The organism is Nonomuraea sp. NPDC049655 (genome assembly GCF_044465465.1).
Classification (GTDB): Bacteria; Actinomycetota; Actinomycetes; order Streptosporangiales; family Streptosporangiaceae; genus Nonomuraea.
This window is the reverse complement of sequence record NZ_JBITLS010000011.1, coordinates 1-56,590: the sequence shown is the minus strand read 5'-3', so window position 1 is coordinate 56,590 and position 56,590 is coordinate 1. Positions and strand designations below refer to the sequence as shown.

The 56,590-nt window shown below is 73.6% G+C and carries 46 protein-coding genes (1 of these 46 cut by a window edge); 25 read left to right on the top strand and 21 right to left on the bottom strand.

Annotation, left to right across the window (positions count from 1 at the left end):
- Window positions 1–195, top strand: partial view of a glutathione peroxidase gene (locus ACIBQ6_RS32000; protein WP_358284999.1) — the 3' portion only. The gene continues 291 nt to the left of window position 1, outside the view; 195 of the gene's 486 nt are visible here — the last part of the coding sequence; the start codon falls outside the window, past its left edge; its stop codon occupies window positions 193–195.
- Here ACIBQ6_RS32000 and ACIBQ6_RS31995 read toward each other — a convergent pair.
- Both ACIBQ6_RS31995 and ACIBQ6_RS31990 read right to left on the bottom strand, forming a co-directional pair.
- Complete coding sequence (locus ACIBQ6_RS31995; protein WP_397216413.1) at window positions 192–1,346, bottom strand: acyltransferase; 1,155 nt, start codon at window positions 1,344–1,346, stop codon at window positions 192–194. The genes ACIBQ6_RS32000 and ACIBQ6_RS31995 overlap by 4 nt on opposite strands.
- Window positions 1,347–1,383: 37 nt before the next feature.
- Window positions 1,384–2,334, bottom strand: coding sequence for an alpha/beta hydrolase (locus ACIBQ6_RS31990; RefSeq protein WP_397216411.1), 951 nt, complete (start codon window positions 2,332–2,334; stop codon window positions 1,384–1,386).
- A gap of 156 nt (window positions 2,335–2,490) precedes the next feature.
- Between ACIBQ6_RS31990 and ACIBQ6_RS31985 the strand changes: the two genes are divergently transcribed.
- Complete coding sequence (locus ACIBQ6_RS31985) at window positions 2,491–3,288, top strand: alpha/beta fold hydrolase (protein ID WP_397216409.1); 798 nt, start codon at window positions 2,491–2,493, stop codon at window positions 3,286–3,288.
- A gap of 18 nt (window positions 3,289–3,306) precedes the next feature.
- Here ACIBQ6_RS31985 and ACIBQ6_RS31980 read toward each other — a convergent pair whose 3' ends face one another.
- A complete protein-coding gene (locus tag ACIBQ6_RS31980) occupies window positions 3,307–4,389 on the bottom strand; it encodes a LacI family DNA-binding transcriptional regulator (protein ID WP_397216407.1) in 1,083 nt (360 codons plus the stop codon).
- 174 nt (window positions 4,390–4,563) lie between these two features.
- Here ACIBQ6_RS31980 and ACIBQ6_RS31975 point away from each other — a divergent pair, with 174 nt between their 5' ends.
- On the top strand, window positions 4,564–5,775 hold the full coding sequence (locus tag ACIBQ6_RS31975; protein WP_352357172.1) for a sn-glycerol-3-phosphate ABC transporter ATP-binding protein UgpC: 1,212 nt from the start codon (window positions 4,564–4,566) through the stop codon (window positions 5,773–5,775).
- A gap of 114 nt (window positions 5,776–5,889) precedes the next feature.
- Here the strand turns inward: ACIBQ6_RS31975 and ACIBQ6_RS31970 are convergent, their stop codons facing one another.
- A complete protein-coding gene (locus ACIBQ6_RS31970; RefSeq protein WP_358285009.1) occupies window positions 5,890–6,642 on the bottom strand; it encodes an SDR family oxidoreductase in 753 nt (250 codons plus the stop codon).
- 46 nt (window positions 6,643–6,688) lie between these two features.
- Here ACIBQ6_RS31970 and ACIBQ6_RS31965 point away from each other — a divergent pair, with 46 nt between their 5' ends.
- The gene (locus ACIBQ6_RS31965; protein ID WP_397216405.1) at window positions 6,689–7,846 is read left to right on the top strand and encodes a PQQ-dependent sugar dehydrogenase; all 1,158 of its coding nucleotides are present in this window, start codon (window positions 6,689–6,691) and stop codon (window positions 7,844–7,846) included.
- Here ACIBQ6_RS31965 and ACIBQ6_RS31960 read toward each other — a convergent pair.
- Entirely contained in the window at window positions 7,806–8,141 is a 336-nt protein-coding gene (locus tag ACIBQ6_RS31960; RefSeq protein WP_352324894.1) for a carboxymuconolactone decarboxylase family protein, read from the bottom strand. The genes ACIBQ6_RS31965 and ACIBQ6_RS31960 overlap by 41 nt on opposite strands.
- A 292-nt stretch (window positions 8,142–8,433) precedes the next feature.
- Between ACIBQ6_RS31960 and ACIBQ6_RS31955 the strand changes: the two genes are divergently transcribed.
- Genes ACIBQ6_RS31955 through ACIBQ6_RS31945 form a run of 3 tightly spaced genes read left to right on the top strand, consistent with a single transcriptional unit; the run spans window position 8,434 to window position 13,705 of the window.
- On the top strand, window positions 8,434–9,081 hold the full coding sequence (locus ACIBQ6_RS31955) for a hypothetical protein (RefSeq protein WP_397216403.1): 648 nt from the start codon (window positions 8,434–8,436) through the stop codon (window positions 9,079–9,081).
- 10 nt (window positions 9,082–9,091) lie between these two features.
- Complete coding sequence (locus ACIBQ6_RS31950) at window positions 9,092–12,217, top strand: AAA family ATPase (RefSeq protein ID WP_397216401.1); 3,126 nt, start codon at window positions 9,092–9,094, stop codon at window positions 12,215–12,217.
- Window positions 12,218–12,244: 27 nt separating this feature from the next.
- Window positions 12,245–13,705: an MFS transporter gene (locus ACIBQ6_RS31945; RefSeq protein ID WP_397216399.1), complete on the top strand. Its 1,461-nt coding sequence runs from the start codon at window positions 12,245–12,247 to the stop codon at window positions 13,703–13,705.
- Here the strand turns inward: ACIBQ6_RS31945 and ACIBQ6_RS31940 are convergent.
- Both ACIBQ6_RS31940 and ACIBQ6_RS31935 read right to left on the bottom strand, forming a co-directional pair.
- On the bottom strand, window positions 13,698–14,906 hold the full coding sequence (locus tag ACIBQ6_RS31940; RefSeq protein ID WP_397216397.1) for a TerC family protein: 1,209 nt from the start codon (window positions 14,904–14,906) through the stop codon (window positions 13,698–13,700). The genes ACIBQ6_RS31945 and ACIBQ6_RS31940 overlap by 8 nt on opposite strands.
- Complete coding sequence (locus ACIBQ6_RS31935) at window positions 14,876–16,375, bottom strand: LLM class flavin-dependent oxidoreductase (protein WP_397216395.1); 1,500 nt, start codon at window positions 16,373–16,375, stop codon at window positions 14,876–14,878. The genes ACIBQ6_RS31940 and ACIBQ6_RS31935 overlap by 31 nt, the downstream gene beginning before the upstream one ends.
- Window positions 16,376–16,581: 206 nt before the next feature.
- On the opposite strand from ACIBQ6_RS31935, the gene glnII reads away from it, so the two are divergent.
- Window positions 16,582–17,601 (top strand): glutamine synthetase, encoded by a 1,020-nt coding sequence (gene glnII / locus ACIBQ6_RS31930; protein ID WP_358285033.1) that lies wholly within the window; start codon window positions 16,582–16,584, stop codon window positions 17,599–17,601.
- 52 nt (window positions 17,602–17,653) lie between these two features.
- On the opposite strand, the gene ACIBQ6_RS31925 is transcribed toward glnII, so the two are convergent.
- The 7 genes from ACIBQ6_RS31925 to ACIBQ6_RS31895 form a co-directional block, all read right to left on the bottom strand.
- Window positions 17,654–19,165 carry an aldehyde dehydrogenase family protein gene (locus tag ACIBQ6_RS31925; protein ID WP_397216393.1) on the bottom strand — a complete coding sequence of 504 codons (1,512 nt, stop codon included), beginning with the start codon at window positions 19,163–19,165 and terminating at the stop codon, window positions 17,654–17,656.
- Window positions 19,166–19,278: 113 nt separating this feature from the next.
- Complete coding sequence (locus ACIBQ6_RS31920; protein ID WP_397216391.1) at window positions 19,279–20,169, bottom strand: aminoglycoside phosphotransferase family protein; 891 nt, start codon at window positions 20,167–20,169, stop codon at window positions 19,279–19,281.
- An 82-nt stretch (window positions 20,170–20,251) separates the two neighbouring features.
- Entirely contained in the window at window positions 20,252–20,515 is a 264-nt protein-coding gene (locus ACIBQ6_RS31915) for a DUF1876 domain-containing protein (protein ID WP_397216389.1), read from the bottom strand.
- Between the two features lie 59 nt (window positions 20,516–20,574).
- Entirely contained in the window at window positions 20,575–21,174 is a 600-nt protein-coding gene (locus ACIBQ6_RS31910; protein WP_397216387.1) for a hypothetical protein, read from the bottom strand.
- A 78-nt stretch (window positions 21,175–21,252) separates the two neighbouring features.
- Entirely contained in the window at window positions 21,253–22,179 is a 927-nt protein-coding gene (locus ACIBQ6_RS31905; RefSeq protein ID WP_358285041.1) for a hypothetical protein, read from the bottom strand.
- Between the two features lie 234 nt (window positions 22,180–22,413).
- A complete protein-coding gene (locus ACIBQ6_RS31900) occupies window positions 22,414–25,650 on the bottom strand; it encodes an NACHT domain-containing protein (RefSeq protein WP_397216385.1) in 3,237 nt (1,078 codons plus the stop codon).
- A gap of 27 nt (window positions 25,651–25,677) precedes the next feature.
- Window positions 25,678–26,229: a cupin domain-containing protein gene (locus ACIBQ6_RS31895; protein WP_358285045.1), complete on the bottom strand. Its 552-nt coding sequence runs from the start codon at window positions 26,227–26,229 to the stop codon at window positions 25,678–25,680.
- 100 nt (window positions 26,230–26,329) lie between these two features.
- Between ACIBQ6_RS31895 and ACIBQ6_RS31890 the strand changes: the two genes are divergently transcribed.
- From ACIBQ6_RS31890 to ACIBQ6_RS31870, 5 genes are read left to right on the top strand one after another with little or no spacing between them, the layout of a single operon-like run.
- A complete protein-coding gene (locus ACIBQ6_RS31890; RefSeq protein WP_397216383.1) occupies window positions 26,330–27,712 on the top strand; it encodes an SWIM zinc finger family protein in 1,383 nt (460 codons plus the stop codon).
- The gene (locus ACIBQ6_RS31885; protein ID WP_397216381.1) at window positions 27,709–29,046 is read left to right on the top strand and encodes a DUF5691 domain-containing protein; all 1,338 of its coding nucleotides are present in this window, start codon (window positions 27,709–27,711) and stop codon (window positions 29,044–29,046) included. The genes ACIBQ6_RS31890 and ACIBQ6_RS31885 overlap by 4 nt, the downstream gene beginning before the upstream one ends.
- Complete coding sequence (locus tag ACIBQ6_RS31880) at window positions 29,043–30,107, top strand: AAA family ATPase (protein ID WP_352323438.1); 1,065 nt, start codon at window positions 29,043–29,045, stop codon at window positions 30,105–30,107. Before ACIBQ6_RS31885 ends, ACIBQ6_RS31880 begins: the two co-directional genes overlap by 4 nt.
- Window positions 30,104–32,440: a DUF5682 family protein gene (locus tag ACIBQ6_RS31875; protein WP_397216379.1), complete on the top strand. Its 2,337-nt coding sequence runs from the start codon at window positions 30,104–30,106 to the stop codon at window positions 32,438–32,440. Before ACIBQ6_RS31880 ends, ACIBQ6_RS31875 begins: the two co-directional genes overlap by 4 nt.
- A gap of 4 nt (window positions 32,441–32,444) precedes the next feature.
- Window positions 32,445–33,584 carry a VWA domain-containing protein gene (locus tag ACIBQ6_RS31870; RefSeq protein WP_397216377.1) on the top strand — a complete coding sequence of 380 codons (1,140 nt, stop codon included), beginning with the start codon at window positions 32,445–32,447 and terminating at the stop codon, window positions 33,582–33,584.
- 156 nt (window positions 33,585–33,740) lie between these two features.
- Here ACIBQ6_RS31870 and ACIBQ6_RS31865 read toward each other — a convergent pair whose 3' ends face one another.
- Window positions 33,741–35,189: a DHA2 family efflux MFS transporter permease subunit gene (locus tag ACIBQ6_RS31865; protein ID WP_397163771.1), complete on the bottom strand. Its 1,449-nt coding sequence runs from the start codon at window positions 35,187–35,189 to the stop codon at window positions 33,741–33,743.
- 99 nt (window positions 35,190–35,288) lie between these two features.
- Between ACIBQ6_RS31865 and ACIBQ6_RS31860 the strand changes: the two genes are divergently transcribed.
- From ACIBQ6_RS31860 to ACIBQ6_RS31845, 4 genes are all read left to right on the top strand, one after another.
- Window positions 35,289–36,017 (top strand): TetR/AcrR family transcriptional regulator C-terminal domain-containing protein, encoded by a 729-nt coding sequence (locus ACIBQ6_RS31860; protein WP_358285057.1) that lies wholly within the window; start codon window positions 35,289–35,291, stop codon window positions 36,015–36,017.
- A 62-nt stretch (window positions 36,018–36,079) separates the two neighbouring features.
- Window positions 36,080–37,471 carry an MFS transporter gene (locus ACIBQ6_RS31855; RefSeq protein ID WP_397216375.1) on the top strand — a complete coding sequence of 464 codons (1,392 nt, stop codon included), beginning with the start codon at window positions 36,080–36,082 and terminating at the stop codon, window positions 37,469–37,471.
- Between the two features lie 100 nt (window positions 37,472–37,571).
- The gene (locus tag ACIBQ6_RS31850; protein ID WP_397216373.1) at window positions 37,572–38,576 is read left to right on the top strand and encodes an enolase C-terminal domain-like protein; all 1,005 of its coding nucleotides are present in this window, start codon (window positions 37,572–37,574) and stop codon (window positions 38,574–38,576) included.
- A gap of 38 nt (window positions 38,577–38,614) precedes the next feature.
- Window positions 38,615–39,271 carry a class I SAM-dependent methyltransferase gene (locus ACIBQ6_RS31845; protein WP_358285060.1) on the top strand — a complete coding sequence of 219 codons (657 nt, stop codon included), beginning with the start codon at window positions 38,615–38,617 and terminating at the stop codon, window positions 39,269–39,271.
- A 41-nt stretch (window positions 39,272–39,312) separates the two neighbouring features.
- On the opposite strand, the gene ACIBQ6_RS31840 is transcribed toward ACIBQ6_RS31845, so the two are convergent.
- Window positions 39,313–40,287: a BtrH N-terminal domain-containing protein gene (locus tag ACIBQ6_RS31840; protein ID WP_397216371.1), complete on the bottom strand. Its 975-nt coding sequence runs from the start codon at window positions 40,285–40,287 to the stop codon at window positions 39,313–39,315.
- A 104-nt stretch (window positions 40,288–40,391) separates the two neighbouring features.
- On the opposite strand from ACIBQ6_RS31840, the gene ACIBQ6_RS31835 reads away from it, so the two are divergent.
- A complete protein-coding gene (locus ACIBQ6_RS31835; protein ID WP_397216369.1) occupies window positions 40,392–41,273 on the top strand; it encodes an alpha/beta fold hydrolase in 882 nt (293 codons plus the stop codon).
- On the opposite strand, the gene ACIBQ6_RS31830 is transcribed toward ACIBQ6_RS31835, so the two are convergent.
- Both ACIBQ6_RS31830 and ACIBQ6_RS31825 read right to left on the bottom strand, forming a co-directional pair.
- The gene (locus tag ACIBQ6_RS31830) at window positions 41,259–41,531 is read right to left on the bottom strand and encodes a hypothetical protein (protein ID WP_358285066.1); all 273 of its coding nucleotides are present in this window, start codon (window positions 41,529–41,531) and stop codon (window positions 41,259–41,261) included. The two genes, ACIBQ6_RS31835 and ACIBQ6_RS31830, sit on opposite strands and share 15 nt — an antisense overlap.
- A 71-nt stretch (window positions 41,532–41,602) precedes the next feature.
- The gene (locus tag ACIBQ6_RS31825) at window positions 41,603–43,033 is read right to left on the bottom strand and encodes an LCP family protein (RefSeq protein WP_397216367.1); all 1,431 of its coding nucleotides are present in this window, start codon (window positions 43,031–43,033) and stop codon (window positions 41,603–41,605) included.
- A 143-nt stretch (window positions 43,034–43,176) separates the two neighbouring features.
- On the opposite strand from ACIBQ6_RS31825, the gene ACIBQ6_RS31820 reads away from it, so the two are divergent.
- Window positions 43,177–44,046: an enoyl-CoA hydratase-related protein gene (locus ACIBQ6_RS31820; RefSeq protein ID WP_358285072.1), complete on the top strand. Its 870-nt coding sequence runs from the start codon at window positions 43,177–43,179 to the stop codon at window positions 44,044–44,046.
- 1 nt (window position 44,047) lies between these two features.
- Window positions 44,048–45,010 carry an alpha/beta hydrolase gene (locus ACIBQ6_RS31815; protein WP_358285092.1) on the top strand — a complete coding sequence of 321 codons (963 nt, stop codon included), beginning with the start codon at window positions 44,048–44,050 and terminating at the stop codon, window positions 45,008–45,010.
- Here ACIBQ6_RS31815 and ACIBQ6_RS31810 read toward each other — a convergent pair.
- On the bottom strand, window positions 44,983–46,476 hold the full coding sequence (locus tag ACIBQ6_RS31810) for a prolyl oligopeptidase family serine peptidase (protein ID WP_358285095.1): 1,494 nt from the start codon (window positions 46,474–46,476) through the stop codon (window positions 44,983–44,985). The genes ACIBQ6_RS31815 and ACIBQ6_RS31810 overlap by 28 nt on opposite strands.
- Window positions 46,477–46,583: 107 nt before the next feature.
- Between ACIBQ6_RS31810 and ACIBQ6_RS31805 the strand changes: the two genes are divergently transcribed.
- Both ACIBQ6_RS31805 and ACIBQ6_RS31800 read left to right on the top strand, forming a co-directional pair.
- Window positions 46,584–47,693, top strand: a complete 1,110-nt coding sequence (locus tag ACIBQ6_RS31805) for an exonuclease SbcCD subunit D (protein ID WP_397216364.1) — start codon at window positions 46,584–46,586, stop codon at window positions 47,691–47,693.
- The gene (locus ACIBQ6_RS31800; protein ID WP_397216362.1) at window positions 47,694–51,263 is read left to right on the top strand and encodes an AAA family ATPase; all 3,570 of its coding nucleotides are present in this window, start codon (window positions 47,694–47,696) and stop codon (window positions 51,261–51,263) included.
- Window positions 51,264–51,315: 52 nt separating this feature from the next.
- Here ACIBQ6_RS31800 and ACIBQ6_RS31795 read toward each other — a convergent pair whose 3' ends face one another.
- Window positions 51,316–52,365 (bottom strand): LacI family DNA-binding transcriptional regulator, encoded by a 1,050-nt coding sequence (locus ACIBQ6_RS31795; protein ID WP_397216360.1) that lies wholly within the window; start codon window positions 52,363–52,365, stop codon window positions 51,316–51,318.
- Between the two features lie 75 nt (window positions 52,366–52,440).
- On the opposite strand from ACIBQ6_RS31795, the gene ACIBQ6_RS31790 reads away from it, so the two are divergent.
- Window positions 52,441–52,635, top strand: a complete 195-nt coding sequence (locus ACIBQ6_RS31790; RefSeq protein ID WP_352357102.1) for a hypothetical protein — start codon at window positions 52,441–52,443, stop codon at window positions 52,633–52,635.
- Between the two features lie 425 nt (window positions 52,636–53,060).
- Here the strand turns inward: ACIBQ6_RS31790 and ACIBQ6_RS31785 are convergent, their stop codons facing one another.
- On the bottom strand, window positions 53,061–53,687 hold the full coding sequence (locus ACIBQ6_RS31785; protein WP_358285978.1) for an HAD family hydrolase: 627 nt from the start codon (window positions 53,685–53,687) through the stop codon (window positions 53,061–53,063).
- 129 nt (window positions 53,688–53,816) lie between these two features.
- Here ACIBQ6_RS31785 and ACIBQ6_RS31780 point away from each other — a divergent pair, with 129 nt between their 5' ends.
- Both ACIBQ6_RS31780 and ACIBQ6_RS31775 read left to right on the top strand, forming a co-directional pair.
- Entirely contained in the window at window positions 53,817–55,106 is a 1,290-nt protein-coding gene (locus ACIBQ6_RS31780) for an MFS transporter (protein WP_397216358.1), read from the top strand.
- A 74-nt stretch (window positions 55,107–55,180) separates the two neighbouring features.
- Window positions 55,181–56,503 (top strand): NAD(P)/FAD-dependent oxidoreductase, encoded by a 1,323-nt coding sequence (locus ACIBQ6_RS31775; RefSeq protein WP_397216356.1) that lies wholly within the window; start codon window positions 55,181–55,183, stop codon window positions 56,501–56,503.
- Window positions 56,504–56,590 lie beyond the last annotated feature (87 nt).

Here is a 56,590-nt window from a genome sequence, read left to right as displayed (position 1 = left end):
GTCAACGGCCCCGGCCGGCACCCGCTCTACGCCGAGCTCACCGAGACGGCCGACGAGGAGGGCGCGGCGGGCGACGTCCAGTGGAACTTCGAGAAGTTCCTGCTCGACCGCGAGGGCAACGTCGTGGCCCGCTTCCGTCCCCGCACCGCCCCCGACGACCCGGCCGTCGTCGCGGCCATCGAGAAGCTGCTCTAGCGGGGCCGCCGGCGTTCGTAGGCGTGGAAGGCGGCGCAGCACACCAGCAGCGCCGCCGCGAACGCCGGCAGCCAGGCCAGCCGGGCCGCCACCCACCCGAGCTCCTCGGGCGGGGTGTGCAGGCCGGTCAGCGCCCGGCTCTCCGGCAGCGCCCGGCTCGCCAGCAGGCCGAGCTCGGTCACCGCGATCAGCGCGGTCTGGTGCCACAGGAAGATCGTCATCGCGGCCAGGTTCGCCACGGCCACGGGCGCCCAGACGGCGGGGCGGCGCAGCAGCCGGCGCAGCGGGCCGAGCAGCAGCAGCGCCGCGCCGCACTGGGCGAGCCCGAAGCTGACGGCCGCGAGCGAGGGCGGGTCCAGGTTGGAGACCGGGGCGCCCGGCACCCCGACCATGGTCGCCGGGTAGCCGCCCCACACCACCAGCGCCAGGGCCGTGGCCGCGCCGCCGGTCAGCAGCGTCCAGCCGGTGGCCCGGCTCCGCAGCCGCCCGCGGGCCCAGGCCGCGCCCAGGCAGTACGGCACCAGCCAGCCGGCCGTCAGGTTCACCCACCACAACCACTCCGGGCCGCCGGGCCCGAACCGCACCGCGTCGGAGGCCGCCACCGCCGCGAGCGGCCAGGCCGGGTGCAGCCGGGCGGCCAGCGGCGTGGCCGCCGTCAGCGCGGCGAACACCAGCAGGAACCACATCGGCGCCGCCGCCATCCTGACCAGCAGCCGCACGTCCTCCAGCGGCACGCCGGAGGCGAGCATCGCGACCGCCGCCACGGCCCACACCGCCACGACGACCGCCACCGGGCGGAACAGCCGCCCCAACCGGCCGCGCAGCCACGGGACGTAGCCGATGCCGGCCGCCCGCGCCGACCGGTGGCCCTTCGCCCCGACCAGCCCGCCCACCAGGAAGAAGATCGCCAGCATCTGGAACGCCCACGACATCGGGGCGAGCTGCGGCAGGTACTTGAGCGGGCTGGTGACGCGCAGGCTGCCGCTGTCGCTGACCACGGCGGTCACCAGCCAGTGCCCGGCCACCACCCCGAGGATGGCCAGGGCCCGCAGCGCGTCCAGGGCCCGGTCGCGCTCCGGCGGCGTCCCGGCCTCGACGCGGGCGGCGAGCCCGCGCGGTCCGGAGCGCGTGCGGAGGGAGGAGCCAGACATCGCGGGCGCCTCTCCGGAGACGACGCGGGGGGAGGAGTCAGACATCGCGGTCGGCCTCTCCGGAGACGATGCGGGCGACGGCCCTCAGGGCGGGGGAGCCGGGCCGCAGGTAGTCGCTGTGGCCGCCGTCGCCCGCCGCGAAGACGCGGGCGCCGAACCCGGGCGAGACCGGGTCCGCCCCCAGCCCGACCGTGACGAACGGCAGCTCGACCAGCGCGTGCGGCACGCCGGCGATCCAGTCGGCGGCGCCGCGCCCGGCCCACACGACCGCGCGGGTGCGCATGGCGGCGACGTCGGGGACGCCCGCGCCGGGGCTGCCCATCAGGACGATGTCGGCCACGTCCAGGCCGGGCGCGGCCCGTCCGCACACCACCGAGCCGTAGGAGTGGCACACGAGCGACAGCCGGGCGCCGGGCCTGACCGCGCGCAGCTCACGGACGAACGCGCGCAACCCGGGCACGGCCTCGTCGGCCCGCGCGGGCGTCAGCACGTCCAGGCTGAGCGTGCCGGGCGTGCGGTAGCCGGCCCAGGCGATGACCGCCGAGCCGTCGCCGAGCGCCTCGCGCAGCCGCGTCGCGCTGGCGTGCAGGCGGCCGTACCGGTCGAGGTTCGTGTCGGAGCCGGGCACCAGGACGGCGATCCGCCGGGCCGTCGCCAGGTCGCCGAAGACCTCCACGGTCCGGCCGCCGTCGCGCCCGTCGAAGGACAGGAACGTGCGCGACGGGTCGGCCATGGCCCGCAGCGCCGCCGCCCGCAGGCGGTGCCCCCGCGCGGCGGCGGTGCGCTCGGCGGCCAGGACGGCGGCGCGCCCGGCGGCGTACCGCCCGGTCAGCTCGTCGGACAGCGCGGCCGGGGTGGCGGCGCGCAGCGGCGCCACGGCGGCGGGAACGGGCGCGGGCACCCCCGCGGACCCGCCGGCGCCGGACGCGGGCACCGCCACCGAAGCGGTGACGAGCGCGGCGAGCAGGCGGTTCCTCAGCGATGCCATGGCGAATGGTCCCCTTCCGTGCCGGTTCTTCCTTCCGGCACCGAAGGTAGGGATCACGCCTTGTAGTCGGCTTCCCGCTGGGGGATGCACCTTTCGCGTAGCTCTGAGGTACTACGGGGCTGAGGAGGCGTACAGTGGCCGCACTGAGGAGGCGCCATGCTCACGGTGACATCCGCCGACGGGACCGACGTCCGGGTGGTCGAGGAGGGGCGGGGCCCGGCCGTCCTCGTCCTGCACGCGGGGCTCGACGACGGCACCCAGTGGGGCAAGGTCGCGGGGCTGCTCGCGCCGCGGTTCCGCGTGGTGCGTGTCCGGCGCCGCCAGTACCGGCCGGACCTGGCCGGGCCCGCCACCATGGCGCAGGAGGCCGCCGACGCGGTGGCGGTGGCGGCCGCGCTCGGCGGGCCCGTCCTGCTCGTCGGGCATTCCTCCGGCGCGGTGGCCGCGCTGGAGTCCCTGCTCCTCGCGCCGGACGCCTTCGCGGGCGCGGTCCTGTACGAGCCGCCCGTCGCCCTCGGACCCTCGCTCGGCGGCGCGGCCAGCCAGGCGGCCGTGGCCGCGGTGGCGGCGGGCCGGCCGGGCCGGGCGATGCGGATCTTCTTCAGGGACGTGGTGGGCCTGTCGCCGGCGATCTCCTGGCTGACCTCCGTGGCGGTGGCCTGCCATCGGCCGACGCGGTTGCGCGCGCCCCGCCAGATCGACGACCTGCTGGCGATCGACGCCCTGGGCGACCGGCGGGCGGCGTACGCGGCGATCCGCACGCCGGTGGTGCTGCTCGGCGGCGACCGCAGCCCCGCCCATCTCGGCGCGCGGCTCGACGCCCTGCGGGAGACGATCCCCGGCGCCCGGCGCGTCACGCTGCACGGGCAGGGGCACGGCGCGCACCTGAGAGCGCCTGCGGAGGTGGCCCAGGTGATCGAGGCGCACGCGCGGGACGTCCTCGGCGAGAGCTGAGCGCGTGCCGCTCGCCGGTCACCTGCGGGGGCCGCAGCTCCCGCGGATGATCAGCTCGGTGGGCAGCACCACCGAGCGCGCCCGCCGGGTGCCCTCGCGCAGCACCAGCTCGCAGGCCCGGTATCCCATGTCGCGGCCCGGCTGGGCGATCACGGTCAGCGGCGGGGCGCACAGCTCGGCCCAGGGCACGTCGTCGTACATCACCAGCGACACGTCCTTCGGCACCCGCAGGTCGAGCTCGCGGGCGGCCAGCACGGCCGCCTCGCCCAGGACGTTCCCGCCCGCGACGACGGCCGACAGGTCGGGACGGCTCTGGAACAGGCCGGAGGCGGCGGCGTACGCCGAGTCGCGGCTGCCGGTGCCGAACACCACCAGCTCCTCGTCCACCGGCGCGCCCACGGCCTCGCGGAAGGCGGCGGCCCGCCGGTCGTGGCCGGGGCCGCCGAGGAAGGCGATGCGCCGGTGGCCGAGGCCCCGCAGGTAGCGCACGGCCGTACGGATGCCGGCGCGGTCGTCGGCCAGCACGGCGGGCACGTCGAGCGGACGCGCGGCGCTCTCGGGGACGCGCCCGCGGGGAGCCACGCCGTCGAGGAGCATGAGATCGTCGAGGGCGCTCTCGGCGGGGTCGCGGTCGCCGTCGCGCCCGGCCTCGGGCGGCAGGCGGTCGGCGAAGACCACCGTCATGCCCGCCCTGAGCGCGGGGGCCCACGTCTCGGCGTCGCCGGAGGGCACCGCGATCACCCGGTCGACGCTCTGTTCGAGCAGCATGCCGATCAGCTCGGCCTCCTGCTCGGGGTCGCCGCCCGTCGAGCCCAGCACGACGGGCTCGCCCGCCGACCGGGCGCAGGCGAGCACGCCCTCGCAGAGCTGCCCGTAGAAGGTGTCGGTGAGGTCGGGCACCAGCAGGCCCAGGCCGCCGGTGCGGCGCTGGCGCAGGTTGCGGCCGAGCGCGCTGGGCCGGTAGTCGAGCTGGGCGGCGACGGCCAGCACCCGCTCCCTGGTGCTGGGGCTGGCCGAGCCGCCCGACAGCACCCGGGACACGGTCGCGACGCCGACGCCCGCCGCCTCGGCCACATCCTTGATCGTCGCCCGCTTCTCCATGGAAACGATTCCATCATGGATTCCAGGTCACCGGAAGACCATCGGTCCTCCAAAGGCTGGTCACGCGGTACCCCTTGACACCGATGTCCGTTTCGGGTGAGATACGTGAAAACGTATCCACGGGAACCGAGAACCAACGTCCGGGCCGATCGCCCTGGAGCGCGAAGGAATGTCATGGCATCCATCGTTCTGACGAACGTCGACAAGATCTACGCCGGTGGCGTGAAGGCCGTGAACGGGCTGAACCTTGAGATCAAGGACGGCGAGTTCATGGTGCTGGTGGGCCCATCGGGTTGCGGCAAGTCGACCGCGCTCCGGATGATCGCCGGCCTTGAGGACATCAGCGGCGGCGAGATCGCCATCGGTGACAAGGTGGTCAACCACCTTCCGCCGAAGGACCGCGACATCGCGATGGTCTTCCAGAACTACGCGCTCTACCCGCACATGACGGTCGAGGAGAACCTCGCCTTCGGCCTCAAGCTCCGCAAGATGCCCAAGCCGGAGATCCAGAAGCGGGTCAACGAGGCCGCCAAGATGCTCGGCCTGGAGACCTACCTCAAGCGCAAGCCGGCCGCTCTGTCCGGTGGTCAGCGCCAGCGTGTCGCCATGGGCCGCGCCATCGTCCGCGAGCCGCAGGCCTTCCTCATGGACGAGCCGCTGTCGAACCTCGACGCCAAGCTCCGCGTCTCCATGCGCGCCTCGCTCAACACCCTGCACGAGCGCCTCGGCGTCACCACCGTGTACGTCACCCACGACCAGGTCGAGGCCATGACCCTCGGCGACCGCGTCTGCGTCCTGCGCGACGGTCTGCTCCAGCAGGTCGACACCCCGCAGAACCTGTTCGACAAGCCGGTCAACCTGTTCGTCGCCGGCTTCATGGGCTCGCCCTCGATGAACTTCGTCACCGCCGAGCTGGCCCGCGACAACGGCGCGGTCGTGCGCTTCGCCGACATCAGCCTGCCGATCCCCGACTCGGCCTTCGCCGACAAGCCGGGCCTCGACCAGTACATCGGCAAGAAGGTCATCCTCGGCATCCGCCCGTCGGACTTCGAGGACGCCAACTCGGCCGGCAACCACGCCAACGGCTGGGCCACCCTGCCCGTCAAGGCGGAGGTCACCGAGGAGCTGGGCTCCGAGATCAACGTGCTGTTCCTGATCGACGCCCCGCCGGTCGAGCACAAGGACACCGTCGCCGCCGCCGACACGGGCGACGACGAGGAGGCGGCGCTGCCGCTCGTGGGCGACAAGTCCCTGTGGACCGCCCGCGTCAACGCCCGTAGCCACGTGCGCCCCGGCCAGCGCATCGACCTGGTGCTGGACACGCACAACCTGCACTTCTTCGACCCGACGAGCGGCCTGGCCATCGGCCACGAGGCCAACCGCTAGCAGAGCCCGCCGGATCTTCCGGTTCCCGGCCGTGAGTCACTCACGGCCGTCCCGGGCCCCCACCGCGACCCCCTCCCGCGGCGGGGGCCCACCTTGTTGTGGTACGCCCCGAGGTCAGCGGCGGCCGAGCCTGGCCGAGACGCGCCCGGCCAGGTTGTGCGGCACCAGCTTGCCGATCGCCACGATGGCCTTGTAGCGCAGGTCGGGCACCGAGACCCGCTTGCCGAGCGCGAGGTCGCGCATGGCGTCCCTGACCACGTTGTCGGCCTTCAGCCACAGGAACCCTGGGATGCCCGAGGTGTCCATGGACGCCCGCTGGTGGAACTCGGTGCGCACGAAACCCGGGCACAGCGCCATGATCTTGATCCGCGGGTTGCGCACGTCGTTGGCCGCCGACTCGCTGAAGTTGACCACCCACGCCTTCGAGGCGCTGTAGGTGCCGCGGGAGAAGAACGCCGCGACCGACGCCACGTTGATCACCGCGCCCCGGTCGCGCTTGCGCATCGCGGGCAGCGCCGCCAGGGTGAGCCGCAGCACGGCCTCGCAGTGGACCTTCAACATGCGCAGCTCGTCCTCGACCGGCACCTTCAGGAAGTCGCCGGGGTGGCCGAAACCGGCGTTGTTCACCAGCAGGTCGACGCCGTCGCGGAGTCTCGACTCGACCCTGGCCAGGCCCTCCTCGGTGGCCAGGTCGGCGGGCAGCACCTCGACGTCCACGCCGTACCTGAGCCTGAGCTGGTCGGCGACCTGGACGAGCCGCTGCTCGTCGCGCGCGACCAGGACGAGCGAGCAGGCGTCGGCGGCCAGGCGGCGGGCGAACGCGGCGCCGATGCCGGCGGTGGCGCCCGTGATCAATGCGGTAGGCATGTCCTGAACCTTAACGTCCCCGGTCGGGCGTGCGAGTATGGACGGCGTGCGCCCCCTCGCGGCCGTGCTCCTCCTGGCCCTCACCGCCTGCTCGGCCGCCTCGTCCCCGCCCGGCCCGGCCACCGTGTCCTCCGCCCCGCCCGCCCCGCCGGCCTCCACCCGGGCTTCTCCGCCGGCGAGCCCCGAGCCGAAGAGCGCTCCCCGGCAGGTGCGCTTCCGCGAGCTCGGCCGGTTCGAACGGCCGGTCGCCCTCGCCGCGCGCAAGGGCGACGCCCGGCTCTACGTCGCCGAGCAGGACGGCCGGCTGCGCGCCACGGACGGCGACGTCATCGTCGACCTGTCGGGCGAGGTGAGCGGCGGCAACGAGCAGGGCCTGCTCGGCGTGGCCTTCCATCCCTCCGGCCGCTGGCTCTACCTCGACTGGACCGACACCCGCGGCGCCACCCACGTCACCGAATGGGCCTTCGACGGCCGGCGCGCGACCGGCCGGCGCGACGTGCTCACCCAGGAGCAGCCGTACGCCAACCACAACGGCGGCCAGCTCGCCTTCGGCCCCGACGGCCATCTCTACGTCGGGCTCGGCGACGGCGGCAGCGCGGGCGACCCGCAGGGCAACGGCCAGGATCTCGGCACGCTGCTGGGCAAGATCCTGCGCATCGACCCGCGCGGCAGGCCGTACAAGGTGCCGCGGGACAACCCGTTCGCCGGGAAGGACGGCGCGCGGCCCGAGATCTGGGCCTACGGCCTGCGCAACCCCTGGCGGTTCGGCTTCGACCGGCACAGCGGCGACCTGTGGATCGGCGACGTCGGCCAGGACGAGGTGGAGGAGGTCGACCGCCAGCCGGCCGCCTCCAAGGGCGGCGAGAACTACGGCTGGAACCTGCGCGAGGGCGGGCGGCCCTTCCGCGGCGGCACGGGCCGCGGCCTGACCGAGCCGGTCATCACCTACCCCCTGCACAAGGACGGCAGCTGCTCGGTGATCGCCGGGTACGTCTACCGCGGCGCCGCCCTGCCCTGGCTGCGCGGCAGCTTCCTGTACGGGGACTTCTGCGCCGGCTGGGTCAGGGCCGCGCCCGCGGCCGAGCCGTCGAAGGCGGCCGAGATCGGCCGGGTCGAGCAGCTCTCCTCCTTCGGGGAGGGGCTCGACGGCGAGCTCTACGCGCTCAGCCTGCGGGGTCCGCTCTACCGGATCGAGCCTGCCTGACCCGCTCGATCAGCTCCTCGACCTGGTCGTTGAGCCGCGATCCGCGGGTCCAGCCGGCGTAGTGGGTCAGGAAGACCACCACTTCGCGCAGCTCGCTCTCGCTCAGGTCGCCCGCCCGCAGCGCGACGTCGAGCTGCACGGCGGTCAGCTCGTCGAGCCCCTGTCCGACGAGCAGCCCGAGCAGCAGCAGCCGGCGCTCCTTGACCGACAGGGCGGTCCTCGACCACAGGTCGGCGAACTGCCGCTCAGCCGTCATGCCGAAGGAGTCGACGGTCTCCATCGCGGGTTCTTTCATGGTGCGCTCCGAGGCTCGGGATGGGCGTCCTCATATCCTTTGCTACTTCCTGTGGTCTACCAATGGGGGTTGCACGAACGTTGTATCCCGGGCGACCGTAGAGTGTGGCGACCTGGCCCATACCACCATTTGGTGGTCTGTAACAAGTAAAGCCAATCAATGGCCAAGATTTGGTCAAGATTTCTCATCGTGCATCCGGCCTCATTCCGCATGAAAGCGGGCACAACAACTGCGTTGGTCCGTAAAGCGGAGGTAAGCCCAGGTGAAAAGGACACGGGCTTGGATCGCGCTCATGGTCGCGGTTTTCGTGCTGCCGGCGTGCGGGCAGCCGGAGTTCACCTACGTACGGGACAGGGAAGGCACCACCTATTTCAAGGTGCCCGCCTCGTTCACGCAGCTCAACGCCAATCCGATCGAACTGTATCTGACGGGTGACCGGCCCGGTTCGCTGGCGGCGGCGACACGCGCGCAGCGGGTCTGGTCCACGGCCTTCGACCAGTCGGCCGAGCCGTCGGTCAACCATCTGCTGAGCTCGTCCGACCCGTTCGTGTACGCCACCGTGCACAAGCTCACCGAGCAGCAGCGGGACGCGATCTCGCTCAACCGGCTGCGCGACTTCGTGCTGCCCGTGACGGACCCGATGCGCGAGCTGTACGAGCAGCAGGCCATGACCACCGGCCGGCCGCCCATGTTCGCCAAGTTCGAGCTCCTCAGCGACGACGTCCTCGCCCTGGAGAACGGCGCCAGAGGCGTGCGGGTGCGCTTCAACTACCAGATCGGCGCCGACGTCCAGACGTTCGACCAGACCGCGATCCTCGACGAGAAGGGCGCGACGGTCTCGGTCATGCTCATCGGCTGCCGGGCGACCTGCTACCGCGACCGCGGCGCCGAGTTCGACAAGATCGCGGGTTCGTTCAAGCTGCTCCGGCTGCCCGGATGAGGGGACGTCAGTGACCACCACCGTTCAGCACGAAGGGCTGCGCGCCCCCGGCAGCGGGCCCTCCGACCCCGACTCCGTGACCAGGAAGAAGATGCAGTTCTGGGACCGGAGCAAGTTCCTCGTCGCGCTGGTCCTGGCCTACCTGATCCTCACCTGGAAGGTGATGGCCGACTGGACGGGCGTCGTGACCTTTCCCGAGGCGGCCTGGAAGATCGGCTACGAATACCAGTGGATCTTCTGGCTGCTCGGCGCCGAGGCCCTGCGGCAACTGCACTTCCTGGTCAGCGAGCACTGGTCGGGCTACCACCGGTTCTGGAGCCAGAAGGTCTTCGGCGGGTTCGAGCGGTGGACGCACCGGCGCTTCGACGACTGGACCAGGTACCGCATCTCCAGAGCCCTGAAGATCGCCTTCTTCGTCACGCTGACCGCGCTCGTGGCGGGGGCGGTGCTGGACGTCAGCCCGTTCGTCGCCCTGTTGCAGGCGCCGACGCTGATCTGGCAGGCGCTGCCGTTCCTGCTGCAGATCGTCTTCCTGTTCTTCTTCGTCATCATCCAGTTCGTCGGCCTGTTCTGGTTCCTGTCCAGGGGCGGCGTGGAGACGTACTTCCCCGACGACATCAAGACCCGCTTCGCCGACGTCTGGGGACAGGACCACGTGGTCGAGCGGGTCCAGGAGAACATCGTCTTCCTGGAGCGGCCCGACGAGATCGAGCGGCGCGGCGGGTACGTGCCCAGCGGCCTGCTGCTGTGGGGCCCGCCCGGCACCGGCAAGACCCTGATGGCCGAGGCCGTGGCCGGCGAGACCGGCAAGCCGTACGTGTTCGTGGATCCGGGAGCCTTCACGAACATGTTCATGGGCGTCGGCATCCTGAAGGTCAAGGGCCTGTTCAGGAAGCTGCGCAAGCTGGCGCTGCGGTACGGCGGCGTGATCGTCTTCTTCGACGAGGCCGACTCGCTCGGCAAGCGCGGCAAGCTGGCCCAGCAGGGTCCGCCCGGGCAGGGCGGCTTCTCGGCGCACACCGGCTTGTCCGCGCACTCCGGCTTCACAGGGCACCCCGGCTTCACAGGGCCCTCCGGCTTCGCTGCGCACTCCGGCTGCCACGGGATGACGTACCTGTCGGAGGAGAGCCGTTCGGTGCTGGCCTTCAAGGGCCGGCGCGCGGCCGCCGACGCCGCCGACCCGCCGGGCACCTGGCGCGAGCGCTTCTTCGCCGGCGGCGGCATGATGAACAGCGGCGACCCCGGCACCCTCCAGGCGCTGCTCACCGAGCTGTCCGGGCTCAAGAAGCCGCGCGGCTTCTTCAACCGGCTGGTCAGGCGGCTACTCGGGATGCGGCCCAAGCCGCCGCCCAAATACCGCATCCTCGTCATGATGGCCACCAACCGGCCCGACGCGCTGGACGAGGCGCTGCTGCGGCCGGGCCGCATCGACCGCATCTACAAGGTCGGCTACCCGTCCAAGGCCGGGCGGGTGCGGACGTACCAGGGCTATTTCGACAAGGTCGAGCACGAGCTCACCGGGGAGCAGATCGACAAGCTGGCCACGATCACGCCGTACGCGACCGGGGCCACGATCAAGGACCTGGTCAACGAGTCGCTGATCACCGCCATCCGTGCCGGCCGGGAGGTCATCACCTGGTCGGACGTGCTGCGCGCCAAGCGGCTCAAGCAGCTCGGCCCGCCCGAGGACGTCGAGTACATCGAGCGCGAGCGGCACGCCGTGGCCGTGCACGAGGCGTGCCACGCCGTGGTGGCGTACGTGACCCGGTTCCATCTGGAGATCGACATCGCCACCATCGAGAAGGGCGCCGACTACCTGGGCATGGTCGCCTCGATCAAGCCCGAGGACCAGTTCACCCGCTGGAAGTCCGAGTACGAGGCCGACATCATGGTCTCCCTGGCCTCGCTGGCCGGCGAGCGCATGTTCTTCGGCGAGGACAACTCCTCCGGCGTCTCCGGCGACCTGCACGCGGCCACGTTCCTCACCGCGCTCATGGAGTCGTACTGGGGGATGGGCTCCGGCGTCACGTCGCTGCCCGCGCTCCAGGAGCTGGAGATCCACGGCGGCAAGGCCATGCGCGGGCGGGGCGGCGGGGGCGGCGGCATCGGCATCACCGAGCGCGAGCCGGTGCGCGCCGCGCCCGACCTGACCCCCGACGTGCTGGGCGAGCGCATCGAGTTCAACCTGGTGCGGCTGCTGGAGAAGACCGAGCGGCTGCTGGAGGAGCACCGCAGGCAGGTGCTGTGCCTGGCGCACGCCCTGGAGACGCACAAGACGCTCAACGGCGACGACGTGGTGGCCGTCATCCGCGGCGAGCGCGGACCGCTCGTGGACGGCACGATCTACGCCTCCGACGAGCTCTACGAGCAGCTGGAGGACTACCACCACGACGCGGCCAGGGCGCACAAGGAGCACAGCCGCATCGAGCGCGAGCTGCCCGGCCCGGTGGAGGAGGAGGCCGCGCCGCGGGCGGTCGCCTTCGCCGCCCCGGCCGCGGGCGCCGGCCCGGCCGTGGCGCAGGTGATCACGGCCGAGGTCACCCGGATCGACCTGGGCGTCGGGCAGGGCGTCGAACAGGGTGGTGATCGGCCCGAGTTCGTGCCGTGGGCGCCAGCCCCGCGGGCCGCCGCGGTCCCATCAGCGGGCCCGTCAGCGGGCCCGTCAGCGGTCCCGTCGGTGGTCCAGGCGGTCCCGGAGGGGATTTCGGCCGCCGTCCCGCACGCGGGCTTCGGGCCGGTCCCCGGGGCGGTCGCCGAGGTCCGGCCGCGGCGGCGTGCCGGACGGGCCTGGCTGGTCGTGGCCAGCCTGCTCGGGCTGATCGCGCTGGCCCTGATCGCGGCGCTGGCGGTGACGGGCGCGGTGCCCGGCGCGGGCGCCGACGTCGCGGCGGCTCCCGCGCTCGCCTCGCCGGCCCTGCTGCTCCTGCTGTTCGTCGTGGTCGTCGGGGTGGTCGTGGGCGCCGGGCTCGCGTTCGTGGCGGTCAGGGGCGTACGGACGGCGCAGGCCAAGGCGGAACGCGAGCGCGACGAGGCCCACCGGCGGGCCCAGCTGCTGGCCGCGGCCATGGACCCGGACACCGCCATGCGGCTGCTCGGCTACGACGGCAACGGCAACGGGACCCGGGCCGATGGGTGATCATATGGTCACTTAGAGTAAGGATCTATGAGCAAGGACGGCGTCGTACGCAGCCTGGTCCCCGCCCGCATGGACCGCCTGCCGTGGGCGCCGTTCCACACCCGGCTGGTGATCGCGCTCGGCGTGGCCTGGGTGCTCGACGGGCTGGAGATCACCATCGCCAGCAACGTCGGGGCGTTCCTGCAGCGCCCCGACACGCTCGGCTTCACCTCCGCCGAGGTGGGCCTGTCGGCCACCGTCTACCTGATCGGCCAGGTGGCCGGCGCGCTCTACTTCGGCTGGCTGTCCGACCGGCTCGGCCGCCGGAAGCTGTTCATCCTCACGCTCGGCATCTACCTGGTCGCCAGCGGCCTGACCGCTCTGTCGTGGGACCTGTGGAGCTTCCTGGTGCTGCGGTTCGTGGCCGGGGCGGGCATCGGCGGCGAGTACGCGGCCGTCAACTCCGCCATCGACGAGATGATCCCCTCCCACTACCGGGGCCACGTGGACCTGGCCATCAACGGCACCTACTGGCTGGGGTCGCTGCTGGCCACCTCGGCCACGTTCCTGCTGCTGCACCCGGGCGGGCCGCTGGACCCCGACTGGGCCTGGCGGCTCGGGTTCGCGGTCGGGCCGGTGATCGGCCTGGCCATCTGGGGGCTGCGCCGGCACCTGCCGGAGAGCCCGCGCTGGCTGATGACGCACGGCCGTGAGGAGGAGGCCGAGCTGGTCGTCGCCCGCATCGAGCGGGAGGTCGAGCGGGAGGACCGGGTCAGGCTGGAGCCGGTGCCGCAGGAGCAGGCGCTGGAGATCGTCCCCGAGCATCACGCGCCGCTGTCGCAGGTCGCCAGGACGTTGTTCCGCACGTACCCGGAACGCTCGGTGCTGGGGGCGACGCTGATGATCTGCCAGTCGTTCCTCTACAACGCCGTGTTCTTCACCTACTCGCTGGTGCTGACGCACTTCTACGGCGTCCCGGCGGGCTCGGTGCCGCAGTACATGTTCGCCTTCGCGGCCGGGAACCTGCTCGGGCCGCTGCTGCTCGGCAGGCTGTTCGACACGGTCGGGCGCAGGCAGATGATCTCGGCCACGTACATCACCTCGGGGCTGCTGCTGGCGGTGACCGGGTGGCTGTTCAAGGAGGGGATGCTGACGGCGGTCACGCAGACCGTGCTCTGGTCGGTGATCTTCTTCATCGCCTCGGCGGCGGCCAGCTCGGCGTACCTGACCGTGAGCGAGATCTTCCCGATCGAGCTGCGGGCCCAGGCCATCGCCATCTTCTTCGCGCTCGGGCAGGTCGCGGGCGCGTTCGGGCCGACGGTCTTCGCCTCGCTCATCGGCGACCAGCGCGACCCCGACCCCACCCGGCTGTTCTACGGCTACTGCTTCGGCGCCGCGATGATGGTGGCGGCCGGGCTGGTGGAGATCGTCTTCGGGGTGAAGGCCGAGCGCACGCCGCTGGAGCACATCGCGGCCCCGCTGACCTCCCGCCAGGCCACCCCTACCTAGCCGGGCCCTGCCCGCCCTGGTGCCCGCCCTGATGCCCGCCCTGGTGCTCGGCGTGCGCTCGCGCCACCAGGGCGGCCAGCCGCTCGTCCCGGGCGACGCCGGCCCGCTGCCGCTCCGGCAGCTCGCCCAGCCGCGCCTCGGCCGCGAGCAGGTCGCGGTAGACCTCCTCGCGCCGCGCCGGGTCCTTCTCCACGTCCAGGTAGTCCTGGGCGTGCCGGCGGACGGCCGACACCACGTTCTGCGCCCGGCCGCGGGGGCTGGCCAGCGAGGCGGCCACGGTGACCAGCAGCACGCCGACGATCACCGACAGGGACAGCCCGGTGCTGATCTCGGTGACGTTCACCGGCTCGCCGTCGTTGATGAACGGCACGTTGTTCTCGTGCAGCGCGTGCAGCCCGAGTTTGACGCCGATGAAGGCCAGGATGACCGCCAGCCCGTAGGCGAGGTAGATGAGCCGGTCGAGCAGGCCGTCGATGAGGAAGTAGAGCTGCCGCAGCCCCAGCAGGGAGAAGGCGGTGGCGGTGAAGACGAGGTAGACGTTCTGGGTGAGGCCGAAGATGGCCGGGATGGAGTCGAGCGCGAACAGCACGTCGGTGCCGGCCAGGGCGATCATGACCAGCAACATCGGCGTCATCACCCGGCGGCCGTCCACCACCGTGAACAGCCGGTCGCCGTCGTAGCTGTCGGTGGCGCGGAACAGCCGGCGGGCCAGGCGGACCATGACGTTGTCGGTGTGGCCCTCGGCGCCCTCGGGCCGCAGCAGGTTGCCCGCCGTGAGCAGCAGAATCAGGCTGAAGACGTAGAACACCCAGGCGAACGTCTCGATCATCGCGGCGCCGAGGAGGATGAACCCGGTCCTGGCGATCAGCGAGAAGACGATGCCGAACAGCAGGGCCTTCTGCTGGTCGGCGCGCGGCACCCGGAAGCTCGCCATGATGACGAGGAAGACGAACAGGTTGTCGACCGACAGCGCCTTCTCCGTCACGTACCCGGCGAAGTACTCCGCGCCCGGCTCGGCGCCGCCGAACGCCCACACGCCCACGCCGAACAGCAGGGCGATCCCGACGTACAGGGCCGACCAGACGGCCGCCTCGCGCAGCGCGGGGACGTGCGCCTGCCGCACGTGGAAGAAGAAGTCGAACAGCAGCAGGCCGGCGATCCCCAGGATCGTCAGCCACCACACGGGCGCGGACACGTCCACGAACGCTCCTCGGGCTGGAGGCGGATCTCCAGGCGGCCGACCGGCTCGGCCAGTTCCGCCTCCTCGTAGGCGAAGTGCGAGGCCAGGGCCCGCGAGAGCCGTTCGACGCCGGCCCGGACCCGGTCGATCCTGGCCGGGTCGGCGATCATCTCCGCGCACGCCCGGTCCAGGCGGTCCAGCAGCTCGGCGATGACCTCGTGCTCCTGTTCCAGCTTCTTGACCACCGGCTCCAGGGCGGGGTCGCGCTCGGTGAGGGCGGGGAAGGTGCTGCCGTGCTCGACGTCGTGGTGCACGGTCAGCAGGCGGCGGAAGGTCGCGCAGAACACGCCGAGCGTCCAGTGGTTCTGGCGCAGCGCGAGCCGGTCGCCGTCCTGGCGCGGGGCCGCGGTCTCGGCGGCGACCTGCTCGACCGCGTCCCTGACCTGCCGGAGCTGGGCGCGGTAGCCGTCGTGCACGTCCACCAGGCGGCGGCCAAGCCGGGCCTGGTCGGGGGTCAGGGCGGCCGGGTCGCCGCCGGCCGTCCTGGGCCGGCCGGGCTCGTCCAGGTCGGGGATCGTCACCGGCCGGCGGACCGGCTCGGGCGCGGGCCGGCCGCGTTCCCTGGCCACGGCCGCCCGTACGGCGGGCGCGACCTCCTCGGCGAACACCCGCAGATCGCGCTCGGCCTCCACCCCCGGGGCCAGCACGAACCCGCTCATGCCCGCCTCGAACACCAGCTCCGTGAGCTGCTCGGCCCACAGGGCGGCGGGCCCGTCGAGGAAGCCCGCGCCGGGCAGCGGCGACAGGCTGCCGCCGAGGTTGTAGACCTTGCGGATCGCCGCCGGGTCGCGCCCGGCGGCCGCGGCGGCCGCGTCGAGGATCCTGGCCTGCGCGGTCACCGCCTCGGGCGGGCTGTGGAAGGACGAGGTCAGCCAGCCGTCGCCGGTCCGGCCGGTCAGCTCCAGCATCCGCCGCCCGGTCGCGCCGATCCAGATCCCGATCGGGTGCGGCGGGAAGGGGCCGGGCCGCGCGCCCGCCAGCCGGTGGTGGCCGCCGGAGAAGGTCACCGGGTCGCCCGGCGTCCACAGCGCCCGGATGACGGTGATCGCCTCGGCCAGCGCCTCGATCGACTCACCGGGGGAGAGCCGGGGGCCGCCCATGGCGGCGATGGCGTCCCACAGCGCGCCCGCGCCGAGCCCCAGCTCCACCCGGCCGCCGCTGAGGATGTCCAGCGAGGCGGCGGCCCTGGCCAGCACGGCGGGCGGGCGCAGCGGCACGTTGGCCACGTCGGGCACCAGCCGGACGCGCTCGGTGCGCTGCGCGATGGTGGCCAGCAGGGTCCAGGAGTCGAGGAATCCCGCCTGGTAGGGGTGGTCCTGGACGCCGACCAGGTCCAGGCCGAGCCGGTCGGCGAGCTCGGCGTGCCGCAGGACCCGGTCGCCGTCCGCCGCCTCGGGCGCGAGCAGCGCGCCGAACCAGACATCCTCCATGATCATCATCCCCCGGCCTCGATCGTCGTACGGCCGCCGTCCCCCGGACGGCCGACCTGCCCCAGCTAACCGTCTTTATTGGATTTACCCCCTAATAGCGGGACGGGTGGTGGCACGATTAACACGGCGTTCACATTCGGGCAAAAACCGGGAAATGGCCATCCATAAGACTCGGCGTGGCTGAGAGAAATCCCGAAAGGATCACCGTGAGCTACAAGGCTGAGTACATCTGGATCGACGGCACCGAGCCCACCGCTCTGCTGCGCTCGAAGACGAAGATCCTGGCCGACGGTGCCGAGCCTCCGGTCTGGGGCTTCGACGGCTCCAGCACCAACCAGGCCCAGGGCCACGCCTCCGACCGCGTGCTCCGCCCGGTGTTCACCTGCCCCGACCCGATCCGCGGCGGCGACAACGTGCTCGTGCTGTGCGAGGTCGAGGAGATCGACGGGACGCCCCACTCCAGCAACACCCGCGCCCTGCTGCGCCCGATCGCCGAGCGGTACGCCGACCAGGAGTCCTGGTTCGGCATCGAGCAGGAGTACACCTTCTTCAAGGGCAGCCGCCCGCTCGGCTTCCCCGAGGGCGGCTTCCCCGCCCCGCAGGGCCACTACTACTGCGGCGTGGGCGCCGAGGCCGTGTTCGGCCGCGACATCGTCGAGCTGCACCTCGACCGCTGCCTGACGGCCGGCCTGGCCGTCTCCGGCATCAACGCCGAGGTCATGCCCGGCCAGTGGGAGTTCCAGATCGGCCCGGCCGGCCCCCTTGAGGTCTCCGACCACATGTGGGTCGCCCGCTACCTGCTCTACCGGACGGCCGAGGAGTTCGGCGTCGAGGCCACCCTCGACGCCAAGCCCGCCCGCGGCGACTGGAACGGCGCCGGCGCGCACACCAACTTCTCCACCAAGGCGATGCGCGAGAGCTACGACGCCATCATCACCGCCTGCGAATCGCTCGGCGAGGGCGACAAGCCCATGGAGCACGTCTCCCAGTACGGCGCCGACATCGAGCTGCGCCTGACCGGCCACCACGAGACCGCCCCGTGGAACAAGTACACCTACGGCGTGTCCAACCGCGGCGCGTCCGTGCGCATCCCGTGGCAGGTCGAGGTGGACAAGAAGGGCTACATCGAGGACCGCCGCCCGAACGCCAACGTCGACCCGTACGTGGTCACCCGCCTGCTGGTGAACACCTGCTGCGAGGCCCTGGAGAAGGCCGGCCAGGTCTGATCCGCCCGCACGAATGAGAAGCCGCCCCCGGCCGGGGGCGGCTTCCTGCGTCTCAGATCCGGAACTCCAGGTCCGGGACGATCTCCGCCACGTCCATCTGGGCCTTCTGCAGCCGGCCCGAGAAGTCCCAGTTCATCGCCTGCCAGCGGGTGAACTGGTCGAGCACCCACATGCCCGACTGGCGGCTGCCGTTGCCCGACTTGCCGTTGCCGCCGAAGGGCAGGTGCGCCTCGGCGCCGGAGGTGGAGTTGTTGACGCTGACCATGCCGGCCGAGATGCCCTCGCGGAAGCGGAAGGCGTGCTTGGGGTTGGTCGTGTAGATCGAGCTCGACAGGCCGTAACCGGGGCGGTTGGCCAGCTCGACGGCCTCGTCCAGGGTGGAGAAGGTGGTCACGCCGACGATCGGGCCGAACGTCTCCTCCAGGAACAGCCGGTCGCCGGGCCGCACGCCGTCGACGATGACCGGGTGGTAGTAGAGGCCGCCGTCGCCGTCGAAGTCGCCGCGCGGGTTGTCCTCGGTGATCCTGCCCGTGCTGCCCGAGACGACCTCGTGGTGGGGCTGGATCCAGGTCAGGTACTCCTCGTACCGGTCGGCGAACTTCTGGTCGAGCAGCGGTCCGGCCAGCACGTCCTGCTCGGGGTCGCCGATCCTGGCCGCCGCGGCCGCCCGCGCGAACCGCTCGACGAACTCCTCGTGCACGCTCTCGTGCACGATGACCGTGCCCAGGCTGGTGCAGCGCTGACCGGCGGTGCCGAAGCCGGAGAACAGCGCGCCCTCGACGGCCAGGTCGAGGTCGGCGTCCGGCATGATCACCATCGGGTTCTTGCCGCCGAGCTCCAGGCACGCCGACTGCAGGTGGCGCCCGGCCAGCTCGCCGACCTTCCTGCCGACCTCGCTCGACCCGGTGAAGCCGACCTTGTGCACGCTGCCCTCCTCCAGGGCCAGCTCCAGCCCCGCGAAGGTCTGCGCGCCGTCGGCGAAGACCACGTTGAGCACCCCGTCGGGCAGCCCCGAGGCGGCGAACAGCCGGTACATGGCCTCGGCGGAGGCGGCGGCGTACTCGGCGGGCTTCCACACCACGGCGTTGCCGCACAGCAGCGCGGGCACGAGGTACCAGGACGGCACGGCCACGGGGAAGTTGCCCGCCGTGATCACCGCGGCGACCCCGACCGGGTTGCGGAACGTGAACAGGTTCTTGTCCGGCATCTCCGACGGAACGGTCTGCCCGTAGAGCCGGCGGCCCTCGCCCAGGAAGAAGTCACAGGTGTCGACGATCTCCCGCACCTCGCCCAGCGCCTCGGCGTACGGCTTGCCGATCTCCCGGGTGACCAGGCGGGCCAGGCTCTCGGCGTTGGCCTCGACCAGCCGCCCGATGGAGGCGATCACCCGGCCGCGCACCGGCGCCGGCACCTTGGCCCACTCGCGCTGGGCCTCCTTGGCGGTGCGGCAGGCGGCGGCGAACGCGGCGGCGTCGGCCAGGCCGACCCGGGCCACGACCTCGCCGGGGCGGGCGGGATTGGTCGACTCGTACACGCTCTCGCCGGTGGTGTCCTTCCCACCCACGATTGACACGATCTGACGGCTCACCGGTGGCCTCCTCGTAGTTCCTCCGGACAGACAATCATCTCGCCGGAAAAAACCCAAGAATCCCGTCAGCGTGCGCTTCAGTGTGCGGTTCAGCGCGGGCTGCCGAGCACCTCGCGGATCACGTGCCGGGCGTTGGCCGCCATGGCCGGGTTGGTGTCCTTGTAGTAGGGGAGCTGGATGAGCGCCATGGACAGGGCCCGGCCGCGGCCGCGCGCCCAGGTGGCGTCGTCGGCGCCGAGCGCGGCCCGGAAGACCTCGCGGGCGGCGGGCGGCAGCAGGTTCCAGGCCGGGATCAGGTCGCAGGCCGGGTCGCCCGCGCCGGCCGTGCCCCAGTCGATGACCCCGCTCAGCCGGCCGTCGCGGACCAGCAGGTTGCCCGGCATCAGGTCGGCGTGCACCCAGACGGGCCCGCCCTGCCATTCGGGCGCGCTCAGCGCGTCCTTCCAGGCGGCCGTGGCGGCGGCGGTGTCGATCATGCCGTCGAGCTCGCCGATCGCGGCCCGGGTGGCCTCGTCGAGGCGGGACAGCGGGCCGCCCCGGTAGGCGCCGGGCGCCCCGGCGGGCTCGACCTCGCGCAGCGCGGCGACGAACGCCGCCAGATCGGCGGCCAGCGCCTCCCCGTCCCCGGAGAGCGCCCCGGCCTCCGGGTTGTCGCCGTCCAGCCACCGGCACACCGACCACGGCCAGGGGAACCCCTCGCCCGGCAGGCCCTGGCCGAGCACCGCGGGGATCGGGACGGGCAGCGCGGGGGCCAGCAGCGGCAACCACCGCCCTTCCCTGGCGACGTCGCCGACGCCCTGCTTGACGCGCGGCAGGCGGACGGCCAGGTCGTCGCCGAGCCGGAAGACCGCGTTGACGGTGCCGGAGGAGGGGAAGCGGCGCAGCGGGAGACCGGCCCACCGCGGGAACTGCGCGGCCAGCAGCCGCCGGACGAGGGCCTCGTCGATGTCGGCCTCGTCCGCGTGCATCCTGCCGCCCATGCGCGTCCCCTCCGGTCCGTACGATCCGCGGGGGCCATGTCAGCGGACCGGGGGCGGGTGCGTCAAGTCGATATCGCGGCCCTCACCACGACCTGGTCGGCACCGGGCCGCCGTCGCCGAGCTCGTGCCGGGCGTCGCTGGACAGCCGGCCGGCCAGGTCGGCCAGCGCCCGCGCGACGGCCAGCTCGTCCCCGACCTCGGGCATGGACGGGTCGGCGGGGTTGCGGCGGGCGTGGCCCGACCCCTCGACCCGCGTGCCGTCCGGGACTGTCAGGATCGCCCGCGCCGAGGTGTCGTCGCCGTCCTCGGCGAGACTGATCCGGACCGTCCACTCCTTGGCTTCCATGGCTCGCCTCCTCCCGCGTACGGCTGCCCGGACACACGGCGGTAAACCGCATGACCCGGCTACGGGCGGCGCGGGCGGCGCCACCGGTCGTTGGCGCGGATCCAGGCCGCGTCCCAGTCGGCGTACCTGCGCCGGTCCAGCAGCCGGCGCAGCGCCACGACGGCCCCCAGCACCAGCAGGAAGGCCAGCACCTGGACGAACGCCGCCATGCCCACGCCACGCAGGACCACGTCGGTGCGGCTCGGCGGCGGCGTCGTGGGGTCGCCCTCGCCGTCGATCCACAGGGGGACGGTCTGGCCTGCCCGCGTGCCGGCCGGCACCTGCACCTGCCCGGTCCTGGCCACGCCCGCCGGGGTGGTCCAGCTCGCCGGGACCATGGTGGTCGCCGCCTCGCCGAACGACGGCCGCACGGGCCGCGGCTCCCGCAGCGCCGTCGCGGTCACCTGTTGCCGGAAGCCGGGGCCCACGCGGGCCTCGCGCAGGCCGCCCTCGTAGGTGATGCGGCCGGCCAGCACGGCCGGCCAGACGCTCAGCAGGACGAGGAGCACCGCCACCGCCAGCCCGGCGCTCTCCAGCCGGTCGGAGCGGCGGCGCAACGGGTTGCGGTCCGGCCGGTGCCTGCGGATCCGCAACATCGCGGCGTTCATGACGGCCCTCATCGCGCACCTCCCACGGTCACCTTTCCTCCTTCCCGCAGAAACGGCCGGTAGCCCGCCCGCGGGCCGCCGCCGCGCAGGTCAGCTCCAGGGCGCCGTCGGGTACCAGATGAGGTCGCGGCGGGCCAGGATCCGGACGTCCCAGTACAGAAGGGTGAAGACCCCGGCCACGACGAGCGCCGCGCCGGTGATGAGGGCCAGGCGGGTCGGGGTGGCGGTCAGCCAGCGGTGCGCGCGGCCCCCGGTGGCCAGGGCGAGCAGCACGAACAGGACCGACATGACGACGATGTTGCCGGCCGACTGCAGCATGAACGCCAGCGCGCCGTACAGGGGGTTGTGGCTCTCGGCGGCGTCCCTGAAGAGCTGGCGGAACAGCGGGAACGGGCGGCCGATCAGGAAGCCGCCGATGAGCGCGCCCATGACGGCCATGCGGGCCCTCGGGTGACGGGCCAGCGGGTCGGGCAGGTAGCCGAGCGCGGCCAGGCCCAGGTAGAGGAAGGCCAGCCCGATCAGCCCGAACGTGACCATCGCCTGGATCAGGCCGGGGGACAGGGTGCCCGGCGCGGGCCTGGCCGTGGCGAACTGCGGCATGGCGGTGCCCACGATCCCCACCACGACGCCGTACGCGCCGGACACGGCCAGCGCGCCGGCCGCCAGCCAGCCGAGCGGGCGCAGCGTCCCGCGGATCCGTTCGCCGACCGACGGCCTGGCCCCGACCAGGGGCGCGACCGCGCCGAGCGCGGCGATGTTGCAGGCGGTGAACGAGCCCGCCAGGCCGGAGGCGAAGGCGAACACGATGCCGGAGAGCGTCCCGGCGATGGGGGTGGCGTCGGCGTCGCGGCCGAGCATCGTGTCGGCGACCGTCGAGCCGATCGTCTGGTCCACGAACTCGGCCGACCACACCACGGTCAGCAGGAATCCCGCCAGGGCGCTGAGCAGCAGCACGAGTCCGCGGCGGCGGGCGGGGGCGGAGTCGACGGCGGGGGTCGCGGCGAGGGGCAGGGTCATGGTGGTTCCCCTTCTCGTCCAGCGGGAGGCGGCGCCCGCGCACGGGCGGACGCCGGGCGTCCCGGGGGGGTGAACGTGTACACGCCGTGCAAGTTCTGTGACGACGGCCTGGACGTGATCAGGGCAGGGCGCCAGGCCGGACAAGGCCGGTTGGTGGGAACTCTGAACGGGATATTGCCACGTTTAGCACGAAATTCCGGGTTGTAAAAGGCGCCGCCCACCCCTGCCGGGACGTCACATCTTCTTGATCCGCACCCCGCTCCCGCCGACGACCCGCTGCGAGTGCCCGAGCCGGACGGTGAGCCCCGGCATCCCGGTCAGCGGGCTCACGTCGAGGTCGTGCCCCATGTTGATCAGGCTCAGGGTGCGCAGCCGGGGGAGGGCGGCCAGGGGCGACAGGTCGGTCACGCCGGGGCAGCCGGCCAGCGTCAGCCGGCTGAGCTGATCCTGGCTGCGCAGCGGGGCGAGATCCGTCAGGGTGCCGAGGCCGCGCAGGTGGAGGCTGGTCAGGGAGAAGCGGTCGAGTGCCGCGAGGTCGATGTGATCGAGGTCGTTGAGGTACAGGTCGGCGATGGAGGGACAGGACCGGGCGGCGACATCGAGGCAGGCGGCCGCCCCGGCGACGCCGTCCAGCCACAGCGTCTTGAGCAGCCGCATCCCGGCGAACACCGTCCCGGGAACCGGCAGGCGGTCTCCCATGAGGAACAGGAACTCCAGCTCGCTCTGCCGGGACAGCGGCTCCTGCCAGGAGTCCTCACTGTCGTCCGGTAGGTCGATGCCGAGTTCGCGCAGGCGAGGCAGGCGGTCGAGGATGCCCGGATCGAACGGGACTCCCTGGAGCCACAGCTCGTCGAGCGCCGGCAGCCGCTCCATGGCGCCGAGGTCGGGCGCGGGCGCGGTGAGCCAGCGCAACTGCAGGGTTCGCAGGTGGGGCAGCAGCTCCACGCCGTCCAGGGAGCTGAGCGGGGCGTCCTGCACGCTCAACACCCGCACTTGCGGCATGTCGCGGAGGAATCGCAGGTCGGTGAGGGGGTCGGTCATGGTGACGGTCACGTTGGCCGCCTTCAGGCGGGCGGCGGCGCGGAGATGGCGGGAGCCGAAGAAGGTGACGTCCTCCATGTCGGCCAGGACGCGGCGGGCGTAGACGTCGGCGTCGAAGTACTGCCACCCCTGGCGAAGCTGGTCCTGCACGCCGTAGCGCTGGTCGGAGGCGTAACCGGCCAGGCGGTCCAGGGCCTCCGGGCCGTTGGTCAGGTATGTCGTGCGGACCGTCAGCGCCGCGCGCCGCACCGGCAGGGCCGTCAGGTCGCGGGGCAGGCGGCGCAGGATCTCCTCGCCCGCCGCCGCCAGCAGGGTCGCCTCCTCCTCCGTACGCGGCGGGATCACCTCCGCCAGGCACGCCTCCACCCGGTCGCGCAGCCCCGCCGGGATCTCCTGGACGGTCTCCAGGCACGCGGCCACCAGCAGCCGCAGCCGGCGGGCGTGCTTGCCGCCCTGGTCGGCCCGGTCCAGCAGGCCGCGCAGCAGCTCACCGCGCAGCCGGCCGTTCGCGTGCCCGGCGGCCATCACCACGACCTCGCGCCACTGGTCCAGGTGGGCCCGCTCGACCGCGGCCTCGACGTCCTCGTCCTCCACGAGCTGCCCGGCGGCCAGGTACTCCTGCACGGTCCGGTGCGCGAAGTCGATCCGGCCGGGCACCGGCTCACGCAGCACGCCGCTCCTGCGCAGCAGGTGTTCCAGCACGTCGGAGGCGGTGTGCGAGACGCGGGTCATCGAGGCGAGCTTCTGCTCGACCCGGCGCAGCGCGGTCGACTTCGACAGCTCGGAACGGCCCATCGACACCAGCCGCCAGGCCAGGTCGCGCAGGATCCACACCTTCTGGCCGGGGTCGAGGGACATGTCGTCGTCGATCCGCCGCTCGGCGTCGCGGCGTTCCAGCAGCAGGCTGAGCACGGCGTCGTAGAAGCCCATCCGGCTGCGCGGCAGCTGGGTGCGGCGGTCGAGGTTGAGCGCGCACAACATGGCGGCCAGCAGCGGGGTCGAGGCGACCACGCCCAGGTGCGGATTGGACTCCATGCGGGCCAGCAGGGCGACCTCGTAGCCCTCCAGCTCGCCGGGCTCGCACGGCAGGCTCGGGCAGTCGCGCATCGCGACGTGCCACTGGCGGATCAGCTCCCGCTGGTCGTCGGGCGTCATCGGCTCCAGCGTGGACGCCGCGAACCCCTCGTCGGCCAGCCAGCGGGCGTCGGCGGCGGTCGGACGCGAGGTCACCACGACCCGCAGCCCGGGATAGGCCGCCAGCAGCCGCGACAACCACTCCCGCACGGCCGGCCGGTGCCGGACGAGCAGCTCGTCCACCCCGTCGACCAGCAGCAGGCCGCGGCCGGAGTCGAGCACGCGCTCCACCCAGCCGCGCGGCATGCGCCCGGCGACCTCCCTCGCGACGTCGTCGAGGAAGGCGGCGGGCGCGGGCAGCCGTCCCGACGAATGGCTCCTCAGCTTGATCATCAGCGGCACGCAGCCGTTCCAGGCGGCCAGGTCGCCCGAGAAGCCGCCGCGCGCGGCGGTCACCGCGAGCCAGCGCAGCAACGTGCTCTTGCCCGACCCCGCGTCGCCGCGCAGCAGCGTGAGCCGGGCGCGGCCGAGCGCCGACTCGATGCGCTCGGCGCCGCGCTCGGCGGGATGCCCGCCGGTGAGCGCGGCGATCGACAGCCGCTCCGGCGCGCGCGGCCCGCGCTCGCCGGAGGAGACGTTGAGGCTGATGTAGGCCATGCTCAGCGACGTGCGCGGGCGGTAGGACTCCACCCGGACGCCGAACAGCTCGACCTCGTCGAGGGTGCGGCTGGCGAAGCCGAGGTAGAGGCGTTCGAACGCGGCGTCGTCCTGGGTGCCCTCGGGGGCCTCCAGCGTGCGCTGCGGCAGCCTGGCGAGCAGCCGTTCCACGCCCTCGGCCAGGCCGCTCAGCCTGCCCAGCGTCTCGGTGGCGGCGCGCGGCACGTACTGGGGGAGCTGCCGCATCAGGCCGACCAGGCAGTCGACGGACTCGGCGAGCAGGACGGCGTACAGGCGGTCCTCGGCCTCCCCGAGGCGCGGTTCCGGGAGGGCGGCCAGGATGCGCTCGGCGAGCTTGGCCGGGTCGGCGTCGGACTCGAACAGCGCCTCGTCCGACAGGTCGGCGGCGCGCAGCGCGGCCACGGTCTCCAGCAGGACGGCGGCCCGCGCGGACTCGTCCAGCCCGCGGAACTCCTGCTCGATGAGGCGCGACAGCCGCCCCTCGACGGCCAGCGCGATGCCCTGGAGCTGGTTGTCGATCTTGCGAGGCGCCAGCCGGTCGCGAAAGCCGCTCTGGACCAGGTCCTTCAGCTCACTCGTCCGGTCTTTGCGCGCGGCCCGGACGGCCAGCCATTCGCGCATGGCGCGCTCCGCGACGCTCTTCCCAGCGGCGGTCAGGGCCGCCTCGATGCCCGGCATGCCTTCTATATAAGACGATCTTTACGATCACGCGGTGAAATCGGCGAAGTCGAACCCCGGCGACACGACGCAGCTCACCAGCACCGCCTCGTCACCCGCCGGGCGCGCGGACTGCCACACGCCGCCGGGCACGACCGCCTGCGGCACCTGCCCCCGCTCGACCAGCGGGCCCAGGACGACGTCGCGGTCTCCCACGGTCAGGCTCAGCGGGCCGCCCCGGTGCCACAACCACACCTCGTCGGACCTGACGACGTGCGGGACGGACTCCTCGCCCGGCTGGAGCAGGAAGTAGATGCCGGTGGCGCTCGCGCGCGGCCCCGGATAGCCGTCGGGCCGGACCGTGACGGGCGAGCGCCAGGTCTCGCGGTACCAGCCGCCCTCCGGATGGGGGAGCAGGTCGAGCGCGGCGGCCACGGGCGGCCGCTCGGCGAAGGCGACGGGCGCGCCGGTGACGTCGCGCCGCAGGAAACGGGTGCCGTCGAGGACGGCCTGGCCGTCGAGCGCGGCGGCCAGCGCCAGGGCGGCGGCCTCGTCGGCGACCTCGGTGGGCGCGCCGTCGGGATAGATCCTCAGCTCCACATGGCCGATCTTACGAGGGCCCGGGGCGCGCGGGGACCGCGTCCGGCGGACGGGCCGCCCGCCGCGCGAACTGTCGGTCGGCCTGGCTAGTCTGCGGCAGGTGATCGAACGGTGGAGCCTTGATCAGGTGCTCGCCCTCGCCCCCGACGCGTCGTCCAGGAAGGCGGCTCAGGGGGTGGCCGCGGCGGGCAAGTGGTCCTCGCGCGGCACGACGGGCAGCGTCCTGTACGGCGAGTGCGCGGGCAGCGGGTCCAAGCCCTACCTGGCGTGCGTCGACCTGACCGAGCCCGCCTACCGGTGCAGCTGCCCCAGCCGCAAGTTCCCCTGCAAACACGCGCTGGGCCTGCTGCTGCTGTGGTCGGCCGACGGCGTGCCCGCCGAGGAGGCCGCGCCGCAGTGGGTCACCGAGTGGCTCGACGGCCGCGCCGAGCGCGCCGCCAGGTCCGCGGCCCGCGCCGAGACCACGCGCGACGATGCCGCCGCGACCGGAGCTGGAGCTGGGGCCGCGACCGGCGCCGGCGCCGGGGCGGGGAAGGCGGAGTCGGTGCGGCAGGCGCGGGTGGGGGCCGGGCTGGCGGAGCTGGAGCGCTGGCTGGCCGACCAGATCCGCCAGGGCCTCGCGTCCTCCGCCGAGCACGACTGGGACGGCCTGGCCAAGCGCCTCATCGACGCCCAGGCCCCCGGCGTCGCCGGCCTGGTGTCCCGGCTGCCCCAGGTGCGCGCGGAGGACGACTGGCCCGGCCGGCTCCTGGAGGAGTACGCGCTGATCAACCTGCTCGCCGTCGCCCACCGCCGCCGCGCCGAGCTGCCCGCGCCCCTGGCCGAGACCGTCCGCATCCGCACCGGTTTCCCGGTCACCCGGGAAGAGGTGCTGGCCGGGCCGGCGGTGCGCGACCACTGGCACGTGCTCGGCCGCCGCGACGACGAGCACGACCGGCTGACCGCCCGCCGCGTCTGGCTCAAGGGCCGCGCCACCGGCCGGGCGGCGCTGGTCCTCTCCTTCGCCCCGCCCGGCCAGGCCCTCGACGCCTCGCTGGTCACGGGCACCACGATCGACGCCGACCTCGCCTTCTACCCCGGCGCCGCGCCCCTCCGCGCCCTCGTCGCCGCCCGCCACGACGCCGGCCCCCTTCCCGGCGAGGGCGCCCTGCCGGCCGGGGTGCCGGCCGGGGTGCCGGCCGGGGTGCCGGCCGGGGTGCCGGCCGGGGTGCCGGCCGGGGTGCCGGCCGGGGAGGCGCTGGAGGAGGTGGCGCGGGTGCTGGCCGACGATCCCTGGACCGAGTCGTGGCCGCTCGTGCTGGCCGGCGTCGTCCCCGGCCGCACGGCGGTCGGCGGGTTGCCGCTGCATCCCCGGGCCCGCGACCCCTGGCGGCTGATCGCCGTCTCGGGCGGCCGCCCCGTCACGCTGGCCGCCGAATGGACGCCGCAGGGCCTGCGCCCGCTCACCACCTACGACGACGACGGAACGGCGGTGCTCCTGTGACCTGGGACGACCTGGCCTCGACGGCCCTGGTGGGCACCGACCGCAGGCCGTACCGGGGAGACCTGCTGGCGGCCGCCGCCGTCGAGACGGCCCGGCGGCGCGCGGGCCGCGGCCCGGTCGAGGCCGCGCCGCCGTCCCCCGCCCCGGCGGAGGAGCTGCCCGCCGTGGGCAGGCGCGCGGCCGAGCGGCTGGTCCGGATCATGGGGGGCGACTACGACCGCCTGCTGCCCGAATGGCTGGCCGCGGCGGCCGCGACCGGCCGCAGGGTGCCCTGCGACGTGCTGCCCGACCTGCTCGAACGGGGCCGGCGCGACCGCTCGATCCGCGCCCACCTGGGCGTGCTGGCCGGGCAGCGCGGCCGCTGGCTGGCCGGCCTCAACCCGGCGTGGGGCTACCTGCTGGAGGAGCCCACCGGCGAGACCTGGGAGCTCGGCGGCCCCGCCGACCGCCGCGCCCACCTGCGCGCCCTGCGCGCCGCCGACCCCGCCGCGGCCAGGGAGCTGCTGGAGAGCACCTGGGAGCGGGAGACGCCCGACGACCGGGCCGAGTTCGTCGAGCTGCTGGCCGACGGGCTCGCCATGGGCGACGAGCCGTTCCTGGAGGCCGCGCTCGACGACCGCCGCCGGGAGGTCCGCCAGGCCGCCGCCAACCTGCTGACCCGGCTGCCCGGCTCCCGCCTGTCCAGGCGTATGGCCGAGCGGGCCCGCGCCTGCGTGTCGATCTCCGGCTCGGCCATCGCCGTCGAGGCGCCCCTGGAGTGCGACCGGGCGATGGAGCGCGACGGCGTGCGTCCCAAGCCGCCGCGCGGCATCGGCGAGCGGGCCTGGTGGCTGCAGCAGATCCTGGCCCGCGCCCCGCTGGGCTTCTGGGGCCGGCCGCCGTCCGCGCTGCTGAGGATGCGCATCCCCGACTGGGACGCCGAGGTGAAGGCCGCCTGGGTCCGGGCCGCGGTGCTGCAGAAGGACCCGGAGTGGGCGCGCGCGATGTTCGGCTGGGACCCGATCGCCGACCTGCTCGAAGCGCTCCCGCCCGCCGAGCAGCAGGAGCTCGCCGCGGGCTTCGTCCAGAAGCACGACCTCGACAGCCAGTTGATCATGGTGCTCGGCGGCGTCTCGTCCCATTGGCGGGAGGGCCTGGCCACGGCCGTCCTGCACAAGATCGTCAAGGTGGCGGCCGTCCAGCCGTGGAACCTCGGCGAGCTGGTCAAGCTGGCGGGCGAGCACATCGACCCCGCGCTGTTCCCGCTGGCCGAGAGCTACTCGCCGGTGGCGCCGATCCAGCAGGTCGCCGCCCTCCTGCGTTTCCGTGCCGACATGTACAAGGAGCTCGCATGACCGTCCTGCGTCCCCACGCCGAAGACCAGTACGCCGAGGAACTGGCCTACCTGGCCAAGGACGACGACCGCCCCCGGCCCCCCGGCTGGAAGTTGTCGCCGTGGGCGGTGACCCGCTACATCCTGGGCGACGACGACCGCGTCACCCCCAAATACGTCGGCGCCCGCCGCATCGTCGAGGTCGCCGTGGCCACGCTCGCGACCGACCGCGCGCTGCTGCTGCTCGGCGTGCCCGGCACGGCCAAGACGTGGTTGTCGGAGCATCTGGCCGCCGCCGTCAGCGGCGACTCGACGCTGCTCGTCCAGGGCACCGCGGGCACCGCCGAGGAGGCCGTCCGGTACGGCTGGAACTACGCCAGGCTGCTGGCCGAGGGCCCCTCGTTCGAGGCGCTGACCCCCTCGCCGGTCATGCGGGCCATGGCCGAGGGGCGGGTCGCCCGCGTCGAGGAGCTGACCCGCATGCCGTCCGACGTCCAGGACGCGCTGATCACCGTCCTGTCGGAGAAGACGCTGCCGATCCCCGAGCTCAACCGCGAGGTCCAGGCCGAGCGCGGCTTCAACGTCATCGCCACCGCCAACGACCGCGACCGGGGCGTCAACGAGCTGTCCAGCGCCCTGCGCCGCCGGTTCAACACCGTCGTGCTGCCCGTGCCCGCCAGCGCCGAGGAGGAGGTGCACATCGTCGCCCGCCGCGTCACCCAGCTCGGCCGCTCGCTGGAGCTGCCGGAGACCTCCACCGGCCTGGCCGAGATCAGGCGCGTGGTGACCGTCTTCCGCGAGCTGCGCGCCGGCGTCACCGAGGACGGCCGCACCAAGGTCAAGTCGCCGAGCGGCACCCTGTCCACGGCCGAGGCGATCTCGGTGCTCACCAGCGGCATCGCGCTGGCCGCCCACTTCGGCGACGGCGTGCTGCGGCCCTCCGACGTCGCGGCCGGGATCGTCGGCGCGGTGGTGCAGGAGCCGGTCTCCGACCGGGTGGTGTGGCGCGAGTACCTGGAGACCGTGGTGCGCGAGCGTCCCGACTGGCGCGACTTCTACCGCGCCTGCCGCGAGGTGTCATGAGCGCCGTCTCCGTGCTGGGCGTGCGCCACCACGGCCCCGGCTCGGCCCGCGCGCTGCGGCGCGAGCTCGAACGCCTGCGCCCCGACGCGATCCTCGTCGAGGGGCCGCCGGAGGCCGACGCGATCGTGGCGCTCGCCCCCGACCTGGAGCCGCCGGTCGCGCTGCTCGCGCACGTGCCCGGCGCGCCGGCCAGGGCCGCGTTCTGGCCGTTCGCGCAGTTCTCGCCCGAATGGCAGGCGATCCTGTACGGCGTCGCGGCCGGCGTCCCGGTGCGCTTCTGCGACCTGCCCGCCGCCCACTCCCTGGCCGACGACGAGGAGCACGAGGAGCACGACGAGTCCGGCGACGGACTGCGGGCCGACCCGATCGGCGCGCTGGCCGCCGCGGCCGGGCACGACGACCCGGAACGCTGGTGGGAGGACGTCGTCGAGCACCGCGGCGACACCCCCTTCGAGGTGATCGCCGAGGCCATGGCCGCCGTGCGCGAGGGCCACGTGCCGGCCGGCCGGGAGGCCAGGCGCGAGGCGTACATGCGCAAGGCGCTGCGGGCCGCGATCAAGGAGGGGTTCGGCACGATCGCGGTGGTCTGCGGCGCCTGGCACGTGCCCGCGCTCGCCGGGCCGCTGCCCCCGGCCGCCGCCGACAACGCGCTGCTGCGCGGCATGCCGAAGGTGAAGGCCGAGCTGACGTGGGTGCCCTGGACGTACGGGCGGCTGGCCTCCTGGAGCGGCTACGGCGCGGGCATCACCTCGCCGGGCTGGTACCACCACCTGTTCACCGCCCCCGACCGGCCGGTCGAGCGCTGGCTCACCGAGGCCGCCGCCGTGCTGCGCGAGGAGGGGCTGCCGGTCTCCTCCGCGCACGTCATCGAGTCCGTCCGCCTGGCCGACACCCTGGCCGGGCTGCGCGGCAGGCCGCTGGCCGGGCTGGGCGAGGTGACCGAGGCGGCCAGGGCGGTGCTGTGCGAGGGCGACGACCTGGCCGTCGAGCTGATCCAGCGGCGGATGGTCGTCGGCGACCGGCTCGGCCACGTCACCGACGGCACCCCGATGGTCCCGCTCCAGCGCGACCTGCGCGAGCAGCGGCGGCGGCTGAAGCTGCGGCCCGAGGCCCTCGACCGGGAGCTCGACCTCGACCTGCGCAAGCCGCTCGACCTGGAGCGCAGCCACCTGCTGCACCGGCTGCGGCTGCTGGAGGTGGGCTGGGGCACGCCGGGGCAGGCGCGCGGCAAGGGCACGTTCCGCGAGTCCTGGACGTTGCAGTGGCGGCCCGAGCACGACCTCGCGCTCATCGAGCACGCAGCCCTCGGCACCACCGTCGCCGCCGCGGCCGCGCGGCGCGCCCGCGACCTGGCCGGGGCCGCGTCGGCGGCGCTCGCCGACCTGACCGCGCTGGTGGAGCAGTGCCTGCTGGCCGACCTGCCGCAGGCGCTGCCCGGCGTGCTGGCCGCGCTGTCGGCCAAGGCGGCGCTGGACACCGACGTCACCCAGCTGATGGCGGCGCTGCCCGCGATGGTCCGCGCCCACCGGTACGGCGACGTGCGCGGCACCTCGGCCGAGGGGCTGGCGGTGATCGTGCGCTCGATGCTCGACCGGATCTGCGTCGGGCTGCCGGTCGCGGTCACCGCGCTCGACGACGACGCGGCGGCCGAGCTGCTCAAACACGTCGACGCCGTGCACGCCGCCGTCGCCCTGCTCACCGAACCCCCCACCGCCCCGCCGCCGCCCATGGCGGCCGACGCGGCCGGGGCGGACGGCGGCGCTGAGGCGGCGGAGGCGGACGGCGAGGGTCCCGCGGTGGAGACGGACGGCGGCGGCGCGGGGGAGGCGGACGACGGGGCCGGCGGTTCGCCGCGGGCCCGGTGGCTGGGCACCTTGCGGGGCATCGCCGACCGGCAGGACCTGCACGGGCTCATCGAGGGCCGGCTCACCCGCGTCCTGCTCGACTGCGGCGAGCTCGCCGACGCGGGCGACCGCATGTCCAGGGCCATGTCCCGGGGGCAGACCCCGGTCAGGGCGGCGGCCTGGGTCGAGGGGTTCCTGTCCGGCGGCGGCCTGCTCCTGGTGCACGACCCGCGCCTGCTGGGCCTGGTCGACGCCTGGCTGACCGCGCTGCCCGCCGACCAGTTCACCGACGTGCTGCCGCTGCTGCGCCGCACGTTCGGCGGCTTCGCCGTGCCGGAGCGGCGGGCCGTCGGCGAGCGGGTGAGCGCGGCGGGCCGCGCAGGCGGCACCGGCGGCGCCGGCGACGGGAACGAGCCGGACATCGACGAGCGGCGCGCGGCGGGAGCCGTGGCGACCGTGCTGGCGATCATCGGGAGAGACCGTGGATGAGCGCATGCGCAGGTGGCGACTGGTGCTCGGGGGCGGCGACGCCGACGGCACCGGCTGCGCCCTGCAGGGTGCCGACGCGCAGATGGACGCGGCCCTGGCCGCCGTCTACGACCACGACGGCCGCGAGGGGCAGAGCCGGCGCGAGGGCGGCCTCGGGGCGTCCGCGCCGCGGGTGGCCCGCTGGCTGGGCGACATCCGCACGTACTTCCCGTCCACGGTCGTCCAGATCATGCAGAAGGACGCGATCGAGCGGCTGAACCTCACCCGGCTGCTGCTCGAACCGGAGATGCTGGAGGCCGTGGAGCCCGACGTGCACCTGGTCGGCACGCTGCTGGCGCTCAACCGGGTGATGCCCGCGCAGGCTCGCGAGTCGGCCAGAGCGGTGGTGCGCAAGGTCGTCGAAGAGCTCGAACGCCGGCTGGCCGACCGCACCCGGGCGGCGGTGACGGGCGCGCTCGACCGTTCGGCGCGCACCCACCGGCCCAGGCGGGTGGCCGACATCGACTGGGACCGGACGATCCGGGCGAACCTCAAGAACTACCTGCCCGACCGGAACACGGTGGTCCCGTCGCGGCTCGTCGGCTACGCCCGCCGGCAGCGGTCGGTGCAGCGCGAGGTGGTGCTCTGCATCGACCAGAGCGGTTCGATGGCGGCCTCGGTGGTGTATTCGAGCGTGTTCGGGGCGGTCCTGGCCTCGATGCGGTCGCTGAAGACGTCGCTGGTGGTGTTCGACACGGCGGTGGTCGACCTGACCGAGCAGTTGCACGATCCGGTCGAGCTGCTGTTCGGCACCCAGCTCGGCGGCGGCACCGACATCAACCGGGCGATCGCCTACTGCCAGGGCCTCGTCACCCGCCCGGCCGACTCCGTCTTCGTCCTGGTCAGCGACCTGTACGAGGGCGGCGTGCGCGAGGAGATGCTGCGCCGGGTGGCGGCGATGACCCAGGCCGGAGTGCAGGTGATCGTGCTGCTCGCGCTCTCCGACGAGGGCGCGCCCTTCTACGACCACGACAACGCCGCCGCGCTGGCCGCGATGGGCGTGCCCGCGTTCGCCTGCACCCCCGACGCCTTCCCCGACCTGATGGCCGCCGCCATCGAACGCCGCGACATCGCGCGCTGGGCCGAACGCCACGTCGGCACCTGAGCAGGGCACGCGGAAGACGGCGGCTCCGGACGCCGCGTCAGCCCCTGACCGGGGCGCGCGGAAGACGGCGGCTCCGGATGCCGCGTCAGCAGCTGACCCGGGGGCGCGGACGGCCGCGGCTCCACCCCCGCAGGGGAGCCGCGGCCGGGCCGGCGCTCAGTGGCCGGCCTGTTCGGGGCGGGCCTTGCGCGGCATGAGGAACGACAGGGCGAAGGTCACGGCCAGCAGCCCGACCTCGACCCAGACGGTCACCTGCATCGCCGAGCCGAAGCTCCACTCCTGCTTGAGCAGGTTGAAGAAGAGCGTGCCGAGCACGGCGGTGCCGAGCGCGCCGCCGAGCTGCTGGACGGCGGTCATCGTGCCCGAGGCCGACCCCGACTCGTGCGGCTCGACGCCGGCCAGCACGATGTCGAAGAACGGCGCCATGGTCAGGCCCATGCCGATGCCGACCAGCGCCAGCCCGGGGGCGAGCTGCCAGACGCCGACGTCGGTGCCGGCCAGCTGGATGGTCACCCCGAGCACGGCCGCGCCGGCGGCCATGACGACCACGCCGATCTGCAGCAGCCCGCGGCCCAGCTTCTCCTGGAGCCCGGACATGGCCAGGCCGAAGCCGAGCACGCCGCCGACCGCCTGGGGAAGGCTGGCCAGGCCCGCCTTGAGCGGGCTGAAGTGCAGGCCGGCCTGCATGTAGATGCTGAAGACCAGGCTGAGGCCGATCATGCCGGAGAAGAACGCCAGACCGGCCACCAGGCCGCCGGAGAAGGCCCGCTTGCGGAACAGGCTGGGCGTGACCAGCGGGTCCTTGCCGGACGCGGCGCGGCGCGACTCGTACCGGCCGAACAGGGCGAAGACGACCAGCGAGGCGGCCATCGAGACGAACGTCCAGGCGGGCCAGTCGAGCTCCCGGCCCTGGATCAGCGGGTAGATCAGCAGGAACCCGGCCACGGAGACCAGGCCGACGCCGACCAGGTCGAGCCTGGTGGCGTTCGAGAGGCGGTACTCGGGCAGGAAGCGGATGCCGGCGACGGCGGCGGCCAGGCCGATCGGCAGGTTGATCAGGAAGATCATGCGCCAGCCGGTGCCGAAGAAGTCGGCGTCGACCAGCCAGCCGGCCAGCACGGGGCCGCCGACCGACGAGATCGTCATGACGGGCCCGAACATGCCGAACGCCTTGCCCATCTCCTGCGGCGGGAACATCTCCTTGATCAGCCCCAGCCCCTGCGGCAACATCACGGCGCCGAACAGGCCCTGCAGCACGCGGCTGGCGATGAGCATCTCGGGGCTGCCCGCCACGCCGCACAGCAGCGAGGCGGCGGTGAAGCCGAAGGCGCCGATGAGGAACATGCGCTTGCGGCCGAACAGGTCGCCGAGCCGCCCGCCGGTGACCAGGCCGACGGCCATGGCCAGTGTGTAACCGGCGCCGAGCCACTGCACGAGGCTGTCGCTGCCGCCCAGGTCGGCGCGGATGGTGGGGGCGGCGATCGTGGTGATCAGCGCGTCGAGCAGGTCCATCACCTCGGCGGCCAGGATCACGAAAAGGGCGGCCCAGCGCCACCGGTAGGGCGCGACGGCCTCCGTGGCCTGCCCCGCATTGGTCACTGTCACAGGAACTCCTTCAGAACGCCGTTCTTAGGTACGAACACTGTTCGTTTACGAACACCGTTTTAGTGGCGAACACCGTTCGTGTCAAGTACAGTGTTCGCCATGGGGAGCAAGGAAGAAGCCGTGCCGGTGCCGCCGTGGCGCAAGTCCCGCAAGCAACCGCAGATCAGGCGGCAGCTCAGCCAGGACCTCATCGTCGAGACCGGGCTGCGCGTCCTCGACGCCGAAGGGCTCGACGCGCTCAGCATGAGACGCGTCGCCCAGGAGCTCGACACCGGCCCCGCCTCGCTGTACGCGCACGTGGCCAACAAGGAGGAGCTGCTCGAACTGGTCTACGACCGGGTGCTCGGCGAGATCCGCCTGCCCGAGCGCGACCCAGGCCAGTGGAAGGACCAGCTCAGGTCGTACGCGCTGGAGGTCTACCGGGTGCTGAACAAGCACGCCGACGTCGCCAGGGCGGCCCTGGCGAACATCCCCTCGGGCGGCAACTCCCTGCGCACCGGCGAGTTCGTCTACGGGCTGCTGCTGGAGGCCGGCATGCCGCCGCGCGAGGCCGCCCTGTGCCTCGACCGCCTGTCCCTCTACCTCATCGGCGACGCCTACGAGGGCTCGGTGCACATCAGCCGGATGCGCGCCGCGGGCGTGGCCTCGCAGGAGGAGTACTTCGCCTCCTTCGCCGGCCAGATCGCCGACTACTACCGGGGACTGCCGCGCGACCGTTTCCCGTACCTGGTCGAGCACATCGACGACCTGATCGACGCCGGCGGCGAGGAACGTTTCCGCTACGGCCTGGAACTGCTGCTCGACGGCATCGAGTCGCGCATGCCTTAGGCCCAATTGCCTAGGCCCCGCGCCCGATGTGCCGGTCCCGGCTTCCTCGTAGCTTTACCGTCATGACTACGACTGTTGATCCGATCGAGGACGTCGCCCCGGCCCCGGCCGGGGTGTTGTCCGCGCAGTACCGGGCGCTCAGCGTCGGCCTGGTCGCGCTCGTCATGCTGGTGGCCTTCGAGGCGATGGCGGTGGCGACCGCGATGCCGATCGTGGCCCGCGACCTTGGCGGCATGTCCCTGTACAACCTGGCCTTCAGCGCCACCCTCGCGGCCAGCGTGATCGCGACCGTGCTCGGCGGCAGGTGGAGCGACGTGCGGGGGCCGGTGCAGCCGATCGCCGTCGGCGTGGTCGCCTTCGTGGCCGGGCTGCTGGTCGCCGGGTTCGCGCCCACGATGGAAGTGCTGGTCGCCGGGCGGTTCGTCCAGGGGCTCGGCGCCGGGCTGATCCAGGTCTCCCTGTACGTGCTGGTCGCCCGGGTCTTCCCGGGGGCCATGCATCCCAAGGTGTTCGCGTTGTTCTCGGCCGCCTGGGTGGTGCCCTCCATGATCGGCCCGGCCATCGCCGGGTTCGTCGTGGAGAACGTGAGCTGGCGTTGGATCTTCCTCGGCGTCTCCGCGCTGGTCATCCCCGCGGCTCTGCTGCTGTGGCGCGGCACCGCGGGCCGCTCGGCCGAACGCGGCTCCGCCGAACCCGCCCCGGGCCTCGGCCGCAAGCTCGTCTGGGCCACGCTGACCGCCGTCGCCGCCGCCCTCATCCAGTACGGCAGCGCCCTGAAGCTGGCCGGCCTGCCGCTGCTCGTGGCCGGCGTCGTCCTGCTGGCCGTGGCCCTGCCCAAGCTGCTGCTGCCCGGCTCGCTGCGCGCCGCCCGCGGCCTGCCGACCGCCCCCGTGCTGCGCGGCCTGGCCTACGGCTCGCTCATGGCCGCCGAGGTGCTCATCCCGCTCATGCTGATGAACGAGCGCGGCCTGACCGCCACCGGCGCGGGCGTCGTCCTCACGGTGGGGGCGCTCGGCTGGTCCACCGGCTCCTGGATCAAGGGCCGCGGCACGATCAGCCACATGGTCGCCATCCGCGGCGGCGCCGCGATGATCGCCGTCGGCATCGCGCTGGTCTCGCTCGTGCTCGTCGATTCCCTGCCCATCGCGGTCGCCTATGTCGCCATGGCCATCTCCGGCCTCGGCATCGGCGCGCTGCACCCCACGGTGTCCGTGCTGGTGCTGGAGATGTCCAAGGAGGGCGAGGAAGGGCAGAACAGCGCGGCCGTGGGCGTCGGCGAGTCGGTGTTCACCGTCGTGGCCGTCGCCGTCAGCGGCGCCCTGTTCACCGCCACGGGCGAGAACTACGCCGTGGGGCTCGGATTCACCGTCGTGCTCGCCGTCCTGGCCGTCGTGCTGGCCCCCCGTTTTGTGCAGTCCGCCAAGGCAGGCACTATGGAAGGGACCGCGTCATAGTGATGAGAACGTCATAGTGCTGAGAACGCTGCCAAACGCATCGGCGTGGACGGCCTTCACCAGGCGCGACGACTCTCTCGTCATGGCTTAAGGGGGGTTCATGCCGCGAGTGCGGGAGCTGGAGGTCTTCCGGCTGGTCCTGCCGTACGGCGCGAGGTCGGAGAGCCTGCTCGTCAAGCTCACCGACCACGGCGGCATGACCGGCTGGGGCGAGGCCGTCTCGCCGGAGCCCAAGGCCTGGTCGCGGCTGGAGGAGTCGCTGGCCGCGCTGCTGATCGGCGTCGACTGGGAGCACCCCGACGCCGTGCCGAGCGGCGATCCGGCCGTCGACATGGCGTGCTGGGACCTGTGGACCAGGATGCGCGGCGTGCCGCTCGCGCACGCGATCGGCGGCACCCGCACCTCGGTGATGGCCACCGTGCGCCTGGCGCCCGACCCGTCCGTCGAGAGCCTGGTCGCCCGCGTCAACCAGCAGGTCTGCGCCGGTTACGGGCACGTCACCCTCGACATCAGGCCCGGCTGGGACGTCGAGCCCGTACGCGCGGTCCGGCGCGCCTACCCCGCCCTGACCCTGGCCGTCGACGGCGGCAACGCCTACACCGACCTCGGCCAGCTCGTCGCCCTCGACTCCTACGGCCTGGAGGTCATCGAGCGGCCCTTCCCGCTCAGCGACGTGCACGCGCACGCCGCGCTCCAGGACGACGTGGCCGCCTCGGTCGCCGTCGAGGTGCGCTCGACCGCCGAGCTGGACGACTACCTGACCCTGCGCGCCGCCAGGGTGCTCCTGCTGCGCCCCACCGCCTTCCCGTCGTTGTCGGAGGCCCGGCGGGCGCACGACCGGGCCGCCGCCGCCGGCTGGGACATCCAGTGCGCGGGCGGCCGGGGAGCCGGCCTGGCCAGGGCGGCCACGGTGGCGGTCGCCAGCCTGCCCGGCTGCACGCTGCCGTGCGACGTCACCCAGCCGCCGAAGCAGAACCAGATCGTCACGCCGCTGGTGGGCGCGAACGCGGGCGTCATCGCCGTCCCGCTCACCCAGCCCGGCCTGGGCCACACCATCGACGAGACCCGCCTCGGCCGCCTGGCCAAGGAGTCCTTCCACGCATGACCGGCCCGCATGACCCGCATGACCGACCCGGAGAGCCGATGACCGAGCGCGACCCCGACGCCGACGCCAGGCGGCTGGCCGCCCGATCGCTGGCCGCCGACGACCCGACCGGCTGGTTCGAGCACCTCTACGCCGAGTCGGCGACCGGCGACGCGATCGTGCCCTGGGACTCGCGCACCCCGCACTTCCTGCTCGTGGAGTGGACCGCCGGACGCGGCCCCGGCGGCGGGCGGGCGCTCGTGGTGGGCGCGGGCCTGGGCGACGACGCCGAGCACGTGGCGGCCCTCGGTCACGCGACGGTCGCCTTCGACGTGAGCGCGTCGGCCGTGCGCCTGGCCCGCGAGCGGTTCCCGGACAGCCCGGTCGACTACGTCACCGCCGACCTGCTCGACCCGCCCGCCGCCTGGCGGCACGCCTTCGACCTGGTGGTGGAGATCATGACCGTGCAGGCCCTCCCGGAGGAGCTGCACGCCCGCGCCACCGAGAGCGTCGCCGGGTTCGTCCGCCCCGGGGGCACGCTGCTGGTGATCGCGTCCGGCCGCGAGGACGGCGGGCCGGTCGGCGCCCCGCCGTGGCCGCTGACGGCGTCGGAGATCGCGGCGTTCGCGACCGGCGGGCTGACGGCTGAGCGGATCGAGGACCTGCGCGACGGCGGACGCCACCGCTGGCGCGCCACCTTCCGCCGTCCCCGCTGACCCCCGCTGCCCCCCGCTGACCCCGCCGGTCCCCGCTCCCGCTACGCCGCCTCGTACAGCGTCTCCATGGCCAGCCGCTCGCGCACGGCCAGGTCGTACAGCAGCGTCCCCGCCTGGTCGAGCGGCTGTTGCCGGCCGGTCTCCCCGGCCTGGGCCAGCAGGTCGGCCACCTCGCTCCACTTGGGCGCCAGCGCCATGTACGCCTGGCAGGCCGTCTCCAGGGCCTTGCCGGGCGCGATCATCTGGGCCTCGGCCAGGAACTCGGTGTAGAGGTTGCGGAAGAACGCGCCGCCCGTGCCGCCCCGCTCCATGAGGTTGGCCGTACGCGTGAGCTGCGCGGTCGGCCCGCGCTCCAGCCAGGTGGGGATGAGCGCGGCGGCCTGCTCGATGCCCCGGTAGCCGATGTTCCTCATCGCCGGGTTGAGGAAGGCGGCGGCGGTGGACCGGACGGCCGTCCTGACGGACTGCGGCAGGTCGGGCTCGGCGCACGGCCCCAGCGTGTACGACAGGTTGTGCGCCGTCATCGGCCCGGTCGCCGCGCGGGCCCGTTCGAGCGAGTCGAGCGGGACCCGGTTGCGGGTGCCCTGCTGGGCGGTGTCCACGAGGTGGGCGTGGCCCTCGTCGTAGCCGACCATCGCCACGTAGTGGCCGCCGAAGTGGTAGGGCGTCCTGATGTAGTCGAGGTGATAGCAGTCGAGCCGGATCCCGACGGGGGTGCCCTCGTCGAGGTGCCGGCGGACGTTCGACCAGGCCGTGATGGGGGAGGAGGTCTCCTGCGTGTCCAGCGTGAACCCGAGCGCGGCGGCCAGCTTCTCGGTCAGCGCGTGCGGCTTGACCCGTCCGCCGATCAGCGGGACGTCCAGCGAGCCGCTGTCCCAGTAGATGAAGCTCAGCCCTTCGCCCAGCCCGAACAGCATCGCCTCCGACAGCTCCACGCCCGCGTGCCGCAGCAGCGTGCCGGCGGTGGTCGTCTCACAGTGACGCCCTTCGAAGGGCGGAACGAGATCGATGAGCACAAGCCCAGTGTGCAGGATGACCTGCGGATTCACCTGCCGGGCGGCCCGGCGTGCCACGGAAAACCGGTGGAAGCACCCCGAGGTGCGCACGGGATGATGGGCGCATGAACACCTTGGTCGCACCTCCTGCCCGCACGGGCGCCGAACGGCTGCCCGATGGCCGCCTCCTGGGCTGGGCCGAGTGGGGGCCGCCGGACGGGAGGCCGGTCCTGCTCTCCCCAGGGGCCGCCACCAGCCGCCGGCTCGGCATGGGCGCGGCGGCGCCCGACGACCTCGGCGTGCGCCTGATCTCCCTGGACCGGCCCGGCCTGGGCGCCTCCACCCCCGCGCCGGGCCGCACGTTCGCCGGGTTCGCCGCCGACGTCGAGGTCTTCGCCGGGCTGCGCGGCCTCGGGCGTCCGGCCATGGTGGGCAACTCGCAGGGCGCGCCGTTCGCGCTCGCCTGCGCCGCCGCCGGCGTGACCGGCGCGCTGGCCCTGGTCTCGGCCGCCGACGAGGTGGCCGACGCCCGCTTCGCCGGCGTGCTGCCCGCCGAGCTGCGGCAGCTGACGGAGCTGTCCACGCACGACCCCGAGGCGGCCGAGCGGATCTTCGCGGGCTTCACCCCGCAGGCGATGTGGGACCTGGTGATGGGCGGCAGCCCGGCCTGCGACCTGGCCGTCTACCAGCGGCCCGAGTTCGCCGCCGGATACCGCGAGGCGCTGGCGGAGGCGTTCGCGCAGGGGCCGGGCGGTTACGCCCGCGACACCGTCCTGGCGATGGGCCGCTGGGGCGTCGACCTGTCGTCGATCACGGCGCCGGTCGACGTCTGGTACGGCGAGCACGACGCCACCCACTCGCCCGACCTGGGGGAGGGCCTGACCGCCCGCATCCCGGGAGCCGTGCGGCACGTCGTGCCCGGCGCCGGCGGCGCGCTGCTGTGGACGCACCCCCACCAGGTCCTGCGCGTCCTGCTGGACCGCAGTCCGGCCTCAGCCCACCGGTGAGTCCTGGGCGAAGGTGATCACCATGTACCGGCCGTTGGAGTAGCTGACCACCGGCCGGCCGAGCAGCTCGCCCACCTTGCGGGCGACCCCCTGGAACACCTCCACCAGCTCGGCGCTGTCGGCGCTCACCCTGAACCGGCCGTTCTCGGCCAGCTGCTGGGCCACGAGGGGGACGAACCCGGCCTCGGCCCGCACTCTCTCCTCGGCGTCGAGAGGGGTGCGCCGGACGGCGGGCGAGCTGCCGAGGGGGTGGGACATCGCGAATCTCCTCCAGGTTTGCCGGGTCCCCCAGCATGCCATCCGTGACCGGGGTCGTCAGGGCGTCCGGCTCAACCCGCGCCACATCCCTCGGTGAGCCCCTTGGTCGGCGGCGCGGAGGGCTTGCCGGACTTCCCGGGTGCGGGTCCGTCCGTGGCGGACGGGCTCGCCGACGGGGTCGCCGAGGCGGCGACGGCGGACGTGGTCGCGGCCGAGTCGCGCACGGCCTTGGCGGTCAGCCGGCGGATCTTGTCCCAGTCGGGGTAACCGGTGCGGATCAGCGGCGGCACGAACTGCAGGCTCGTCACCTTCGCGTTCTTGACCTTGAGCGCCAGCGGTACCAGGTTCGTCAGCATCGAGCGCGGGATGTCGGTCCTGATCAGCTCCTTGGCGGCCAGCGCGATCCGGTTGAACCGGGCCAGCACGGTCGCCGGGTCGGCCTGGTCCAGCAGCGCGCCGAGCACGCAGCGCTGCCGCCGCATCCTGGTGTAGTCGTCGCTGAAGGTGCGGGAGCGGGCGTACCACATCGCGTCGGCGCCCTTGAGCTTCCTGGTGCCGGCCTTGACCAGGCCCTCGTTGTACTTGCCGAACACCACGTCCTGCTCGACGGTGAGCGTGATGCCGCCGATGGCGTCGATGAGCCGGGCGAAGCCCCACATGTTGACCAGGGCGTACCAGTCGATCTTCAGGTCGAGGGTGTAGCCGATGGTGTCCATGAGCACCTGCGGGCCCTGCTGCCGGCGGCCGCCGAAGATCTCCGGGTGGGCGTCGGCGTACTCCCAGACGCTGTTGAGCAGGTCGCTGCGGCCGCCGCCGGGGTCGGGCGGCAGGCGGAAGCCGTCGGGGAATCGCTGGGCCATGGGCGTGCCGGGGCGGAAGCGCACGTTCTCCAGGTTGCGCGGCAGGCTGACCAGCACGGTGTTGCCGGACTTCACGTCGATGCTGGCCACGTTCATGCTGTCGGTGCGCACGCCGGTGCGGTTGTCGTCGGCGTCGCCGCCGAGGAGCAGGATGTTGACCCGGTCGCGCCCTGCCCATGGGTCCCGCGGCGGCTCCTGCCCGGCCGGGACGGCGGGTTCGGCCGGCTCGGGGCCGGTGAAGATGTCGCCGAGGGTCTGCTGGGACGTCCACACGTACTGCGCGACCAGCCCGAACGGCACCACCACGGCGACGGCGAGCAGCCCCGCGAGGGTGCCGGCCAGGATCTGGCCGTTCTGCGGCAGCCGCCCGGGACGCAGCACCACGAAGGAGTGCACGATCACCGCGAACCAGGCGACGCCCAGCGCCGCGGCTCCGACGACGATCGCGGTCAGCCACGAGTCCTGGGTCAGCGAGCCCAGCAGGTTGTCGGTCGTCAGCGTGAGTGCCAGCAGCGCCAGCAGGCCGGCGAAGTAGCACGACAGCAGGATCAGGCCGGCCGTGCGCCGGCCGGCACGCAGATGGGCGGCCCCGGGCGCCAGCGCCGAGAGCGCCAGCCAGCCGAGGACCGCTCCCGCGCTCACCGGTTTCTTACCCTGCACGGCATCCCCGTTCCCCGAACTCCACCGTAACCCGCAGGCACGGACAGCGCGGGCAGCCTACGCATTGGATGCGAAATATGTCTTTATCGGAGGGTGAACATCGGTAACCGAATAAGATTCGGGTCATGGCCTTCTCCGAGATCGCGTACCACGTGGCCGATCGCGTCGCCACCATCACACTGTCTCGCCCCGAGCGGCTCAACGCCTTCACCTTGACCATGCGCGCCGAGCTGATCAGCGCGTTCGACCTCGCCGACGCCGACGACGACGTGCGCGCGGTGGTCGTCACGGGAGCCGGGCGGGCCTTCTGCGCTGGGGCCGACCTGGGCGGCGGCGGGGGCACGTTCGGCCACCGGGCGGAGGCCGAGCCGGCCGAGCTGATCGAGGGCGCGCCGCGCGATGGCGGCGGCACGGTCGCGCTGCGGATCGCCGCCTCGCTCAAGCCCGTCATCGCCGCGATCAACGGCCCGGCGGTGGGCGTGGGCGTCACGATGACGCTGCCCATGGACGTCCGGCTGGCCGCCGAGAGCGCCAGGTTCGGGTTCGTGTTCGCCCGGCGCGGCATCGTCACGGAGGCGGCGTCGAGCTGGTTCCTGCCCCGGGTGGTCGGCATCTCCCGGGCCATGGAGTGGGCGGTGACCGGCCGGGTCTTCCCCGCCGCCGAGGCGCTGGAGGGCCGCCTGGTCTCGCGGGTGCTGCCGGACGAGGAGCTGCTGCCCGCCGCGTACGCGCTGGGCCGCGAGATCGCCGACAACACCTCGGCCGTCTCCGTCGCCGCCGTGCGCAGGCTGATGTGGTCGGGCCTGTCGGCCGCCTCGCCGTGGGAGGCGCACGCCGCCGACTCCAGGCTCATGGCCGAACTCGGGGGCGCGGCCGACACGGTGGAGGGGGTGACGGCGTTCCTGGAGAAGCGTCCGGCCGACTTCCCGATGAAGGTGAGCACCGACCTTCCGCCCGGCGTCCCCACATGGCCGGACAATCCATATTCTGTCTGATATGTACGAGATCACCGTTCTCCCCATGCAGCCCGACTTCGAGGGCGAGGTCGTCGCGACCCTGATCTCCAGGAAGACCGGTTCGCGCAGGGCGGTGCTCTACGTCCACGGGTTCACCGACTACTTCTTCCAGGACCATCTGGCCGACCACTACGTCCAGCGCGGCATCGACTTCTACGCCCTCGACCTGCGCAAGTACGGCCGCTCACTGCTCCCGCACCAGACCAGGGGGCTGATCAGGAGCGTCACCGACTACTTCCCCGAGATCGACGAGGCAGTCCGGCTCATCCGCCGCGACCACGACGAGCTGACCGTCAACGCCCACTCCACGGGCGGCCTGATCGCCGCGCTGTGGGCGGACCGGGTCCGCGGCCGGGGCCTGGTGCAGGGGCTCGTGCTCAACAGCCCGTTCCTCGACCTCAACGTGCCGGCCCCGCTCCGGCTGGCCGCCGACCTGCTCAAGACCCCGATGTCCTACGTCCGGCGGCCGCTGCCCCTCGGCATCAGCACCGCCTACGGCCAGAGCCTGCACCGCACCGAACAGGGCGAATGGGACTACGACCTGGACCTCAAGCCGCTGGTCGGGTTCTCCGTGCACGCCATGTGGCTGGCCGCCATCCGGCGGGCCCAGCGGCGGCTGCACCGCGGGCTGGCGGTGGACGTGCCGGTGCTCGTCCTCGCCTCCTCCACGGGCCTGCGGGTACGCGACTTCGTGCCCGAGGCGCGCTCGGCCGACATCGTGCTCGACCCGGAGCACATGGCCCGCTGGGCCACCTCGATCGGCCCCCACGTCACCTGCGTGCGCATCCAGGACGGCGTGCACGACCTGGTGCTGTCGGCCGAGCCCGCGCGCAAGCAGGTCTTCGCCGAGCTCGACCGCTGGATGAACGCCTACCAGGGCACCTCCACCCAGGGCACCTCCACCTCGGGCACCTCCTACCAGGGGAACGAGAACAGGCCGTAGTAGGCCGCCGCCACCAGGAGCAGCCCGGTGCCGCCGAGCACGCCGCCGATCGCCACGTACTGCCACCGGGTGGGCTGCATGCCCTCGCGCAGCGCCGACACGTACGCGGCCACCGCCGTGACCTCCTGGACCAGCATGAGCGCGGCCAGCACGCGGACCACCAGCCAGCCCGCCAGCACGGCCGGCCAGGCGCCCGCCTGGTTCACCGAGAACAGCACCAGCAGCATGATGAACGCCACGACCGAGGCCAGCAGGCCGAGGCCCGTCCACGCCATCCTGCGCAGCCTGCGCCTGATCGGCGGCCACAGCCGGGCGTTGGTCTCGACCGGCTCCCTGCCGTGGCCGCGCAGCCGGACGACCATCGCCGCCACCGGGCCCGCCACGTACCCGACGGCGGCCAGGCAGATGGTCAGCCCGAGCATCGTGCCGCCCGCGTACCAGGGGGCCGCGGGCACGTCGCTGGCCTCGAACCGCTGGACCGGCGTGCTGCCCGCCATGTGCGCCGACGGCCTGGCGGTGCCCGGCAGGCCGGTGATCCAGTTGGCCAGCGTCTCCAGGTAGCCCTTGGTGAACGGGCCGCCGTTGACCCGCATCGCGTGGTCGCCCTTGTCCATGAAGCGGATCGTGTACCGGTCGTTGCCCGCCTCGGTGAGCGCCGTGACCAGCGCCTTGGTGGACTCCACGAAGGGGATCGAGGGGTCGGTCGTGCCGTAGAACGCCAGGACCGGCTGCTTGACCTGACGTAAGGCCGGCATCGCGTCGTAACGCAGGAAGGTGAAGCCCACGCCGCCCATCGCCCTGGTCAGCAGGTCGCGGGCGCCGATGGGGGCGTGCAGCCGCAGCAGCTGCTCGTTCAGGGCCCAGGCGACCTGCCGCAGCGGCGAGACGTTCGGCGAGGAGACCAGCACCGCGAAGCCCACCGCCGCGCTCTTCGCCGCCGCGATCGGGACGACCCAGCCGCCCTCGCTGACCCCCCACAGCCCGACGCGCGAGGCGTCCACCTCCGGCCGGGTGCGCAGGTACTCCACCATGCGCAGCGCGTCGTCGGCCAGCAGCCCGAAGTCGCGGTCGCGGAAGTCGTAGCCGACCGTGCGCTTGTCGAACGCGATCGTCGCCACGCCCGCCCTGGCCAGGAACTCCGCCTGCGGCGTGAACTCCGTCCGCGACCCGTTGCCCGACCCCGACACGAACACCATCGCCGGGTGCGGGCCGGGCGAGAGCGGCACGCGTAAGGTGCCCTCCAGGCGCTGGCCCTCGGCCGGCAGCGAGATCTCCTCCCGCCGCACGGGGGCTGCCGCGACCACCGGGCGCAGCTCGTCGGCCGGTTGCGGGGGAATCGCGGCGAACGCCGGATCCGCCTTCAGCGGCGGCGGGTCGAACGCGGGCGGCAACACGTAGCCGACCGACGCGAGAGCCACCAGCACCAGGCCGGCGGCGACGCTCAAGGTGCCACGGCCAGTGCGCATCGGCCTCCCCATGTGCGTTGGTTTGCCCGCTGATCATCCAGCCTACTCCCGGCTTCTGTGACGGGAGGGGCCGCATTTGTCGGTGAGAGATGTTAGCTTCCTGCGACATGCGGATCCTGCACACCTCCGACTGGCACCTCGGGCGCTCCTTCCATCGGGAGAGCCTGCTCGGGGCGCAGGCCGCGTTCGTCGACCACCTGGTCGAGACGGTGCGCGCCGAGCGGGTCGACGTCGTGGCCGTCTCCGGCGACGTCTACGACCGCGCCCTGCCGCCGGTCGACGCGGTGGCCCTGCTCTCCGACGCGCTGGCCCGCCTGCGCGCCGCCGGGGCGCGGGTGGTGCTGATCAGCGGCAACCACGACTCGGCGCTGCGGCTCGGGTTCGGGTCGGCGCTGTTCGAGTCTTCGGGGGTGCACGTCCGCACCGAGCCCGCGCAGTCGTGGGAGCCGGTGCTGGTCGGCGACGTCGCCTTCTACGGCATCCCCTACCTGGAGCCCGAGCTGGTGCGCACCCCCTGGCAGCTGCCCGACCGCGGCCACACCGCCGCGATCTCCCACGCGATGAGCCGCGTCCGGGCCGACGCCGTCCGCCGTCGGGCCGCCGTCGTGCTGGCCCACTGCTTCGTGACCGGTGGCCAGGCCAGCGACAGCGAGCGTGACATCAGCGTGGGCGGCGTGTCCCACGTTCCCCTGTCGGCCTTCGACGGCGTCGACTACGTCGCGCTCGGTCACCTGCACGGGCGGCAGCGCATGTCCGAGACCGTGCGCTACTCCGGCTCCCCGCTGGCCTACTCCTTCTCCGAGACCGGCCACGTCAAGGGCTGCTGGCTGGTCACGCTCGGCTCGGGCGCGGAGTTCGTGCCCGCGCCCGTGCCCCGGCCGGTCGGGCGGCTCCGCGGCGACCTCGACGACCTGCTGACCCTGCCCGCCTTCACCGCCTACGAAGACCACTGGCTGCAGATCACCCTGACCGACGCCGTCCGTCCCAAGCAGGCCATGGACCGGCTGCGGGCCCGGTTCCCGCACGCCCTCGCCCTGTCCTTCGACCCGGTGGGCGCGGCGCCCGCCGCCGGGCCGGTGCGGGTCAGCGGGCGGCCCGAGGCCGAGGTCGCCCTCGACTTCGTCCGCGAGGTGCGCGGCGAGCCCGCCGCGCCCGAGGAGGAAGAGCTGCTGAGACAGGCGGTCGAGGCGTCGCGGATGAAGGAGACGATGGCGTAGATGCGGCCGCACCTGCTCTCCCTCACGGCCTTCGGGTCCTTCCCCGGCACCGAGACGGTCGACTTCGACGCCCTCACCGAGGCGGGCCTGTTCCTCATCCACGGGCCCACCGGGGCGGGCAAGACCACGATCCTCGACGCGCTCTGCTTCGCCCTCTACGGCGTCGTGCCCGGCCAGCGCAACAGCGCCCGCAGCCTGCGCTGCGACCACGCGCCCGCCGGCGCCGGCCCTTCGGTGACGCTGGAGGTCACGATCCGGGGCCGTTCGCTGCGCATCCGGCGGTCGCCGTCGTGGCAGCGTCCCAAGTTGCGCGGCGCCGGGTTCACCGAGGAGAAGGCCAAGGTCGTCGTCGAGGAGCGCCGCGGGGCCGCCTGGCAGGGGCTCACGACCCGGCTCGACGAGGCGGGCGACCTGGTGGGCGGGCTGCTCGGGATGAACGCCGAGCAGTTCTGCCAGGTGGTGATGTTGCCGCAGGGTGACTTCGCCAAGTTCCTGCGCGCCGACGGCGACGACCGCGCCCGGCTGCTGGAGCGGCTGTTCACCGTCAAGGTGTTCACCCAGGCCGAGGCGTGGCTGGCCGAGCGGCGGCGGGCCACGGGGCGGGAGGAGCAGGAGCTGGGGCGCGAGGTCGCCTTCGCCGTCGAACGCCTGGAGGAGGCCGCCGGGCCTCTCCTCGCCTCCGCGCCGGACGGCGGCGCGGGCGACGGGCCCGTCCTCGCCTCCGCGCCGGACGGCGGTGCCGGGGACGGGGGGTTGCCGTCGGCGGCGGACGATCCGCTCGGATGGGCCGGCGCGTTGCTGGACGCGGCGCGGGCCGTCGTCCACCGGTGCGAGGAGCGGCACGCGGCCGCGGGCGACGCCGTACGCGCGGCGCGGTCGCGCTTCGAGCAGGCCGCCGCCCTCGCCGACCGCCGCCGCCGCCACGCCGAGGCCCTGACCCTGCGCCGCACCCTCGACGAGCGCGCCGACGAACGCGCCGACCTCCAGGCCGTCATCGACGACGCCGCCCGCGCCGACCGCGTGCTCCCGCTCATCACGGCCGCCGGGCAGCGCGCCGAGGCCGCCGCCAAGGCCCGCGCCATGGTCGCCGACGCCCTGGCCCGCGCCCGTCCCCTCCTCACCCGCCGATCCACGCCAGGCGTCGAGGGGCCGGCGAGTGCCGCGGAGCCGTCGGTGGAGGAGCTGGAGGGCCTGGAGCGGGAGCGCCGCGCCGAGCTGGCCCGGCTGTCCGAGCTGCTCACCGAGGAGGCCCGGCTGTCGGTCGTCCGGCGCGACCTGTCGCGGGTGGCGCAGGAGCTGGCCGAGCTGGTCAGCGCCGACGAGACCGCCGCCGCGCGGCTCGCCGTCCTGCCCGGCCTGGTCGCCGACGCCGAGAACAGGCTGGCCGGCGCGCGGGTGGCCGCGGCGCGCATCCCGGCGGCCCAGGCCGTACGCGACGCCGCCGCCGACCTGATCGACGTCGACCGGGAGCTCGCCGCACTGGCCGGTGAGCTGGAGGCGCTGGCCCAGCGCGAGGCCGAGGTGGCGGCGGCCGAGGCCGAGCTGCCCGCCCGGCTGGCCGCGGCGGGCGCCGCCCTGGCCGAGGTGCGCGCCGAGGCGGCGGCCGTGCCGGCCGCCGCCGCCCGGCTCGACGCCGCCCGTGCCGTCCTGGAGGCCGCCCACCGCCGCGACGCCCTGGCCGCCGAGCTGGAGTCGGCCGCCGCCGCCCACCAGGTGCTGGTGGACCGCGCCCAGGAGACCCGCGAACGCTGGCTCGACCTGCGTCAGGCCAGGATCGACGGCATGGCGGCCGAGCTGGCCCGCGACCTGACCGACGGGCGTCCGTGCGCGGTCTGCGGCTCCGAGCACCACCCCGTGCCCGCCGCCGCGGCCCCCAGCGCGCCCTCGCCCGACGACGAGCGCGCCGCCGAGACCGCCCACGAGGCGGCCGCCGCCGACCGGGAGGCCGCCGAACGCGCTCTGGCCTCCATCGAGTCCCGGCTCGCCGACGCCTCGGAGGCCACCGAGGGGCTGTCCGCCGACACCGCGGCCGGGCACGTGCTCGCGGCCGAGGAGGAGCTGGCCCGGCTGCGGTCGGTCGCCGACCGGGAGCCCGCCCTCGCCGACGCGCTCGACCGCCTCGAAGGCGACCGCGACCACGTCCGCGACCGGGCCAGGGAGATCGCCGAGGCGCTCGCCGCCCACCACGCCCACCGCACCCGGCTCACCGCCGAACGCACCCGTCTGCACACCCGTCTCGCCCAGACCCTGCACCCCGAGACCCTTCTCTCCGAGCGTCCGCTCACGGCAGACGCCCTTCCTGAGACCCCGGGCGAGGTCGACGGGAGGCGGGTGCTGGCCGCGGCCGAGGAGGAGTTGCGACGGCTGGCCGCGGTGGCGGCCAAGGAGGCGGGGCTGGCGGCCGAGGTGGCCGCGCTCGGCCGCGAACGTGCCGAGCTGGAGGAGCGCGGACGCCGCATCGCGGCGCGGGTGGCGGCCGGCCGCACCAGACATGAGGAGCTGAGCGCGGACGCCGGGCGGCTGGGGGCGCGGCTCGACGCGGCCCGGGGCGGCGACCCGACCCTGACGGCCCGCCTGTCCAGGCTCCACGACGAGGCCGAGCTGCTGCGCGAGGCACTGGAGGCCACCAGGGCGGCGGTCGCGGCGGCCGCCGAGCTCGACGCCGCGGCCGAGGCGGCCGGGCGGGCGGCGGCCGAGGCGGGGTTCGCCGACGTGCGGGAGGCCGAGGAGGCGTACCGGAGCCCGGCCGAGCGGGAGGGCAAGGGGGAGCTGCTGCGGCGGCTCGACGACCAGCACGCCGCCGTCACCGCCCTGCTCGCCGACCCCGAGCTGATCGCCGCGGCCGCCGAGCCCGCGCCCGATCTGGCGGCCGCCGAGGCCGGCAGAGACGCGGCGGAGGAGGCGCACACCCGGCTGGCGAGCGAGCGCGACCGCGCGGCGGCCAGAGCCGCCCGCCTCGCCGAGCTGCGCGAGGAGCTGGCCGCGCGCATCGAGCGGTGGCGTCCCGCGGCCGAGCGGCACCGGCTGGCCGAACGCATGGCGGCGCTGGCCTCGGGCACGTCCGGCGACAACCAGTGGAACATGAGCCTGACGTCGTTCGTGCTGGGGGAGCGGCTCAGGCAGGTGGTCGACGCCGCCAACGAGCGCCTCGACCACATGTCGTCCGGCCGCTACCTGCTCCGGCACGACCTGCGCAAGACCGCCGGATCCCGGGCGCGGTCCGGCGGCGGCCTGGGCCTGAAGGTGGCCGACGCCTGGACCGGCGTCGACCGCGACCCGGCGACCCTGTCGGGCGGCGAGAGCTTCATCACCTCGCTCGCGCTCGCGCTCGGCCTGGCCGACGTGGTCACGGCGGAGGCGGGCGGCGCGGAGGTCGGCACGCTGTTCGTGGACGAGGGCTTCGGCACCCTCGACGAGGACACCCTCGACGACGTGCTCGACATCCTCGACGGGCTGCGCGACGGCGGACGCGCGGTCGGCATCGTCAGCCATGTCGGCGAGCTGCGCACCCGGATCCCCGTGCAGCTCAAGGTGGGCAAGACCCGCAGGGGGTCGACCCTGGTCAGCTAAGCGGTCAGCTCGGCGGTCAGCCCGGCGGTCAGCTGGGAGGTCAGCCGGGAGGTCAGCTGGGCGGCGGCGCGGTCGAGGCCCGCACGATCAGCTCGTACGGGAACAGCCGCCGCTCCGGCCGGGCCGCGGCCCCCGACAGCAGCAGCCGCCCGGCCGCCTCCCCGATCTCCTGCTTGGCCTGCCGGATCGTGGTGAGCCCCGCCTCCTGCGCCGCGCTGTCGGAGAACCCGACGACCGACAGCTCGCCCGGCACGTCGAGGCCCAGGTCGGCGGCGGCGTCGAGGACGCCGAGGGCGAGCACGTCGGTGTTGGTCAGGATCGCCGTGGGCCGGGGGGCCAGCCGCAGCAGCGCGTGGCCGGCCTTCCTGCCCGCCTCCCGCGAGTTCCTGGCGACCTCGTAGAAGGGCACGTCGTCCCAGTCGAGGCCGGCCTGCTCGCAGGCCGTCTGGTAGCCGCCGCGCCGGGCGCGCATCGCCGCGAACACCGCGCCCTCCTGGCGGGCGCGGTCGGCCCAGCCGGTGTGGCCGTCGTCGTGCAGGCCGACCATCGCCACCGCGACCCGCCGGTGCCCGAGGCCGAGCACGTGCGCGGCGGCGGCGGCTCCGGCGGCGGGCTCGTCGATGCCGACGAAGGGGTGGCCGGGCACGTACGGCTCGTCCACCACCACGACGGGCAGCTTCCTGGCCAGCACCTCGGCCAGCGCCGGATGGCCGTCGGGCAGCGAGACGACGCAGAACGCGTCGACCACCGCGTCGCGCACGGTGTCGCTGCGCCGGTCGCCGTGCGGCAGCGGCAGGATGAGCAGGCCCACGCCCGCCTCCTCGGCCGCCGTGGCGAGGCCCTGAAAGAACCCGAGCGCGTACGGGTCGGCGAAGGCGTAGGCCAGCGTCTCGCTGAACAGCAGGCCGAGCGCGCCGGCGCGGCCGAGCCGGAGCGAGCGCGCCGTCGGGTTGGGGCCCGCGTAGCCGAGCTCGTCGGCCACCTCCAGGATGCGCCGCCGCAGCCCGTCGCTGAGCTGGTCGGGCCGGGAGAAGGCGTACGACACGGTGGCGCGGGACACGCCGAGCCTGTCGGCGATCGTCTGCAGGGTGACCCTTGCCATCGTCCAACCGTATCGAACGGCCTTGCCGGTGCGTTCTTAATTGATTAAGGTCTTAATTGATTAAGGAGGAGAGACATGGATGCCATGCAGGTTCTCGCGCACCGGACGGCGATGGGGTTCCGCGACTCGCTCGACGCGGCCCTGCCGGGGGCGCCGCGCAGGCGGGATCCGGAGCGGGTCGCCGTACGGGCGCGGCTCGCACACTCCCTACGCCGCACCGCCGACCGCCTCGACCCCACCTGCCCACCCACCCGCTACGGCGAGCTGTGACCGGTCCCCTTCTCGCGTGCCCCGACGTCCCCCTGTCGGTCACCCAGATGGGACGCGCCCCGGCCGTTCCGGCTGGACCGTTCGGCCGGTGCGGCGAGGTGTGACCGGTCCTCGTGAGACCCGGCAGCCCCTGTTTCCTCGCCCGCCTCCATTGCCTGGATCCGGCTGCCCGCCCCCTGCCTCCGACGAGGTGGAGCATCAGGTTGGGGAGTCCGATGGGGGCGTTGAAGGGGGTTGGGGGGCGTAAAGAGGCGGAGTGTCGGGTGGGCGCGTCAGGAGGGGCGGTGCGTTTCTCCGGGCGTCAGGGGGTGCGTCCCTCGGGGGCGGCGGGAGGGGCAGGAGTCGGTCAGGGTGGCGTAAGGGGCGGGGCTGGTCCGGGGGGCATGGGCAGGGCCGGGTGGCAGGGGGAGGGGCGGGTGTCGGGGTCAGGGGAGGGTGGCTATCAGGTCGGGGATTGTGGTGGGGTCGTGGAAGAGGGTGGCGCCGAGGCCGGACAGGCGCGAGGGGGGCGTCAGACCGCCCGCGAACGCCAGGCAGCGCATCCCCGCGCTCATCGCCGCCCGCACCCCGAACGGGCTGTCCTCGATCACCACGCACTCCTCCGGCGCGGCCCCCATCGTCGCCGCGGCGTGCAGGAACAGGTCGGGGGCGGGCTTGCCGCGGGCGACGTCCTCGGCGCTGAAGACGCGGCCGTCGAAGCGCCGGGCCAGACCGGTGAGCTCCAGGCTGTTGCGGACGTTGGCGTGCCGGCCGTTGGAGGCCACGCAGTAAGGGATGTCCAGGCGGTCGAGGGCGGACTCGATGCCCTCGATGGCGCGCAGCTCGGCCTCCATCGCGGCCAGGTACTCCTGGGTGATCTGGTCGTGCCAGCCCGGGGGCGTCTCGCCGACCTGCTCGTCCCAGTACTCGTTGCTGCAGCCGACGAAGCGCTCGGCGTACTCGCTCTCGTCGATCGTCCAGCCCAGGCGGCGCAGGGCGGCGGTGCCCACGCGCACCGAGATGCGCTCGCTGTCGACGAGTACCCCGTCACAGTCGAAGATGACCAGTTCCACGGCCAAGGTGCGGTCCTCTCAAAAGGCGACGTTTGCCGACGAATCTATCGGGCGGCTGTGTGACATTGCGCAGGTGGTAGCGTCGTTGTACCGCTTGACAAGATGTCAGTCCGGATAGTGAGACATGAAGTGAAGACTTCCCCCCGGGTCTCGGCGCCCAGCACGACCAGGATCGCCATGGCCAGCCTCATCGGCACCGCGATCGAGTTCTACGACTTCTACATCTACGGGACCGCCGCCGCGCTGGTGCTCAACACCGCGTTCTTCCCCGGCATGGACCCCGTGGCCGGCCGGCTGGCCGCGTTCTCGACGTTCGCGGTGGCGTTCGTCTCGCGTCCGCTCGGGTCGGCGGTGTTCGGTCACTGGGGCGACCGCGTCGGGCGCAAGTCGATGCTGGTGGTCTCGCTGCTGGTGATGGGCCTGTCCACGGTGGCGATCGGGCTGCTGCCGGGGTACGCGGCCATCGGCGTGGCCGCGCCCGTGCTGCTGGTGCTGCTGCGCTTCACCCAGGGCATCGGACTCGGCGGCGAGTGGGGCGGCGCGGCGCTGCTGGCCACCGAGCACGCCCCTCCCGGCAGGCGCGGCCTGTACGCGATGTTCCCCCAGCTCGGCCCCGCGGCCGGGTTCATCGTGGCCAACGGGCTGTTCCTGATCCTCGGCGAGACGCTGACCGACGAGCAGTTCGGCGGCTGGGGCTGGCGGCTGCCGTTCGTGGCCAGCCTGCTCCTCGTGGTCGTCGGCCTGTACGTGCGGCTGCGGATCTCCGAGACGCCGGTCTTCCGGGCCGCCCTCGACCAGCGCCGCATCGCCAAGGTGCCGTTCGCCGGGCTGATGCGCCACCAGTGGCGGCGGGTGCTGCTCGCCGCCGGGGCGATGACCGTCGCCTATACGCTCTTCTACACCGCCACCACCTACTGCCTGTCCTACGGCACCGCCGCCCTCGGCATCCCGAAGACCACCATGCTGACCCTGACCATGGTCGGCGTGCTGTTCATGGCGGCGGGCACGGTCGTCTCGGCGGTGGTCAGCGACCGGCTGGGCCGCCGCCGCACCCTGCTCACCGGCACGGCCGTCGCCGTCGCGTGGGGGCTGGTGATGTTCCCGCTGATGGAGACCGGGTCGGTCGTCCTGGCCGGGGTGGCGCTGGCCGGCGCGCTCGGGCTGATGGGGCTGATCTTCGGGCCGATGGGGGCGTACCTGCCCGAGTTGTTCAGGACGGAGTTCCGCTACAGCGGCGCCTCGGTCGCCTACAGCCTCGGCGGCGTGCTGGGCGGGGCGGTGCCGCCGCTGGTCGCCACCAGCCTGCAGACCAGCGGCATCGGCGTCATGGGCGTCGGCCTCTACGTCTCGGCGATGGCCCTGCTCAGCCTGCTCTGCCTGCTCGCCCTGCCGGAGACCGGCGACATCTCCCTGCGATGAACCGGGTTCTCCTGTCACATCCGCCGGGGCTGTCCCGTCCTCCTGGTGAAGAACCTGATGAGGAGGAGCGGACGATGAGCAAGCACATTCTGATCGTCGGCGGCGGATATGTCGGGATGTACGCGGCCCGCGGGCTGCGGCGGCTGATCCGGTCGGGCGAGGTGACGGTCACCGTGGTCGACCCGCGGGGGTACATGACGTACCAGCCGTTCCTGGCCGAGGCGGTCGGCGGGACGATCGAGCCCCGCCACGTCGTCGCCCCGCTCAACCGGGTGCTCAAGGGCGCGCGCGTGCTCACCGGCCACGTCACCCGGGTCGACCACGAGGCCCGCACCGCGCGGTTCCAGCCGGTCCAGGGGCCGGCCAGGACGCTCACGTACGACATCCTCGTGATGGCGGCCGGGTCGATCACCCGCGCGCTGCCCATCCCGGGGCTGGCCGAGCACGCGGTCGGGTTCAAGAGCCTCGGCGAGGCCGTGCACCTGCGCAACCACGTCCTGGCCCAGCTCGCCGCGGCCGCCTCGACCGACGACCCGCTGGTACGGCGCAGGGCGCTGACGTTCGTGGTGGTCGGCGGCGGGTTCTCGGGCGTCGAGGCGCTGGCCGAGATGCAGGGGCTGGCCGACGAGGCCCTGCGCTACCACGACGGGATCGAGCCCGCCGACCTGAGCTGGACCCTGGTCGAGGCAACCGGCGGCATCCTGCCCGAACTCCATCCCGGCCTCGGCCGCTGGACCGTGGACGCGCTGCGCGCCCGCGGCGTGGACGTGCGGCTGGAGACCCGGCTGAGCTCGGCCGAGGGCGGCGTGGCCCGGCTGTCGGACGGCACGTCGCTGGAGGCAGGGACGCTGGTGTGGGCGGCCGGCGGCCGGCCCAGCCCGCTCGCCGCCGACAGCGGGCTGCCCGTGGACGAGGCCGGACGGCTGCGGGCCACCGAATACCTGACGGTGGCCGGGCTGGCGGACGCGTTCACGGCCGGCGACGGCGCGGCGGTGCCCGACCTGACCCGTCCGGGCCGGTTCACCGCGCCCAACGCCCAGCACGCGGTGCGCCAGGCCAAGCTGCTCGCCCGCAACCTGGCGGCCCACGTCAGGGGAGGACGGCTGAAGGCGTACCGGCACGCGTACCTGGGGTCGGTGGCCGGGCTCGGCCACCACCAGGGCGTGGCCCAGGTGCACGCGATCCGGCTGACCGGGTTCCTGGGGTGGCTGGCGCACCGGGCGTACCACCTGGCTTGGGTGCCGACCTTCAACCACAAGGCGCGGGTGCTGGCGGACTGGGGGCTGTCGATGGTGTTCCGGCGGGAAGCGGTGCAGCTCACGGCCGTCGAGCACGCGGGGGAGGACTTCCGCCGGGCGCTGGCGGCCGCCGACCACGTCCAGGTGTTCCCCGCCTAATGGGAGCTACCGTGGCTGCTGATCGGGCAGACTCGGTGCCTGGTAGCCGCTGGTGAGTGAGCACTCTCGCCGCCTGGATCTTGAATC

Bases quoted from the DNA above. Each gene is read 5' to 3' on its own strand.
- ACIBQ6_RS31995 (WP_397216413.1), bottom strand. From the start codon at position 1,346: ATGTCTGGCTCCTCCCTCCGCACGCGCTCCGGACCGCGCGGGCTCGCC.
- ACIBQ6_RS31990 (WP_397216411.1), bottom strand. From the start codon at position 2,334: ATGGCATCGCTGAGGAACCGCCTGCTCGCCGCGCTCGTCACCGCTTCG.
- ACIBQ6_RS31985 (WP_397216409.1), top strand. From the start codon at position 2,491: ATGCTCACGGTGACATCCGCCGACGGGACCGACGTCCGGGTGGTCGAG.
- ACIBQ6_RS31980 (WP_397216407.1), bottom strand. From the start codon at position 4,389: ATGGAGAAGCGGGCGACGATCAAGGATGTGGCCGAGGCGGCGGGCGTC.
- ACIBQ6_RS31975 (WP_352357172.1), top strand. From the start codon at position 4,564: ATGGCATCCATCGTTCTGACGAACGTCGACAAGATCTACGCCGGTGGC.
- ACIBQ6_RS31970 (WP_358285009.1), bottom strand. From the start codon at position 6,642: ATGCCTACCGCATTGATCACGGGCGCCACCGCCGGCATCGGCGCCGCG.
- ACIBQ6_RS31960 (WP_352324894.1), bottom strand. From the start codon at position 8,141: ATGAAAGAACCCGCGATGGAGACCGTCGACTCCTTCGGCATGACGGCT.
- ACIBQ6_RS31955 (WP_397216403.1), top strand. From the start codon at position 8,434: ATGGTCGCGGTTTTCGTGCTGCCGGCGTGCGGGCAGCCGGAGTTCACC.
- ACIBQ6_RS31945 (WP_397216399.1), top strand. From the start codon at position 12,245: ATGAGCAAGGACGGCGTCGTACGCAGCCTGGTCCCCGCCCGCATGGAC.
- ACIBQ6_RS31935 (WP_397216395.1), bottom strand. From the start codon at position 16,375: ATGGAGGATGTCTGGTTCGGCGCGCTGCTCGCGCCCGAGGCGGCGGAC.
- ACIBQ6_RS31920 (WP_397216391.1), bottom strand. From the start codon at position 20,169: ATGGGCGGCAGGATGCACGCGGACGAGGCCGACATCGACGAGGCCCTC.
- ACIBQ6_RS31915 (WP_397216389.1), bottom strand. From the start codon at position 20,515: ATGGAAGCCAAGGAGTGGACGGTCCGGATCAGTCTCGCCGAGGACGGC.
- ACIBQ6_RS31910 (WP_397216387.1), bottom strand. From the start codon at position 21,174: ATGAGGGCCGTCATGAACGCCGCGATGTTGCGGATCCGCAGGCACCGG.
- ACIBQ6_RS31905 (WP_358285041.1), bottom strand. From the start codon at position 22,179: ATGACCCTGCCCCTCGCCGCGACCCCCGCCGTCGACTCCGCCCCCGCC.
- ACIBQ6_RS31900 (WP_397216385.1), bottom strand. From the start codon at position 25,650: ATGCCGGGCATCGAGGCGGCCCTGACCGCCGCTGGGAAGAGCGTCGCG.
- ACIBQ6_RS31880 (WP_352323438.1), top strand. From the start codon at position 29,043: ATGACCGTCCTGCGTCCCCACGCCGAAGACCAGTACGCCGAGGAACTG.
- ACIBQ6_RS31875 (WP_397216379.1), top strand. From the start codon at position 30,104: ATGAGCGCCGTCTCCGTGCTGGGCGTGCGCCACCACGGCCCCGGCTCG.
- ACIBQ6_RS31870 (WP_397216377.1), top strand. From the start codon at position 32,445: ATGCGCAGGTGGCGACTGGTGCTCGGGGGCGGCGACGCCGACGGCACC.
- ACIBQ6_RS31860 (WP_358285057.1), top strand. From the start codon at position 35,289: ATGGGGAGCAAGGAAGAAGCCGTGCCGGTGCCGCCGTGGCGCAAGTCC.
- ACIBQ6_RS31855 (WP_397216375.1), top strand. From the start codon at position 36,080: ATGACTACGACTGTTGATCCGATCGAGGACGTCGCCCCGGCCCCGGCC.
- ACIBQ6_RS31850 (WP_397216373.1), top strand. From the start codon at position 37,572: ATGCCGCGAGTGCGGGAGCTGGAGGTCTTCCGGCTGGTCCTGCCGTAC.
- ACIBQ6_RS31845 (WP_358285060.1), top strand. From the start codon at position 38,615: ATGACCGAGCGCGACCCCGACGCCGACGCCAGGCGGCTGGCCGCCCGA.
- ACIBQ6_RS31835 (WP_397216369.1), top strand. From the start codon at position 40,392: ATGAACACCTTGGTCGCACCTCCTGCCCGCACGGGCGCCGAACGGCTG.
- ACIBQ6_RS31830 (WP_358285066.1), bottom strand. From the start codon at position 41,531: ATGTCCCACCCCCTCGGCAGCTCGCCCGCCGTCCGGCGCACCCCTCTC.
- ACIBQ6_RS31820 (WP_358285072.1), top strand. From the start codon at position 43,177: ATGGCCTTCTCCGAGATCGCGTACCACGTGGCCGATCGCGTCGCCACC.
- ACIBQ6_RS31815 (WP_358285092.1), top strand. From the start codon at position 44,048: ATGTACGAGATCACCGTTCTCCCCATGCAGCCCGACTTCGAGGGCGAG.
- ACIBQ6_RS31810 (WP_358285095.1), bottom strand. From the start codon at position 46,476: ATGCGCACTGGCCGTGGCACCTTGAGCGTCGCCGCCGGCCTGGTGCTG.
- ACIBQ6_RS31805 (WP_397216364.1), top strand. From the start codon at position 46,584: ATGCGGATCCTGCACACCTCCGACTGGCACCTCGGGCGCTCCTTCCAT.
- ACIBQ6_RS31800 (WP_397216362.1), top strand. From the start codon at position 47,694: ATGCGGCCGCACCTGCTCTCCCTCACGGCCTTCGGGTCCTTCCCCGGC.
- ACIBQ6_RS31795 (WP_397216360.1), bottom strand. From the start codon at position 52,365: ATGGCAAGGGTCACCCTGCAGACGATCGCCGACAGGCTCGGCGTGTCC.
- ACIBQ6_RS31790 (WP_352357102.1), top strand. From the start codon at position 52,441: ATGGATGCCATGCAGGTTCTCGCGCACCGGACGGCGATGGGGTTCCGC.
- ACIBQ6_RS31775 (WP_397216356.1), top strand. From the start codon at position 55,181: ATGAGCAAGCACATTCTGATCGTCGGCGGCGGATATGTCGGGATGTAC.